General features: G+C 52.8%; 55 protein-coding genes and 1 tRNA gene (2 of these 56 running past the window's edge). 20 read left to right on the top strand and 36 right to left on the bottom strand.

The genetic code is table 11. The features are described from left to right. Positions 1–175, bottom strand: the 5' end (the start) of a protein-coding gene (locus FE845_RS04525; protein WP_200362012.1) for a globin. Its footprint begins 218 nt before the window's first position; only the first 175 of its 393 coding nucleotides appear in the window; it begins with the start codon at positions 173–175; its stop codon lies off the left edge, out of view. Positions 176–301: 126 nt separating this feature from the next. Then, on the bottom strand, positions 302–1417 hold the full coding sequence (locus FE845_RS04520; RefSeq protein WP_200362011.1) for a sterol desaturase family protein: 1116 nt from the start codon (positions 1415–1417) through the stop codon (positions 302–304). Between the two features lie 287 nt (positions 1418–1704). On the opposite strand from FE845_RS04520, the gene FE845_RS04515 reads away from it, so the two are divergent. Next, a complete protein-coding gene (locus FE845_RS04515) occupies positions 1705–3420 on the top strand; it encodes a diguanylate cyclase (protein WP_200362010.1) in 1716 nt (571 codons plus the stop codon). A gap of 70 nt (positions 3421–3490) precedes the next feature. On the opposite strand, the gene FE845_RS04510 is transcribed toward FE845_RS04515, so the two are convergent. The 4 genes from FE845_RS04510 to FE845_RS04495 all read right to left on the bottom strand — a co-directional run bounded on the left by FE845_RS04510 (position 3491) and on the right by FE845_RS04495 (position 7340). Continuing rightward, positions 3491–3566, bottom strand: a tRNA-Phe gene (locus FE845_RS04510). Positions 3567–3687: 121 nt separating this feature from the next. Next, a complete protein-coding gene (locus FE845_RS04505) occupies positions 3688–3960 on the bottom strand; it encodes an oxidative damage protection protein (RefSeq protein ID WP_200362009.1) in 273 nt (90 codons plus the stop codon). Positions 3961–4050: 90 nt separating this feature from the next. Further along, on the bottom strand, positions 4051–5118 hold the full coding sequence (gene mutY / locus FE845_RS04500) for an A/G-specific adenine glycosylase (RefSeq protein ID WP_200362008.1): 1068 nt from the start codon (positions 5116–5118) through the stop codon (positions 4051–4053). Next, on the bottom strand, positions 5115–7340 hold the full coding sequence (locus FE845_RS04495) for an AsmA family protein (protein WP_200362007.1): 2226 nt from the start codon (positions 7338–7340) through the stop codon (positions 5115–5117). Before FE845_RS04495 ends, mutY begins: the two co-directional genes overlap by 4 nt. A gap of 190 nt (positions 7341–7530) precedes the next feature. Here FE845_RS04495 and FE845_RS04490 point away from each other — a divergent pair, with 190 nt between their 5' ends. The 5 genes from FE845_RS04490 to hisF all read left to right on the top strand — a co-directional run bounded on the left by FE845_RS04490 (position 7531) and on the right by hisF (position 10902). Next, positions 7531–7992, top strand: a complete 462-nt coding sequence (locus tag FE845_RS04490; RefSeq protein WP_200362006.1) for an SRPBCC family protein — start codon at positions 7531–7533, stop codon at positions 7990–7992. Between the two features lie 127 nt (positions 7993–8119). Next, on the top strand, positions 8120–8713 hold the full coding sequence (gene hisB, locus FE845_RS04485; RefSeq protein WP_200362005.1) for an imidazoleglycerol-phosphate dehydratase HisB: 594 nt from the start codon (positions 8120–8122) through the stop codon (positions 8711–8713). 28 nt (positions 8714–8741) lie between these two features. Further along, the gene (gene hisH, locus FE845_RS04480) at positions 8742–9383 is read left to right on the top strand and encodes an imidazole glycerol phosphate synthase subunit HisH (RefSeq protein WP_200362004.1); all 642 of its coding nucleotides are present in this window, start codon (positions 8742–8744) and stop codon (positions 9381–9383) included. Then, positions 9377–10114, top strand: a complete 738-nt coding sequence (gene hisA / locus FE845_RS04475) for a 1-(5-phosphoribosyl)-5-[(5-phosphoribosylamino)methylideneamino]imidazole-4-carboxamide isomerase (RefSeq protein ID WP_200362003.1) — start codon at positions 9377–9379, stop codon at positions 10112–10114. The genes hisH and hisA overlap by 7 nt, the downstream gene beginning before the upstream one ends. Before the next feature lie 14 nt (positions 10115–10128). Further along, entirely contained in the window at positions 10129–10902 is a 774-nt protein-coding gene (gene hisF / locus FE845_RS04470) for an imidazole glycerol phosphate synthase subunit HisF (RefSeq protein WP_200362002.1), read from the top strand. Positions 10903–10909: 7 nt separating this feature from the next. Here the strand turns inward: hisF and FE845_RS04465 are convergent, their stop codons facing one another. The 4 genes from FE845_RS04465 to gpmM form a co-directional block, all read right to left on the bottom strand. Continuing rightward, positions 10910–11695 carry a divergent polysaccharide deacetylase family protein gene (locus tag FE845_RS04465; protein ID WP_265091986.1) on the bottom strand — a complete coding sequence of 262 codons (786 nt, stop codon included), beginning with the start codon at positions 11693–11695 and terminating at the stop codon, positions 10910–10912. A 59-nt stretch (positions 11696–11754) separates the two neighbouring features. Further along, positions 11755–13152, bottom strand: coding sequence for a S41 family peptidase (locus FE845_RS04460; RefSeq protein ID WP_265091978.1), 1398 nt, complete (start codon positions 13150–13152; stop codon positions 11755–11757). A gap of 108 nt (positions 13153–13260) precedes the next feature. Next, a complete protein-coding gene (locus FE845_RS04455) occupies positions 13261–14400 on the bottom strand; it encodes a murein hydrolase activator EnvC family protein (RefSeq protein WP_265091985.1) in 1140 nt (379 codons plus the stop codon). A 20-nt stretch (positions 14401–14420) separates the two neighbouring features. After that, a complete protein-coding gene (gene gpmM, locus FE845_RS04450; protein ID WP_200362785.1) occupies positions 14421–15968 on the bottom strand; it encodes a 2,3-bisphosphoglycerate-independent phosphoglycerate mutase in 1548 nt (515 codons plus the stop codon). A gap of 159 nt (positions 15969–16127) precedes the next feature. Here gpmM and FE845_RS04445 point away from each other — a divergent pair, with 159 nt between their 5' ends. The 8 genes from FE845_RS04445 to FE845_RS04410 all read left to right on the top strand — a co-directional run bounded on the left by FE845_RS04445 (position 16128) and on the right by FE845_RS04410 (position 24445). Then, the gene (locus FE845_RS04445) at positions 16128–16544 is read left to right on the top strand and encodes a rhodanese-like domain-containing protein (RefSeq protein WP_200362001.1); all 417 of its coding nucleotides are present in this window, start codon (positions 16128–16130) and stop codon (positions 16542–16544) included. Between the two features lie 153 nt (positions 16545–16697). Continuing rightward, positions 16698–17201 (top strand): protein-export chaperone SecB, encoded by a 504-nt coding sequence (gene secB, locus FE845_RS04440; protein WP_200362000.1) that lies wholly within the window; start codon positions 16698–16700, stop codon positions 17199–17201. A gap of 252 nt (positions 17202–17453) precedes the next feature. Next, entirely contained in the window at positions 17454–19463 is a 2010-nt protein-coding gene (locus FE845_RS04435) for a TonB-dependent receptor plug domain-containing protein (protein ID WP_227714085.1), read from the top strand. Between the two features lie 32 nt (positions 19464–19495). Continuing rightward, positions 19496–20659, top strand: a complete 1164-nt coding sequence (locus FE845_RS04430; protein ID WP_200361999.1) for an HmuY family protein — start codon at positions 19496–19498, stop codon at positions 20657–20659. A gap of 1 nt (position 20660) precedes the next feature. Next, on the top strand, positions 20661–21737 hold the full coding sequence (locus tag FE845_RS04425) for a hemin-degrading factor (RefSeq protein ID WP_200361998.1): 1077 nt from the start codon (positions 20661–20663) through the stop codon (positions 21735–21737). Beyond that, complete coding sequence (locus FE845_RS04420) at positions 21728–22576, top strand: heme/hemin ABC transporter substrate-binding protein (RefSeq protein ID WP_227714084.1); 849 nt, start codon at positions 21728–21730, stop codon at positions 22574–22576. Before FE845_RS04425 ends, FE845_RS04420 begins: the two co-directional genes overlap by 10 nt. Beyond that, positions 22566–23600 (top strand): FecCD family ABC transporter permease, encoded by a 1035-nt coding sequence (locus FE845_RS04415; protein WP_200361997.1) that lies wholly within the window; start codon positions 22566–22568, stop codon positions 23598–23600. Before FE845_RS04420 ends, FE845_RS04415 begins: the two co-directional genes overlap by 11 nt. After that, on the top strand, positions 23600–24445 hold the full coding sequence (locus FE845_RS04410; RefSeq protein WP_200361996.1) for a heme ABC transporter ATP-binding protein: 846 nt from the start codon (positions 23600–23602) through the stop codon (positions 24443–24445). The genes FE845_RS04415 and FE845_RS04410 overlap by 1 nt, the downstream gene beginning before the upstream one ends. On the opposite strand, the gene trmL is transcribed toward FE845_RS04410, so the two are convergent. The 4 genes from trmL to FE845_RS04390 all read right to left on the bottom strand — a co-directional run bounded on the left by trmL (position 24382) and on the right by FE845_RS04390 (position 28060). Beyond that, positions 24382–24867, bottom strand: a complete 486-nt coding sequence (trmL, locus tag FE845_RS04405; protein ID WP_200361995.1) for a tRNA (uridine(34)/cytosine(34)/5-carboxymethylaminomethyluridine(34)-2'-O)-methyltransferase TrmL — start codon at positions 24865–24867, stop codon at positions 24382–24384. The genes FE845_RS04410 and trmL overlap by 64 nt on opposite strands. 6 nt (positions 24868–24873) lie before the next feature. Next, on the bottom strand, positions 24874–26052 hold the full coding sequence (locus FE845_RS04400; RefSeq protein WP_200361994.1) for an acetyl-CoA C-acetyltransferase: 1179 nt from the start codon (positions 26050–26052) through the stop codon (positions 24874–24876). 130 nt (positions 26053–26182) lie between these two features. Continuing rightward, positions 26183–26929, bottom strand: a complete 747-nt coding sequence (locus FE845_RS04395) for a pteridine reductase (protein WP_200361993.1) — start codon at positions 26927–26929, stop codon at positions 26183–26185. Positions 26930–26938: 9 nt separating this feature from the next. Further along, positions 26939–28060 (bottom strand): multifunctional CCA tRNA nucleotidyl transferase/2'3'-cyclic phosphodiesterase/2'nucleotidase/phosphatase, encoded by a 1122-nt coding sequence (locus FE845_RS04390; RefSeq protein ID WP_200361992.1) that lies wholly within the window; start codon positions 28058–28060, stop codon positions 26939–26941. A gap of 249 nt (positions 28061–28309) precedes the next feature. On the opposite strand from FE845_RS04390, the gene FE845_RS04385 reads away from it, so the two are divergent. Continuing rightward, positions 28310–28861 (top strand): LPP20 family lipoprotein, encoded by a 552-nt coding sequence (locus tag FE845_RS04385; RefSeq protein ID WP_200361991.1) that lies wholly within the window; start codon positions 28310–28312, stop codon positions 28859–28861. A gap of 116 nt (positions 28862–28977) precedes the next feature. Continuing rightward, positions 28978–30138, top strand: a complete 1161-nt coding sequence (locus FE845_RS04380) for a flagellar assembly protein T N-terminal domain-containing protein (RefSeq protein ID WP_227714132.1) — start codon at positions 28978–28980, stop codon at positions 30136–30138. Positions 30139–30164: 26 nt separating this feature from the next. Here FE845_RS04380 and FE845_RS04375 read toward each other — a convergent pair whose 3' ends face one another. The 15 genes from FE845_RS04375 to yegQ all read right to left on the bottom strand — a co-directional run bounded on the left by FE845_RS04375 (position 30165) and on the right by yegQ (position 46911). After that, positions 30165–30626 (bottom strand): SufE family protein, encoded by a 462-nt coding sequence (locus FE845_RS04375; RefSeq protein WP_200361989.1) that lies wholly within the window; start codon positions 30624–30626, stop codon positions 30165–30167. Beyond that, positions 30627–31169, bottom strand: coding sequence for a putative Fe-S cluster assembly protein SufT (gene sufT / locus FE845_RS04370; protein WP_200361988.1), 543 nt, complete (start codon positions 31167–31169; stop codon positions 30627–30629). A 294-nt stretch (positions 31170–31463) separates the two neighbouring features. Beyond that, entirely contained in the window at positions 31464–31817 is a 354-nt protein-coding gene (locus FE845_RS04365) for a HesB/IscA family protein (RefSeq protein ID WP_200361987.1), read from the bottom strand. Positions 31818–31830: 13 nt separating this feature from the next. Then, positions 31831–33084 carry an aminotransferase class V-fold PLP-dependent enzyme gene (locus FE845_RS04360; RefSeq protein WP_200361986.1) on the bottom strand — a complete coding sequence of 418 codons (1254 nt, stop codon included), beginning with the start codon at positions 33082–33084 and terminating at the stop codon, positions 31831–31833. Between the two features lie 5 nt (positions 33085–33089). Further along, a complete protein-coding gene (gene sufD, locus FE845_RS04355; protein ID WP_200361985.1) occupies positions 33090–34379 on the bottom strand; it encodes a Fe-S cluster assembly protein SufD in 1290 nt (429 codons plus the stop codon). A 12-nt stretch (positions 34380–34391) separates the two neighbouring features. Beyond that, complete coding sequence (gene sufC / locus FE845_RS04350; protein WP_200361984.1) at positions 34392–35180, bottom strand: Fe-S cluster assembly ATPase SufC; 789 nt, start codon at positions 35178–35180, stop codon at positions 34392–34394. A 212-nt stretch (positions 35181–35392) separates the two neighbouring features. Next, the gene (gene sufB, locus FE845_RS04345; RefSeq protein WP_200361983.1) at positions 35393–36841 is read right to left on the bottom strand and encodes a Fe-S cluster assembly protein SufB; all 1449 of its coding nucleotides are present in this window, start codon (positions 36839–36841) and stop codon (positions 35393–35395) included. Between the two features lie 263 nt (positions 36842–37104). Beyond that, the gene (locus FE845_RS04340) at positions 37105–39840 is read right to left on the bottom strand and encodes a M16 family metallopeptidase (RefSeq protein WP_200361982.1); all 2736 of its coding nucleotides are present in this window, start codon (positions 39838–39840) and stop codon (positions 37105–37107) included. A 19-nt stretch (positions 39841–39859) separates the two neighbouring features. Then, entirely contained in the window at positions 39860–41944 is a 2085-nt protein-coding gene (locus FE845_RS04335; protein ID WP_200361981.1) for a peptidase domain-containing ABC transporter, read from the bottom strand. Between the two features lie 27 nt (positions 41945–41971). Then, complete coding sequence (locus FE845_RS04330; RefSeq protein ID WP_200361980.1) at positions 41972–43126, bottom strand: JmjC domain-containing protein; 1155 nt, start codon at positions 43124–43126, stop codon at positions 41972–41974. Positions 43127–43170: 44 nt separating this feature from the next. Then, the gene (locus FE845_RS04325; protein WP_200361979.1) at positions 43171–43488 is read right to left on the bottom strand and encodes a hypothetical protein; all 318 of its coding nucleotides are present in this window, start codon (positions 43486–43488) and stop codon (positions 43171–43173) included. Next, a complete protein-coding gene (locus FE845_RS04320; protein ID WP_200361978.1) occupies positions 43481–43741 on the bottom strand; it encodes a hypothetical protein in 261 nt (86 codons plus the stop codon). Before FE845_RS04320 ends, FE845_RS04325 begins: the two co-directional genes overlap by 8 nt. Before the next feature lie 135 nt (positions 43742–43876). Then, entirely contained in the window at positions 43877–44092 is a 216-nt protein-coding gene (locus FE845_RS04315; RefSeq protein WP_200361977.1) for a response regulator transcription factor, read from the bottom strand. A 25-nt stretch (positions 44093–44117) separates the two neighbouring features. After that, positions 44118–45398 (bottom strand): HlyD family secretion protein, encoded by a 1281-nt coding sequence (locus FE845_RS04310; protein WP_200361976.1) that lies wholly within the window; start codon positions 45396–45398, stop codon positions 44118–44120. A 196-nt stretch (positions 45399–45594) separates the two neighbouring features. Then, complete coding sequence (gene yegQ / locus FE845_RS04305) at positions 45595–46911, bottom strand: tRNA 5-hydroxyuridine modification protein YegQ (protein ID WP_200361975.1); 1317 nt, start codon at positions 46909–46911, stop codon at positions 45595–45597. 158 nt (positions 46912–47069) lie between these two features. On the opposite strand from yegQ, the gene FE845_RS04300 reads away from it, so the two are divergent. Then, positions 47070–47426, top strand: coding sequence for a helix-turn-helix transcriptional regulator (locus tag FE845_RS04300; RefSeq protein ID WP_200361974.1), 357 nt, complete (start codon positions 47070–47072; stop codon positions 47424–47426). Positions 47427–47431: 5 nt separating this feature from the next. Here FE845_RS04300 and fabB read toward each other — a convergent pair whose 3' ends face one another. The 3 genes from fabB to FE845_RS04285 all read right to left on the bottom strand — a co-directional run bounded on the left by fabB (position 47432) and on the right by FE845_RS04285 (position 50583). Continuing rightward, positions 47432–48643 (bottom strand): beta-ketoacyl-ACP synthase I, encoded by a 1212-nt coding sequence (fabB, locus tag FE845_RS04295; RefSeq protein WP_200361973.1) that lies wholly within the window; start codon positions 48641–48643, stop codon positions 47432–47434. Between the two features lie 11 nt (positions 48644–48654). Next, positions 48655–49164, bottom strand: a complete 510-nt coding sequence (gene fabA / locus FE845_RS04290) for a bifunctional 3-hydroxydecanoyl-ACP dehydratase/trans-2-decenoyl-ACP isomerase (RefSeq protein WP_200361972.1) — start codon at positions 49162–49164, stop codon at positions 48655–48657. Between the two features lie 234 nt (positions 49165–49398). Next, positions 49399–50583 carry an NnrS family protein gene (locus tag FE845_RS04285; RefSeq protein WP_200361971.1) on the bottom strand — a complete coding sequence of 395 codons (1185 nt, stop codon included), beginning with the start codon at positions 50581–50583 and terminating at the stop codon, positions 49399–49401. A 131-nt stretch (positions 50584–50714) separates the two neighbouring features. Between FE845_RS04285 and FE845_RS04280 the strand changes: the two genes are divergently transcribed. Further along, positions 50715–51086: a SirB2 family protein gene (locus FE845_RS04280; protein ID WP_200361970.1), complete on the top strand. Its 372-nt coding sequence runs from the start codon at positions 50715–50717 to the stop codon at positions 51084–51086. Between the two features lie 84 nt (positions 51087–51170). Here the strand turns inward: FE845_RS04280 and FE845_RS04275 are convergent, their stop codons facing one another. Then, positions 51171–51986, bottom strand: a complete 816-nt coding sequence (locus tag FE845_RS04275) for an ion transporter (protein WP_200361969.1) — start codon at positions 51984–51986, stop codon at positions 51171–51173. A gap of 110 nt (positions 51987–52096) precedes the next feature. Next, positions 52097–53443: an MFS transporter gene (locus tag FE845_RS04270; RefSeq protein WP_413785071.1), complete on the bottom strand. Its 1347-nt coding sequence runs from the start codon at positions 53441–53443 to the stop codon at positions 52097–52099. Positions 53444–53736: 293 nt separating this feature from the next. On the opposite strand from FE845_RS04270, the gene FE845_RS04265 reads away from it, so the two are divergent. Together FE845_RS04265 and FE845_RS04260 are read left to right on the top strand one after the other, a co-directional pair. Next, entirely contained in the window at positions 53737–54198 is a 462-nt protein-coding gene (locus FE845_RS04265) for a universal stress protein (protein ID WP_200361967.1), read from the top strand. A gap of 39 nt (positions 54199–54237) precedes the next feature. Then, positions 54238–55743, top strand: coding sequence for an MFS transporter (locus FE845_RS04260; RefSeq protein WP_200361966.1), 1506 nt, complete (start codon positions 54238–54240; stop codon positions 55741–55743). Between the two features lie 78 nt (positions 55744–55821). Here the strand turns inward: FE845_RS04260 and FE845_RS04255 are convergent, their stop codons facing one another. Together FE845_RS04255 and FE845_RS04250 are read right to left on the bottom strand one after the other, a co-directional pair. Then, positions 55822–56247: an STAS/SEC14 domain-containing protein gene (locus FE845_RS04255; protein ID WP_200361965.1), complete on the bottom strand. Its 426-nt coding sequence runs from the start codon at positions 56245–56247 to the stop codon at positions 55822–55824. Between the two features lie 198 nt (positions 56248–56445). Then, positions 56446–57488: the 3' portion of an antiporter gene (locus tag FE845_RS04250; RefSeq protein WP_200361964.1), read on the bottom strand. 550 nt of this gene lie beyond the right edge of the window; only the last 1043 of its 1593 coding nucleotides appear in the window; its start codon lies beyond the right edge, outside the window — the gene reads right to left on this strand; its stop codon occupies positions 56446–56448.

Below are 57488 nucleotides of genomic sequence, written 5' to 3'. Positions count from 1 at the left end.
TAAGCTGCATAACGCCATTTCGAAGCAGGTGGCGTTGTGCAGGCATATCTGTGTTCGCAAAGCGCTTTTTGATGGCATCCGAGCTCGACATAAAGTGGTCGTAAAAATCCACGAAAAACTGGTCACTGTTGCAGCATCTTCCGTAACTTTGGAAAACCAGATCAGTGTCTTTCATAAGCGTTGGGTATCCCTTTGAAGAGGCGGGGGGGTAAATAGGGCGCTAAGGATAGTGGTTGCGCGCGGCCTCTTCTGTTGAGATTTGTTAACGCTAAGTATAAGCCCGTACTCGGTTTTTCTGGCTTTACGAAATTCCCTCGCTCTCGCTCGCTTCGTGCGTTGCTTCAAGCGTCTGGCGCTTTCTACCTTTAAGCAGGTACGCACAGGCATAGAGGCAAAATAGTATTACTGCGGCTAGGCCCATTTTTTTCCACAGTGGTAGATTAAACTGCTCGAATAGCAGGTGGCTGATTATGGGAAGTGTCGCTGTAAACAATACGACTGAAGCGGCCTTTTGCCAGAGATTGACTTCGGGATCGTACTTTTCGTAGTTCTCGATATCATAGGGCTGCCAAGGATCGTTTTTGGTGACATCGGCCGGGCGCCAGCCCGTGGGCATAAACCAAAGTTTGATCTTGTCTGTCCAGATTTGTGTGTTCACCGCGTCTTTCCAAAGCCTTGACCACCAATCAACATGTGCAGATATCGGGTCCCAGCTTCGATAGGGCTTACGCACACCAAAAACACAAGGCTCCTCGGCGTTTTCTTCAGACCAGGTGCCAAAAATCTTGTCCCAAAACATGATCACCCCGCCGTAGTTCTTGTCTACGTATCGGGTATTCACCGCGTGATGAACTCTGTGGGCCGAGGGCGTGTTCAAAATGCCTTCGATAACCGGTACGCGACCAATGGCGCGTGTATGTATCCAGAACTGGAAAAACTTGTTCAATAGCAGAACAGTTGCAAATACTTCGATCGGGCAGCCCATAAGCGCCATTGGAATAAACACGGGAAACATCAATGTGTCTTGAAAGGCACCCTGCCGCAGTGCGACCGTGAAATTATATTCCTCGCTTTGATGGTGGGGCAGATGGCCGCTCCACATGAAGTTCACGGTATGAGACAGGCGATGCCCCCAGTAGTAGAAAAAGTCATAAACGAAGAAGAACAGAATCCAGGTGAATGCAGAGCCCATATTCCACTCAAACAGACCAAACCTGTTTGACAGAAAAGCAAAAATCAGAAAAAGCCCGCCCTTGGTAAAGAGCTCAAAAATCAGCGTAACAATGCCGCAGCTCATGTTGGTAAGGCTATCGTTCAGCCGCAACGATGTGCGGTTTTTCCTCCAGAAATAGAGCGATTCCAAGGCGATAAACAACAGAAAAAATGGAATGGAAAATGCCACGTAATGATCGGCCATTGTTGCCCTCATTATTTTTATTTGTACTTCGACATTACATCGGCAGCGGGCCAATAGCTTGCGTTAATGCGACATTATTTTGCTTTTAAGCGTTGGCTCGACTGCCCACGTAGTTGTGCGCGATACCTAGCTTTAGATGCTGCACGTCTAGCCCTCTGGTGGTTGTTCGTGGTTATCGTTCAGTCGCCTCCAAAAACCGTTGAAGCTGTCATGCTAATGACTAAAAAATTGCAGTTAAAAACCGGAGTGGTCAATATCCAGTATGTGTATGCACAAGGACAGCTTCCATGTATCTCCTGATAGCCCCCTCCAGCGCCACGCCATGCAGACTGATCATGTGCATTTTTCTGCTGTGGTTTGTGAGTGTCGCAGCGCACGCAGTGCCAGCTCAGGATGTGGGCGGTAATGATGTTCGGTTGGCAGATTTTCCTGTCGGCTACTTTATAGATGGCTCAGAGTCGTTAAATTACCGAGCTGCTCGGAATAAGACGTTCGAAACCACAAACAGCACGGCGACGCTCGGCACTGGCGCATCGGTCACTTGGCACCGGATTACGCTTGATAACTCTGGGCCAGAGGCAAAGGCGCTGTTTCTACACTTGCCGGCGGCTTTTCAGGTGCGAGCATTAGAGATATACGAGGAGCGCTCCCAGAGTTTGGTGGGTCAGGCAAGAGTGGATCTTAACAGTGCTAGCAATAACCCTTTGATGTACCGAGGAACCATAGTCTACCCATTCTCAGTACCTGCGGGGGAAACCACGGTTTTGTTTGTGCGCAGCCATCTCTACTCGCATCAGTGGTTTGCTGCGGAAATCTATGACGATCAGCATTCGCGAAAGGCGCTGGTGGGTGGGCATTTAGACATCGCACTACTGGTGGGAATGATGATGGCATTGGTGTTTTATAATGGCCTACTTTACTTCGCCACCAGCAAGAAAGAGAACTTACTTTACTCCCTCTACCTGATATCCGGTGTTATCTGGATAGCCCTGTCTTACGGCTTGATTGCCGAAGCGTTCAATATATACGGAGACGCCGTTTTCATACTGAACCTATCGGTCTTTACCATGCCGATCTTTCTTGTGCTGTTCATGATGTCGATTTTCGAAACCCGCGAGTTTTACGTTACCGAACATAGAATTCTGAGCGTATTACTGGTTTTGCTTGTCGGTGGCTTCTGTTATGGGCTGTTCGATATTGAAGCCGCTCTAATACCTGCGAGTAGCCTTGCGGCACTGATGATGCTGGTTACTTTCTCAGTAAGCCTCTCCATGTGGCGGAAGGGCAATCCTTTGGCGAAATTTTTTCTCGTAGGGCATAGCTTCTTTGTTGTGTTCAACGGGTTCGCAGTGTTGTTTTACAAGGGAGCAATTGAGCCCAATTACCTCAACAGCCACGGCGTCGGAATTGGCATAGTGCTGGAAGCGATCACGCTGGCGTTCATTATTTCATACCGAATTAAAGTGTTGGAAGATATCCGTGCCCAACAAGGAGAGCTCAAGCGGCAGGCGGCCACTGACCCGCTTACCCAGCTTTATAATCGCCGGTATTTTATGGCAGAAGGAGAGTGCCTGATTGAGAAGGCGAGGGCCTTAGGGGAGCCAGTGTCCGTTATCACCTTGGACATTGATTACTTCAAAAAAGTGAACGACACCTACGGGCACCACGCAGGTGATCTAGTGTTGAAAGACGTGGCAGTTAAACTCCAGAAATTCAGTCGAGACAGGGATCTGGTGGCTCGTTTTGGTGGCGAGGAGTTTATGCTCCTCTTACCCTGTGCTGATTATGCAGAAGCCAAAGGCTGTGCTGAGCGTATTAGGCAGGGTATTGAAAAACATTCCGTTCAGGTTGGCGATGATGTGAGTATTCGGGTCACGGTAAGCCTGGGTGTTGCACAAATTCATAGTGCCACAGAGTCCCTCGAAGCCGCCGCCAATCGAGCTGACAAAGCGCTGTATGAAGCCAAAACCGGAGGGCGAAACCGGGTGTGCTGTGCGGCCTGAGAGTTTTTGGTAATCGCGGGTGGCAGAAACGATAAAACCCGCACAAGGCGGGTTTTATCTGAATTCATAATGGTGCCCGGAGGCGGAATCGAACCACCGACACGAGGATTTTCAATCCTCTGCTCTACCAACTGAGCTATCCGGGCAAGTTGCTATACTGCTGTGCAACGGGGCGCTATTAAACCGGTTTCGGTGTGGTGAGTCAAGGCCGGTCCGGAAAAATATCTGAATCTTTTCAGTGCTGGTTAGGCTTTGACCAAAATCGGATCATTTCTCCGGCGGTACGTAACCTTCAGCCTTGTCGAAAGGTTCGTTGTTGAAGAAGTGTTCCATCTGGGCTTGCAGGTATTTTCGGGTGTTAGGGTCCATCAGGCTTAGGTGTTTTTCGTTGATCAGCATGGTTTGTTCGTGCTGCCACTCTTCCCAAGCCTGCTTGGAAATATTCTCGTAGATATCTTGGCCTTTTGCGCCAGGCATGGGCGCGAAGTCTAGGCCTTGGAGTTCTTTCTGGTGTTTGCGGCAGAAAACGGTGCGGCTCATGATCGCTCCTGTTGTCATGGGTAAGTGGCTGGAATGATATCAGATAGTGCAGGCTGAGCGTGTGGTCGCTCTCTTCTTGGGGTCAAGTTATCAGAGCAGGGTGGCCTGTTCCGGGTTTGTGAGTAGCGTGCGGATAGGCGCAGGCAAACCCAGCGCCAGTGCTTCGTTCCTATGCAGCCATTTGTGCTGGCCATTATCTCTAACGCCTTGCTGCCCGGTAACGCCCAGACGGGCAGGCTGAATGTGCAGGTGGTAATGGGAGAAGGTATGGCGAAACCCACTGATCAGTTCGGGTTCTCCGCAGTCAAGCCCAAGGTTGCGTTCGCAAGCTTCCTGTAGCTCATCGGCGCCATAGGCTGGGTCCAGTTCCGGCAGGCTCCACAAACCGCCCCAGATGCCGTTGGGCGGGCGGCGCTCCAGCAGGATTCGGCCGTTTTGGTCTTCCAGAATAACCATCCACGTGGTTTTCTCTGGTTTTGCTTTTTTAGGCTTGGAGCCGGGGTAGAGGTTGGTCTCTTTTCTGGCGTAGGCTGCGCAGCCTTTTTGCAGAGGGCAGTCGTTACACTTGGGTCGGCTGCGGGTGCACACCATCGCCCCAAGGTCCATGATGCCCTGGGTATAGTCTCGAATGCGCTCGCTCGGTGTGTGTGCTTCAGCATGCTCCCAGAGTTGTTTCAGTACGGAGGTTTGCCCCGGCCAGCCGGGAACTGCGTGATAACGAGCCAGTACACGTTTTACGTTGCCGTCAAGAATGGCTGCGCGCTTGCCGAAGGCTTGAGCAATAATTGCTGCCGCGGTAGAGCGGCCTATACCTTTAAGGCTTTCAAGCGCTTCCTGCGTGTCGGGAAATGTGCCTCCGAAATTGTCCATAACGGCTTGAGCGGCGTTTTGGAGGTTACGCGCCCGTGCGTAATAGCCAAGCCCAGACCAGTGGCTAAGTACATCGTCAACCGGTGCTTCCGCCAGAGATTGAACATCTGGGAAGCGTTCCATGAACGCAAGGTAGTAGGGGATAACTGTAGCGACTTGGGTCTGCTGAAGCATGATTTCAGAAACCCAAACCCGGTAGGCAGTTCGGTTGTGGTGCCACGGCAGGTCATGCCTGCCGTGGTTGTCGTACCATTTTAGAAGGTTTTGAGCGAAGCAATCTGCGGTCACTTGAACAAGCCTTTGAGCTTGTCTTTTACTTTTTCACCAGCACCTTCGCCGAGCTTTTCTTCCAGTTTTTCGCGGGCCTTTTCTTCAACTCTGGCTTTCTCTTTGTCTACTTTTTCCTCAACTTTCTCTTTGGCCCGGTCTACTTCTTCTTTGGCTTTTATTTTCGCGGCGTTCTTCGCAATGGTCTTCAGAGTGTCGCGGAAGCGTGAGCCGTCAAATGAGCAGAGGCTTGCGGCGCCCGCTGAAAAGTCACCCCGGCACTCCACCGGTATAACAACGTCTTCAACGTATTCAGTCACGCGGCAGGCATTGTCGCGGTGAATCTCGCCAACAATCCGCAGGCCCAACTCGTAATCGACGAGAGTCTTCTTCATATCAACCGAGCCTTGGCCTTCCAGTCTCATGCCTGCAAGTGCGGCAACAAGGTCTGTGTTGTTGAAGGTGTTGCCGTTGATCTCCAGAGTGCCATGCATGTCGTTGAAGGGTGTGGTGTCACCCCAGTCATCGGTTGTGAGCTCGTCTTGATTTGCCAGCGCAATACCCTGACAGGCCATGCGGGTAAGGTTCATGTTCCGGAATTCGCCCTCGGCAAGGTTGAAGCTGATCTGGCCGTCTGCTTTGTCTCTTAGAACCGAAATGCGGTTGCCCGAGGTGGTAGCATTTACTTTCAGGTTGGCCCCGCCAGAAAGCATGGTTATTTCAGCCACATCCGCAAGCAGCGGTAGAGTTTGTACATTGCTTACATCAGAGTTGATGGACCACTTTGGAGTGTCGGAGCGGGTATCAATGGTGGCATTTGCGCCAAAACTACCTTCATAAAGCTTGCCGCTGAATTCATCTACTTTGAGCAGGCCTTTGCTGGCAGTTGTACTGGCTTTGATTTCGTTGATGGTTAAGTTGCTGACAACCAGCTCACCTAGCCCGAAGTCGATATCAAGAAGCAGACCACGCAGGGTTTCTAATGGAAGCAGGTCGCCTTCCGGCCCACTATCGGCCGTTTGTGCTGGGGCCTCGTCTGCGGTCTCAGCACCTTCAACTTTTGGTGGCAAGTAACGGTCTGCATCGAGCTTGTCGCCCTGAAGATCAAAAACGATACCGCCGTTTTCGAGGTTATAACTACCAGAACCGTTGAAGGTGGTGTCATCAAGCTTGATCACCAAATCAGACAGCGCAGGCTTGCCTGCGGGGCCAGCGATATCAGTAGAGAAGGAAATGGCCTGAAGAACCGCTTCATCGGCGGTCTGGATGGCGGGTTGGCCCATGTTTTCCAGCAGTTCTTTGAGGGAAAACTCGGTGATGGCTAACTTGCCCTTCAGGGTTGGCTTATCGCCGAAGCCCTTAACATCAAGATTTGTATTCAATGTCAGGTTTGCAAGGCTGGCAGTGAAGTCACTCAGCGTTGCGGTTTCGTTTTCCAGATTGGCTTTGGCCGAGCCGCTCATCTTGGCTGTTACTGATTTATCGCCAAATGGCTCGCCATTCATTTTAAACTCAGCTTGCAGGCCAGAAACCGAAAAGTCGTTCAGCGCTTGGTTGGCTGCAAGGCGGGCTTCTATGCTTCCGTCCACGGCAAATTGTGGTTGGGCTGTTTCTATACGAAAGCCAATTTCCAGTGGAAATTCGGAGCCCAAAGTGATGTCGCTGGCATTTACTGTGAAGTCTTCAAACGTCACTTTCTGGCCTGTGCGCAAATCGCTGTAATGCACTTGCGCATTGCTGATCTGGACATTATCGACGTTGAAGTTCAGGGCTTCGCCGCTAGCTTCGGCATCCGGTGTTGGCTCGGATTCGCTGGCTACTTCTTGCTTGTCTTGGCTCGCATCACCGTTTGCGGGTTCGGGCATTATTCGGGTCCAATTGCCCTCTCCCTGCTCATTAATGCTTAAATTTGCATCTAGGCCGTCGAGTACGAAGGTGCTCACTTGCGGCTCCAGAGCAATCAGGGACCAGAAGTCCACTTGTGCAACCAGTCGCTTTAATGCAACAAAGCGCTCGCCATCCAGGCTGGCTTCCACATCATTTAGCTCAAGCCCGAGGGGGATAAAAGACCAGCCGATATCGCCTGCAAGATCGAGATCAAGGTTGGTTTTATCCTCAACAATACTTTCAATCTTTGGCTTATAGGCATTGGGGTCGATAACGGCCATGGCAATAGCAATCGCGGCGACAGCGAGAACAACCAATGCAACGATGGCGATCAGCACATAACGTATGGCTTTCATAGTTCCGGCTTCCTTTTTTTTCCGGGAGCTTTCAGGATTCGGGGCGAATCCGGGTGCGAATTAGCTAAAGGATAACGCAGGGTTAACAAATTAACAGGGTAGGAGTATGACAATGCCGTAGTGTTAGGCCAAAATGCACCTATTGTCTTTGACTTGATTAGTGTTGAATAAACATAAAAAGGAGTTCGCTGTGGCTATCACTGTTTCGATTGAATTGAACCGAGAGCTTGAGATTCCGGGCAGTTATGATGAGGTTTTTGATTTGCTGGCGGATGTGCCCCGTTCTGCTGCTCACTTTCCGAAGGTAAATAAGCTGACGGATCTTGGCGACAACACCTACCGCTGGGAAATGGAAAAAGTTGGTGTCGACAAACACGCCATTCAGTCTGTGTACGCCAGCAAGTATTTTTCGGATAAAGACGCCGGGAAAATCACTTGGGAGCCAGTGAAAGGCGAGGGGAATGGCTTGGTACGCGGTTCTTGGGTACTGAAAGCGAAAGGCGATAATGCGACGACAGCAAAGTTCCAGACCAGCGCTGAGTTAACGCTGCCACTGCCCGGCCTGTTGAAGCTGGCCATCAGCCCCGTTATTAAGCACGAGTTTAACGGTTTGGTGGATACCTATATGAACAACCTGAAGAAAGCCTTCTGATTATTCCTCCAATAAGGCAGGCTATCGTAACGATTAAACAGGTTGTGGGACTCCAGAGAGCATAAAAGGTATAATCCGGGAATTGAATTTTACGGCGTTGTGCCACTTAATTTGCTACGGAGTCTCCATGGCCGAACGTAAGGCTCGGGTAGAACGAAATACCCTTGAAACCCAGATCACTGTTGAAATTAACCTCGACGGTACCGGTAAATCCAGCTTCGATACAGGCGTGCCGTTTTTGGAGCACATGATGGAGCAGATCGCCCGTCATGGGATGATGGATCTGGATATCGTTTCCAAAGGTGATTTGCACATAGATGACCACCACACCGTGGAAGACGTTGGCATTACTCTTGGCCAGGCGTTCAAGCAAGCGGTGGGAGATAAAAAAGGCATTTGCCGTTATGGCCATGCTTATGTGCCTATGGATGAAGCCCTCTCGCGTGTTGCGATCGACCTGTCTGGCCGCCCTGGCCTGATTATGGAAGTGCCTTTCACCCGCGCTGTTGTGGGTGGCTTTGATGTGGATCTGTTTGAAGAGTTCTTCCGTGGTTTTATCAATCATGCGATGGTGACTGCGCACATTGACAACCTGCGCGGCAAGAACACCCACCACCAGATTGAAACCGTGTTCAAGGCATTCGGCCGTGCCCTGCGTATGGCGGTTGAGCTGGATGAGCGCATGGCGGGCGTTACCCCGTCTACCAAAGGCTCTCTTTAATTCGCCACGCAAGGACATCGCACAAGCCATGAAAACCGTTGCCATCATCGACTACGGCATGGGTAACCTTCACTCTGCCCGCAAAGCGGTAGAGCATGTAGCCCCGGATACCAGAGTTCTAGTAACCGATAACGCAGACCACATTCGTGAAGCCGACCGGGTGATTTTACCCGGCGTTGGCGCCATTCGTGATTGCATGGCGGAGATCCGCCGGCTGGGCGTGGACAACTTGGTTCGGGAAGTGTCCCGTGACCGTCCTTTCCTCGGAATCTGTGTCGGCATGCAAGCACTAATGTCCCGTAGCGAAGAAAATGGCGGAGTTGAAGGTATTAACCTGTTTCCTTCCGAGGTGCGCTTCTTTGGCGAAAACCTGATAGAAAATGGCGAGCGTTTGAAGGTGCCCCACATGGGGTGGAATCAGGTTTACCATGCTACGGAGCACCCGCTGTGGCAGGGCATTCCTGATGGTGACCGCTTCTATTTTGTGCATAGTTATTACGCTGAAGCGGAGGGCAATGCAGACATTGCCGGGCGCAGTCATTACGGCGTTGATTTAGCCGCCGCTGTGGCCAGAAATAATATTTTTGCTGTGCAGTTTCACCCGGAGAAAAGTGCCGGGGCTGGCCTGCAACTTCTCAAGAACTTTACTGATTGGAATGGAACATGCTGATTATTCCCGCCATTGATCTGAAAGACGGCCGATGTGTGCGGTTGCGCCAGGGCCGTATGGAAGACTCCACCGTTTTTGGTGGCGACCCGGTTGATATGGCCACCCGCTGGGTAGAAGCCGGTGCCCGTCGCTTGCACCTTGTGGACTTGAACGGTGCTTTTGCAGGCGAGCCGGTTAACGGAGAAATCGTTAAAGCCATTGCACGCAAATATCCGGATTTGCCAATACAGATTGGCGGCGGTATTCGTTCAGCGGAAACCATTGAAGCCTATCTCAAAGCGGGCGTTCAATGGGTCATTATCGGCACCAAAGCTGTTAAAGAACCCGAATTTGTGACTGAAATGTGCAAGCGCTTTCCGGGCCACATCATTGTTGGGCTTGATGCCAAAGATGGCCGCGTAGCTACCGATGGCTGGGCTGAAGTTTCTGAAGTGATGGCGGTCGATCTAGCAAAGCGTTTTGCCAGCGATGGCGTTGAAGCGATTGTTTATACCGATATCAACCGCGACGGCATGATGCAGGGCGTAAACGTGGAAGCCACGGCTGCTCTGGCACAAGAGGGCGGTATTCCTGTTATCGCTTCCGGTGGCGTAACCAACATGGATGATCTCAAGCGTCTGGCGCCAGTCGCCCACAAGGGCATTGTTGGCGCTATCACCGGCCGCGCGATTTATGAAGGCACGCTGGACGTTGCGGAAGCTCAGGCGTTCTGTGATTCCTTGAAGGGCTGAACAAGGTAAATTTTATGGCACTGGCAAAGCGCATTATCCCCTGTCTGGATGTGGACAAAGGGCGTGTTGTGAAAGGCGTGAACTTTGTGGATATCCGGGATGCTGGCGACCCTGTTGAAGTAGCCCGTCGTTATAACGAGCAGGGCGCCGACGAGATCACTTTTTTGGATATTACGGCAAGCCATGAAAGCCGAGATACAACCTACGAGACCGTAGAGCGTATGGCTGCAGAGGTTTTCATCCCTTTGACCGTGGGTGGCGGTGTTCGTGCGGTGGAAGATATTCGTAAGCTGCTGAACGCCGGTGCAGATAAGGTCGCCATTAATACGGCTGCGGTATTCAACCCGGAGTTTGTGCGCGAAGCTGCAGACCGCTTCGGTAGCCAGTGCATTGTTGTGGCTATTGATGCCAAGCAAGTGAGTGCGGAAGGTGAGGAGCTTCGTTGGGAAATCTTTACCCACGGCGGCCGTAAGCCAACCGGGCTAGATGCTGTAGACTGGGCACGTAAGATGGTGGACATGGGAGCTGGAGAGCTCTTGCTAACAAGCATGGACAGAGATGGCACCAAGATTGGTTTTGATCTTGGCCTGACCCGAGCTGTTAGCGATGCGGTGACGGTTCCAGTGATTGCTTCAGGTGGCGTGGGTGAGCTTCAGCACTTGGCTGATGGCGTTACCAAGGGCGGCGCCGATGCGGTGCTGGCAGCATCTATATTCCACTTTGGTGAGCACACAATTCCTGAAGCCAAGGCCTTTATGAAGGCGCAAGGTATTGAAGTCAGAGACTAGCCAGATACTAGTGTTTTTTAGCAAAAGCAGGCCGAATGGTCTGCTTTTCCCCTTCCGCGAACATTCTTTGGTTATTGTTGCGTATTGCCCAAAGCCCGCTCACCGTAGCTATGGCAATGCCTTGCTCATCCAATAACGGAAGATGTTTTTCCAAATAGTCGACTGTCACCGTGTGTGGGTGGCCTATGCCGATCGCGCTTCCGTTTAACTTTGCCCGCCGGACCAGTTCTCTGAACTGTTGATCTACAAACTCTTCTGTTTGCTCATGATCCAAGAACACATCCCGTGTCATTGTGGGGATTTGATAGGCGGCGGCAACGTCACCTGCAACAGACGAAGCAATGGTTCGGCTATCGACAAAATAAACCGGGTAGCGGTTCAGCTCTTTCATCACCCAGTCCATGGGCTTCAGTTGCTGGGTTAGTAGGCTACCCATGTGATTATTCACCCCCTGTACATAAGGGATAGACTGCAGGGCTCGGCGCAGAGTCGTTGTAAAGCTCTGTTCGTCCATGTCTGACGTTAGCCCGCCCGGTCCGAGGCTGAAATTGCGAGTGTTTGCCATGGGGGCGTGCAGCATTATCTCTTTATTGCGATTGTGCGCCAGACGCGCAAGAGAGTCTGTGTGCCTGCGGTAGGGTAAAAACGCCAGGGTCAGTGGCTGGTCCAGATTGGCTAGGCGCTCACCCTCGTGCAGGTTATGCCCCATGTCATCAATGATGATGGCAATTGTCGGCGGAATGCCCCCGGTAGAAGGCTCTGCCGCTACAAAGCCAGCCGCCAAGCTTGCCAGTGCCGCCAGCGCCAGCTTAATCAGGGCTGAGCTGGCCTGTGTATAAGCCAAAAGAGCCTTCACTGTGTTGCGTCTGCTCCCTTGCGATTTAGGATGTGCAGCCCTTTAAGCAGGTTCAGTGCCGAGCGCAGCTGGTAGTCCCTTTCTGCCATAGAGGCATTTTGACTGTCAGTCTTGGATTGCTTGTCTTTGCCTTCGGTTTTCTCATCTTGGCCAATCAAGTGGCCGCTGAGATCTGCTTCGGTAAAGAATGGGCGGCTATCCAACTCCTTCAGCTCAGCTGGCTTTACTTCGATGTCTGGTTTAATGCCTGTGGCCTGTATAGAGCGACCGTCGGGAGTGTAATAACGAGCGGTTGTCATCTTGATGGCGTGGGTTTCGTCCAGTGGAATAACGGTTTGAACGCTGCCCTTGCCAAAAGACTGGGTGCCCATAATGACAGCCCGCTTATGATCCTGAAGCGCACCAGCCAGAATTTCCGATGCGGAGGCAGAACCACCGTTAATCAGCACAACAATGGGTGTGCCAGCCATCACATCGCCATCTTTGGCGCTGAAGCGTAGGCGCGAGCTCTGGATTCGGCCTTCAGTGTATACAATCAGCCCTTCGTCGAGCAGTGCGTCTGCCGTGGCAACGGCTGCTTGTAGAACGCCGCCCGGGTTGTTGCGCAGGTCTATTACCAGTCCGTCTAGATCACCGCCATGGTCTTCCTTTAGCTTTTTGAGGGCTTTTGTAAATTGCCCGCCTGTTTCCGCTTGGAACTGGGTCAGGCGCACATAGCCGTAACCGTCTTCAATCATGCGGGTCTTCACGCTGGTAACCTTGATAACAGCCCGCTCTACGTCGATCTCTACCGGGGCATTTTCACCCTCGCGCATGATTGTCAGCGTAAGAACTGTGCCGGGTTTGCCGCGCATAAGCTGCACAGACTCTTCAAGGCTCATGCCTTTTACCGGTTTCTCATCAAGCTTAATGATCAGGTCGCCGGACTGAACGCCAGCTTTCTGCGCAGGCGTGTCATCAATAGGGGCGATAACCTTTATGAAACCGTTCTCCATGCCGACTTCAATGCCTAAGCCGCCAAATTCGCCTGAAGTGCTTTCTTCCAGCTCTTCGTAATCTTTCGGGGCGAGGTAAGTGGAGTGGGGGTCAAGATCGGAGAGCATGCCTTTGATGGCGCTTTCCAATAGCTGGCGATCGTCTACCTCTTCAACGTAGGCTGCCTTGATGCGGCTAAAAACCTCGGTGAACTTGCGCAGATCGTCCAGGGGCAGTTGTTTTTCCGGGTCGGGTAGGGTTATTTCAACCCGCTCACCATTTTGAATGCCTTCCAACAGCTGGGTATTGTCGGAAGGGCCTTCCTGCGCGAGCGCCAGCCCGGGAAGGGACATGAAACAGGCTACGAGGATGGCTGAGCGCAAAGGTAAGGCTTGGAGTGTACTTCGGACCCGTTTCATTCACATATCCCGTGGTTATTCCGATAGTTGAGCAGAGAGTTGGGCTGAGCTTTACATTCCCGACAGTATGGCGTCAGCGGGCGCATTTGTCAGCCCCGCCGCCGGTGTTCAGTTGGCCAGCCAGCGCCCCGGGTTATCCGGTTTGCCATTATGGCGAATCTCGAAATACAGCGCTGGGGCGTCGGTTCCGCCGGTGCGGCCCGTCTGTGCAATAGGCTCTCCGGCAGCAACCCAGTCACCAGGGCTGGTGAACAAGCTGCTGCTGTGGCCATAGAGTGTCATGTAGCCATCGCCGTGATCAATAATTGTTATCAACCCAAAGCCCCTTAGCCAGTTGGCAAACACAACGCGGCCGTAATGAATGGCCTTTACGTCGGCTTCCTCGCCGGTTTGAATGATCAGCCCGTTTCTGCGCAGTTTACCTTCGGCATACTGATCACCAAACCGGCTGGTTACCTTGCCCTGTGCTGGCCATGGCAGCTTGTTGCGCAGCGACGGAAACGGCTGGGACTCATTGGGGGAGGGAATGTTTGCTATGGCTTGTTGTACCTCGGAGAGCAGTTTTTCCAACCGTTTGCGATCAGACTCGAGCTCGCTTTTTTCGCTCCGGCGGCTGCGAATATCCTGATCAAGCGCGGCCAGAGTCTTTTCCCGCTCCAGTCTGGACGCTTTCAATGCCTGTTGGCGCTTAACGACGCCTTCCTCTGCACTAGCCAACTCCGCGCGGGTATTCTGAACCGCTGCTTGGGTAACCTTGAGTTCCTCAAGGTTTTTATGGAAAGCTTCTAGGCGTTTAACCGTATCGCGGCTGAGGTATTCGTAATAGGTCATGGTCCGGGCAATGTTGTCCGGGTTCACTTCGTTAAGCAGCACTTTTACAGCAGGGGCGTCGCCTTCCATCCAAGCAGTACGTATCTGTTTCTTCAGGCTTTCTCTCTGGCGCTCCAAGGTGCGCGCCAGTTCTTGCTCTTCTTTCTGCAATTTGGCCAGTCGTTGCTGCTGTTTTTTTACCTGCTCGGCGAGCGATCTGCGTTCGCGGGTCAGTCGGCTGATGGTGCGTTCAGCCGCAGCTAACTGTCGCTCCAGTGCGGAGCGATCTTCTTCGGCGTCAGCCAGCCAGTCGTCAATATCCTCAATGCGCTCCTTAAGGGCTTCGATCTGGGCTGGTGTGACTTCTTTACCGAACGCGACTGACGCTGCACCCAGCGTGAAGCTGAGTGCCATCGCCAATACCGCAGTCAGTCGCAATGCTAGGGCCTGTTTGCGGATCAACCGAGTTTCACCAGGCTGTGCCCGGTCATTTCCTTCGGCAGTTTCAACCCCATTAAATCGAGAAGGGTGGGGGCTACATCGCTCAGGCTGCCACCGTCACTCAGAGATACCGCGTGATTGCCTGCGTATACCAGAGGCACAGGGCCGATGGTGTGTGCAGTGTGAACCTGCCCTGAGTCTGGGTCGGTCATTTGTTCGCAGTTGCCGTGATCAGCGGTTATAAGTGCCTGCCCATCGACTTCTTCGAGTGCTTCAACCACCCGTTGTACGCACTTATCCAAACACTCCACTGCCTTTATGGCTGCGTCCAGTTTGCCGGTGTGGCCAACCATGTCTCCGTTGGCGTAGTTGCACACCACTAGATCGTATTTGCCGCTCTTGATGGCTTCAACCAGTTTGTCTGTGACTTCCGGAGCGCTCATCTCGGGCTGTAGGTCGTAGGTGGCCACTTTGGGAGAGGGCACCAGAATTCTGTCTTCACCTGTAAAAGGTGTTTCTTGCCCGCCGTTAAAAAAGAAGGTGACGTGGGCGTACTTTTCGGTTTCAGAAATGCGTAGCTGGGTTTTGCCAAGCCCTGCTAGGTATTCGCCCAAACCATTCACCAGTTTTTCGGGGGGGTAGGCACAAGAGGTTTTTATATCCGCCGCGTACTCGGTGAGCATTACAAAGTCTGCCAATTTAGGGTGTTTGCGGCGTTCGAATCCGTCAAAGCCCTCGTCAACAAACGTGCGGGTCATTTCCCGGGCCCGATCAGCCCGAAAGTTCATAAACAAAACCGCATCGCCATCATTAATAGTGCCAGCAGACTCGCCAGCGTTTTGGATGCGGGTTGGTTTCACGAACTCATCGTTTTCACCGCGCTCGTAGGCTTGCTCCAGAGCTGTAACCGGGTCAGCAGCCGTGAACTCCGCTTCTCCCTGAGTCATCAGGTTGTAGGCAGGCTCTACTCTGTCCCAGCGGTTGTCTCTATCCATGGCAAAATAGCGGCCAACAATAGAGGCAATCCGGCCCACGCCTAGGCTATTCAACTTTGCGGCAGCTTTCTCTAAAGACGGCTTTGCGCTGCGGGGCGGCATGTCGCGGCCATCAAGGAATGCGTGAACGTAAACTTCTTTTGCACCCCGCGCTGCTGCAAGCTCGGCGGCTGCGAGTATGTGGTCTTCATGGCAGTGAACACCGCCGGGTGAAAGCAGCCCCATTAGGTGAACTGCGCCGTCATTTTTGATGGCTTTGTCGATTGCGCTGCAAAGTGCCTTGTTGTCGTTGAAGGTGCCTTCTTCTACATCCTTATCAATACGCGTTAGGCTCTGATAAACCACACGACCTGCGCCAAGGTTCATGTGCCCGACTTCGGAATTACCCATCTGGCCCTTCGGCAGCCCTACGAACATGCCCGAGGTGTTGATGAGTGTTCGGGGATGGGATTCCCAGAGCTTGTCCCAAAAGGGTGTGTTGGCGTTGCTAATGGCGTTGTCTTCGGCGGGATCACGATGGCCCCAGCCGTCCAGAATTATTAGTGCTGTCGGCTTGCGCAATGCTGTCATCATTCAGTCCGGAAGTAGAATAGCGGTAAGTTTACAGAAGTAGATATTAAGCTTATCCATTTTTGGGCTTTGAGGCCACAGTCGTCACCTGTATGGTCGCCTTCTGTCCGGCGAGCAGGCTGTGTATAATCCGCCCAAACTTATTGTCAGGGTAACCTCATGGATCGGTTGTTTGAATTTGTCGTTAACCACTACGTTCTTGCCTCGCTGTTTGTGGCCTTTTTGGTTGCTATTCTGGTGCTGGAGTCCAGGCGGGGTGGCGCTAAAATTTCCGCCCAAGGCGCCGTGAGCCTGATAAACCGGGATGAGGCAATTGTGGTTGATATCCGTGATCGCAAAGAGTTTGGCGAAGGCCGTATTACGGGTTCTGTGAATATTCCGCTGAGCAGTCTCAAAAGTCGGGCTGCCGAGCTGAATAAACACAAAAACAAACAGATCATCGTGGCTGATAAAATGGGCCAGCACTCGGCCATGGCCGTCAAACAGTTGAACGCAGAAGGTTTTGCCAATGTGGTTCGGCTAAATGGTGGCATTAGCGACTGGAAAGCCAGCAACCTACCGCTGGTAAAGAAGTAAAAGCGATAGCAGAGCTTGATCTGAGCTCTGATCTGCCGCACTGTTTCACATAACTGATCGCCGTCTGGCAGTAGACTGTGGCGGCAGATGTAACCATAACAACGGGCCCCACGCCCACTCTAACGACTCCTTACAAAAGCAAAAGGATTGAACATGGCTGAGAATCCACAAGCCGCAGCAGGCAGTGAAAACCAGAACCAAGCCCAGTTTGCCCTTCAGCGTATTTACGTGAAGGACCTGTCTTTCGAATCCCCCAACTCGCCAGTTGTATTCCAAGAGCAGTGGAAGCCGCAGGTGAATCTGGATTTGAACACCTCGCACTCAAAGGTGAGTGATAACCAATACGAGGTTGTTCTATCCCTTACCGTTACCGCCAAAATTGATGAGAAGGTCGCTTATATTGTTGAGATTCAACAAGCAGGTGTGTTTCTTGTGGCGGGCATTGAAGGCCCTCAGCTTGGCCAGATGCTGGGCGCCTATTGCCCCACGATCTTGTTCCCCTATGCACGTGAAGCAATCGATGGGGTCGTCAATAAAGGCAGCTTCCCGGCGCTGATGTTGGCACCGGTTAACTTCGATGCTATCTACGCGCAAGCCCTTCAGCGCAAGCAGGAAGAGGCAGCCGGTGAAGCCGGTGCAGAGCAGCAGACTCATTGATATGAGTTGTTGGTAAAAAAACAGCCCGGACCTGTGCCGGGCTGTTTGTAGTTTAACGGGAAGTCGCGCTCCGTCTCTGCGATCACGAATTCCGTACGGCCTTCCTTAGTTTTAAGCCCCTCACTTCATCCATAGCTTCGCCTTTCAAGTGTGGCCCAAATAAAATTGAGTCTCATTAACAAAAAGTCTTGATTTAAATCTATTGGTTAATGAGAATCCCTCGTATTCGTATTATTGCTTACGGGGTCTGCTTTGAATTCTTCTGTTTCCGTTTTGTCGAATGTGCTCCAGTCTTCACTCGCGCTTGTTGTGTGTTTGGCAACTTCTGCTCCGCTACATGCAGCCGGCTATCTTGACGAGTTGGTTATTACGGGCACCCGTAGTGAAAGAACGGTGTTGGATACTCCGGTGAGAACCGAAGTAGTCACCGCCCGGGAAATTGAGAGAACCCATGCTCGCAACCTCAAAGAAGCGCTGATTAATGTGCCGGGCCTGCAGTTGCGGGAAATACACGGCAAGCCGGGGTACGAAGTCTGGTTGCAGGGTATTGATGCAGACCGTGTGCTGGTGCTTGTGGATGGATTGCCCGTCACTGCCACCACAGGCTCTTCTGTTGATGTGAGCCAACTCTCGGTGCTTGATATTGAGCGCATTGAAGTTGTGAAGGGTGCGGTATCGGCACAATACGGCAGTGCCGCCATGGGCGGCGTTGTTAACGTGATTACCCGAAAAGTGGCAGCCGGAATGAAAGGCAACTTCTCGGCAGATCTCGGTAGTTATGCCGACCAGAACCCCTCCGGCGAGAAATGGGACGCCGCTCGCTACAGTGGCCGCGCAGAGGTTTCCGCCGGCAATGAGCAATGGGGCGTGCGAGCTTCTGGCTCAACACAGCATTCAGATGGCATTGACCCGGAGCCGGACATCTGGGCTCGGCCGGGTGATGAATACGACCGCAACGACGCAACGATGCGGGTGGATTGGCGGCCATCTGCAAATAACGCCTTGTCTTGGACCGGCTCGGTGTTTGATGAGAGTTCGAGTTCCCGCTTTAGCACCCTTCCGGGTGGCACCATCAACCAGGGCAAAGAAGAAGACGTGCGCAGGCTGCGTGCGACACTGGCTGGCGACCATGGGAATGGCGAAGGTATGCGCGGGCATTGGGCACTATTGCACGAGCAGCTTGATGATGACACTTCAAAGTATTCTGCCACTGGTCGATTCGATAACCGTCAGGCGGACATCTCCATGTCGCAAGCATCCGGGCACATTGAGTCGGCGGTGGGTGAGGCTCACAGCTTACAGCTTGGCGTTGACATAAGGCGTGAAACTCTTGAGCAATTCAAAGATGGCACGTCAGAGCTTGCCAGCGATGAGAGATTCTCCCGGGAAGGCTATGAACTCTGGGTTCAGGACACTTGGTTCGCGTTGGACAATCTGGAGGTCGTAACAGGCCTGCGTGGCCAAAAAGACTCAGACTTTGATTACCATCTAGCGCCAAAGATCAATGCTCGTTTGGGCTTTGAGGATCGGAAAGGGTTTGACAGCTTTATTCGTGCCGGTGTGGGAACCGGATATCGAGTGGCCAACCTCAAAGAGCGTCATTACCGTTTCGATCACAGCCAACTGGGTTATATCGTGAATGGTAACCCGCAACTCGAGCCAGAATCTTCCATCAGTTACCAGCTCGGCTTCGGTGGCCACTTCGAAAAAGCACTGTGGTTCGAGGTAAATGGCTTCTTCAATGATATCGACGACCTTGTCCAAACAGAAATTGACCAGACCGCCACCGATGCCCGCACCGACAATGTTGTTATCTATCGTTACAACAACATCGAGCAGGCTCGCACCTGGGGTGTTGAATCCACTGCTGGCTGGCAAATAACCGATGGTTGGCGCCTCTCTGCCGGATACACCTGGACCGAAACGGAAGATGTGGCAAGCGGAAATGAACTTAACCGTCGCCCGCAGCATCAGTTGCAGGCATCTATTGATGGGTTGACCGGTATTGAAGGTTTGTCCTGGTCTCTGCGAGCCCGAAACCAGAGCTCCGAATACGTTGATGCTGTCACAGGCAGCAAGTCCCCCGGATATACAGCTCTCGACCTGAAGCTCAATTATCAAATAGTCCCCGAATTACAGCTGTTTGCCGGTGCCGATAACCTCGCCGATAGCCAGCGTGACTTTTCCGACCCCGATGATTTTCGGCCCGTGGCCGGGCGTTTTCTCTACACCGGTTTTTCTTTGACTCTCGGTGGTCCGTGATCACCTTACCAACTGCAAAAAGGAATGAAGCTATGCAGAAGCAATACCTGAAAGTTCTGGTACCGGCCCTCGGTCTGATGGTGACCGCCTGTGGCGGTGGTAGTGATAACAGCATTGCTGGAGGCGGTGAAGATGGTGGGCAAACCGACCGTGAATTCAACCAGAAAGTTATTGATGCCAAAGCGGGAACCAGCTATCTGAATCTTGGTACAGGCGAGATGGTAGCCAGTGACGGAGACTGGCATCTAGCGCTCAACCGAACCAGTATCCAGCTGAATTCCGGCGCTTCCGGAGACGGCAATGTGGTAGGTGCATTGGGGGACTCACAGGCATCGTTTTATACGGACTCCGGCGAACCCGACGCCAATCAATTTCTAAATGCCACTGCGGATGGCGAGCTAGACCACCTAAAGGACACATTTATGGCCCCAGAAACCTGGGCGCCAGACGGTGTTGTTTATGCTCTGGGTGATGACTGGTCCGAGTATGGCGCGGGAGGTGTAATATCAGAAGCCCCGGGTGTTGGCTATCTGGTGCGCTCAAACACGGGTGATAGTTACGCCCGTATGCGTATCCTGGACTTCAATTTCCCTACGCGCGAGGTAGATGAGAATAATCAGCCCGAGGGCATAAAGGGTTTCACCATCGAGTTTCAGGTGCAGGCTGCAGGCACCACTCAGCTCTCCGATAGCACGCTTACCTTCAGCCGAAGCAGGCCCGAAAACTATGACGGGGGTAACAGTTGCTTCGATTTTGACAGCAACTCCATTGTTGATTGCGCCACCTCCGATGCCTGGGATGTCCAAATAGGGTATTCGGGGCGCGAATGGTATGTGAAAACCAACAGCGGGCCTTCAGGCTCGGGCAATGGTGGTGCACTTGGGCCTATTCCATGGTCAGAACTCTCGGCCTATCCCAGCGCCACCATTGACAGCAACGGCCAATCCCTTGCTCGTGCCTATTCGGCGGATGCAACCGGTGGGCTCTTTAGCGAAAACATCTGGTACGAATACAACCTGCAGGGCGCTCATAAACTCTGGCCGAACTTCCGCGTTTACCTGATAGATAGCAACTCCAGTGACCCTTCTGCACCTGTCTACGCAATGCAGGTTATCAACTATTACGGAGCCGACGGTGCGAGTGGTCAGCCCGAAATCCGTTGGAAAGAAGTAACTCTTGAAAGCGAGGCAAATTGATATGGAAGCTTTAGCAACCAAGCCGGAAACCAGTCTGGCGCAGCGCTGGAAAGCTCTTCTGCAAGAACAGCCCAAGCTGCGCATTCGCAATGCCGCACAACAGCTCGGCGTGAGCGAGCTGGAGCTTTTGCTCACTCGCAATGAGGGTGTCCGCCCTTTAAAACATGAGTTTGGTGCCCTGTTGAGCGATATGGATGATGTGGGCGACGTGATGATCCTGACCCGAAACGATCAGGTTGTTCATGAAGTAACGGCCACCTTCAACCAGTTCAAAGTGGCTGGTAAAGGTGCGATGGGGTTAGCCGTTGGAGATATCGATGTTCGTGTATTCCTCAACCAGTGGGCCCACGGCTACCTAGTCACTGAAAACACCGGCGAGATTAGCCGGGAAAGCCTGCAGTTTTTCAGTGCTTACGGCTTGGCGCTGCACAAGATATATAAAACAGAGGCAACAGACTCCGCTGCTTGGGATGCATTGCTAGGTAACTATCTCGATAACTCATTGGCCGCACCACAGCTGGCGCCAGTGCCAGCGAAAGCGTCTCGCGTTGATGCCAACACTGTTGATGTCGACGCGTTGCGTAATGACTGGTCCAAGCTGAAAGATGTGCACCATTTTCACGCGATGCTCAAGCGCAACAAAGTAGACCGCCTAACCGCAGTAGAGCTGATTGGCTCAGAGTGGGTTACCCGCCTAAAACCAACTGCACCAGAGGTGTTTTCACCCCTTGATAAGATTCTGGAGCAGGCCAAGGCTAACCAGTGCGAGATTATGGTGTTTGTGGGTAACCCGGGCATTGTTCAGATTTTTGCCGGAAAGGTAAACAAACTGATGCGCACGGGGCCTTGGATGAATGTGTTGGATAAAGGCTTCAACCTACACGCGAATACCGACGGCATCACAGACTGGTTTGTGGTTCGCAGGCCATCGACCGATGGCACCATCACGTCGTTAGAGGGCTACAACGCAGATGGCGAGATTGTGATTACGCTGTTTGGCAACCGTAAGCCGGGCAACCCCGAATCTGCCGATTGGCAGCGTGAGGTTGAGGTGTTGGAGAGCAGCTTATGCGCGTGATGGTTTTGATGGCTCTGAGCGCAGCTTTGCTGTCATTTGCGACCTTGGCCGAGGCTGCGCAGCCACGCATTGTTAGCGCCGATGGCAGTATCACCGAAACTGTTTACGCTTTGGAGGCTCAAGGTAGCCTAGTGGGCGTTGATACAACCAGCAACTACCCTGCGCAGGTGCAGTCGTTGCCCAAGGTGGGTTACTTGCGCGCCCTTCCTTTCGAGGGTGTGCTTTCATTGCGCCCGGATGTGTTGCTTACGACGGTAGAAGCAGCCCCGAATAAAACTCTGGAACGGCTGTCTCAGGCGGGTGTGGACGTTATAAAGTTACCGGTGGCCCGGTCGCCGGCAGACACTATGGCCCGTATCCGTGAAGTTGGCCGGATTCTCGGCAAGCAAGCGCAGGCAAGCGCCATAATCGATGACATCCGCACACGGGTTGAGCGCATATCCCTAGCTTCTGAAGGTAACTCCGTACGCGTGTTGTTTCTCATGGCTGCCGGTAATCATGGCGTTATGATTGCCGGGGAAGACACGGCTGCCGATGCGCTGCTTAAAGCCCTTGGCGCAAGCAATGCCATGGCGGAGGTCGCAGGATACAAGCCCGCGAACCGCGAAGCGCTGCTTGCGTCGCGGCCAGATGCGATTGTTGTCGCGGAATCCCGCCCCGGGCAATTCGACATTGCCCAATGGCCTCAGTTGGCGGCGTTGGATGCTTGGAGGCAGGGCAGGCACTACGTAGGCGACAGCATGTTACTGCTTGGGTTTGGTCCAAGGCTCCCGCAGGCTATGGAAGAGGTCGCGAGTATGCTGGCGCAAGTGGGGCAGGTGGCCAGCAATGATCATTGACGGTGCTGGCCGGCTTGCAAAAGGGCCTGCGCTGTTGCTGATTCTGGGGGCTGCTTTGGTGGTCTCTGTGGTTTCCGTCACTAACGGTGCTTACCCGCTAACCGCTGCGGACATTCTTGGCGTGCTGATCGGGGACCTGAACGATGAGGTCGCCAAAATGGTTCTTTTCGATGTGCGCTTACCGCGCTTGATTCTGGGGTTTTTGGTAGGCGCGGTACTGGCGGTATGCGGGGCTATTTTGCAAGGCTTGTTCCGCAATCCGCTGGCGGACCCCGGGCTTATTGGAGTCTCGGCGGGGGCATCGTTGGCTGCTATTGCGGTGATTGTGCTTGGCGGTACCTGGCTGGGCGGTTGGCTGGATCTTGCCGGTGCTTGGGCTTTGCCTATTGCGGCTTTTGTAGGCGGCAGCGGAACGGTTTTCTTAGCTTGGCGTATTGCCAGCAGAGCAGGCCACACGTCGGTGGCCACCTTGCTGCTTGCGGGCATCGCCATTAACGCCATCGCTGGTGCGGGCACAGGGCTTTTAACCTTCTATTCCTCAGATGAAGAGCTGCGCTCACTGACTTTCTGGACCATGGGCAGCTTGGGCCATGCGGCTTGGGACGATGTGGCTATGGCCGCGCCCTGGCTTTTGTTGTCGCTGTGTGCCGCTCCTTTCTTGGCGCGACCGTTGGATGCGTTTTTGTTGGGAGAGCAGGTGGTTGGGCACTTGGGTTACAACACCGACTGGACCAAACGCGCGGCCATACTGATCGCCGGGCTTGGCGTAGGTGCGGCTGTAGCAGTTAGTGGTTTGATTGGTTTTGTGGGACTGGTTGTTCCCCATCTGGTGCGTCATACCTTGGGTGCAGGGCACCGGGTCGTCATACCTGCCAGTGCGCTTGCGGGAGGCACATTGTTAGTTGGGGCTGATTGTTTGGCGCGGATTGTGGTGGCCCCGGCGGAGCTGCCCATTGGGCTGATGATGGCGCTGATCGGCGGGCCGTTTTTTCTATTATTGCTGTTACGAACAAGGATAGCCTGATGCTTTTGCACGTCGACGGTTTGGGTATTCATCTGGCTGGGAAGCCAATTGTTCGTGACCTTGGTTTCCAGTTGGATGCGGGCGAGCTGCTGGTGGTGCTGGGCCCCAATGGTGCGGGTAAATCTACCCTCCTCAAAGGGCTGGCCGGTGAGCATAGAATTGCCAGCGGGCAGATTAGTTTTGCGGGGTGCACTCTACAACACTGGCCGAAGCGGGAAATAGCGAAGCGCAGGGCGGTAATGCCCCAACGGGTTGAGGTCAACTTCCCTCTAACCGTAGAAGAAATCGTGCGCCTTGGGCGACCGGCTGAGCCGCTATCGCAAAGCATGCCTGTGCTTTTGGAGCTAATGGATCTGCTGGATATTGCCCACCTGCGGTATCGGCTTGCGCCCGGGTTATCGGGTGGTGAACAGCAAAGGGTTCAGCTAGCGAGGGTGCTGGCGCAAGTTTGGGATGCGCAGGGCCCGGTATTGCTGTTACTGGACGAATGCACATCAGCGCTCGATCCTGCGCATCAGCAGCAGGTGTTTTCGTTGCTTAGGGGCTTAGCAAAGCAACGGGGCTTTGCCGTACTCGCGGTTGCTCACGATTTGAACTTGGCGGCCAGATTTGCAGACCGTTTGCTCTTGCTCCACCACGGGCAGTGCTACATCTCAGGCAAACCGTTTGAGGTTCTAAGCGAAACTGTATTGGCTGCGGTTTACGGGTTGTCTGCAAGAATTATCAAATTGGAGGAGGGGTATCCGCTGGTGGTTCCCCGAGATAATGGGCCGGTGCCAGCTTACGCCTCTCTCTCGCCCTCTAATACGGCACCGGTAAATCCAAGCTGTCGCCAGGCTTCATAAACCACTAAGGCTGCGGTGTTGGAAAGATTTAGGCTACGGCTTTGTGGGCACATGGGGACTTTCAAACAATGCTCTGGGGGTAGGGCTTCGCGTACGTCGACAGGCAGGCCGCGGGTTTCCGGTCCAAACATTAGGTAATCACCATCCTGATAGGCAACCTGGTGGTAATAACAATGGCCCTTCGTGGTTAAGCCAAATAGCCGTTCAGGTTGCTCGCTCTCGAGGAAGGCCTGATAGTTTTTGTGTACTTTTACCGTGGCATATTCACTGTAATCCAAACCGGCCCGCCGCATTTGCTTGTCCTCCAGATTAAAACCCAGAGGCTCAATCAAATGCAGGTTACAGCCCGTATTGGCGCACAGCCGGATGATATTGCCCGTGTTGGGCGGTATCTCCGGCTCGTACAGCACCACGTTGAGCACGGGGCCTTAGCGCTCAACAGCCAGAGCAACGCCCATGCCGCCACCGATGCAGAGGGTCGCAAGACCTTTATGGGCATCGCGACGCACCATTTCGTGCAGCAGTGAAACCAAAATACGGCAACCTGATGCTCCAATGGGGTGGCCCAAAGCAATAGCGCCGCCGTTTACATTGACCTTGTTGGTATCCCAGCCCATGTCACGGTTTACAGAGATCGCCTGCGCAGCAAACGCCTCGTTGGCTTCAATCAGGTCTAGGTCGTCGACGCTCCAGCCTGCCAGTTTCAGGCAGCGCTGGCTGGCAGGAATCGGGCCGGTGCCCATGATGGTTGGGTCAACGCCAGCATTGGCGTGGGCTTTGATTGTCGCCAGTGGGGTCAGCCCTAACTCTTTGGCTTTCTCGGCACTGCATACCAAAACCGCTGCTGCGCCATCATTCAGCGTTGAAGCGTTCCCTGCGGTGACTGTACCGTCTTTTTTGAAAGCTGGGCGTAGTTTGCCAAGGCCTTCGCCGGTTACGCCGTCGCGCGGACCTTCGTCTTTGCTGACAACAATTGGGTCGCCTTTGCGCTGGGGGATGGAGACCGGCGCAATTTCATTTTCGAAGTGACCAGCCTCGCGTGCGGCGATGGCCTTTTGTTGTGATGCCGCGGCGAACTCGTCCTGTTCTTCGCGGCTGATGCCGTATTTTTCAACAATATTCTCGGCCGTGATGCCCATGTGGTAGTCGTTGAAGGCATCCCAGAGACCATCCTTAACCATGGTGTCGACCATGGTCCAATTACCCATGCGCTGGCCGTTGCGGCTGTTAGGTAAAACGTGAGGAGCAAGGCTCATGCTCTCCTGCCCACCTGCGATGATCATATCTGCGTCGCCGCAGCGGATTGCCTGAACCGCCATATGAACGGCTTTGAGGCCGGAGCCACATACTTTATTGATGGTCATTGCAGGTACAGACGCTGGAATACCCGCATTAATGGCCGACTGGCGGGCCGGATTCTGACCGTTGCCTGCCGTTAGCACTTGGCCCAGCAACACCTCGTTGATTTGGTCGCCGGTAACACCTGTGTCTTCCAATAGCGCTTTGATAACGACGCTACCTAGCTGGTCCGCACGAAGGCTGGAAAGGCCTCCACCAAATGCACCAATGGCTGTACGCCGTGCGGCAACAATTACGACATCACGCATGAGGTTACTCCGGTTATTAATGAATGTTCTGTTTCAGGGCGGCAGCCCTAGCCTTGCCCTCGCAGAATGCTCAGAATAAAAAAAGCTGCGCGCATTGTAGCCGGAAAGCCCGAACCGGCAAAAGCGCGGTCTACATATTCAGGCTGCGCCCGCCGTCTACGGAAATAATTTGCCCGGTGATAAATGGGGCCTCTGTTAAGAGAAATACAATGGTGCTGGCGATGTCGCCGGGTGTGCCGGTGCGGTTCAGAGGTGTTTGCGCGAGAATTTTGCGCTGGTAGCTTGTGTCTACCGCCGCATCGCCTTCAGGCCAAAGAATCGCCCCGGGGGACACGCCATTCACCCGCACCGCTGGTGCCAGATCTTTCGCCCAGGAGCGGGTTAGAGCGGCTAGGCCAGCCTTGCTGGCGCAGTAGAGCGGGTGCTCTGGTAGCGGTTTTTCGCTATAAATATCAATAAGGTTCACAACACTTCCGGTGCTTTCTCGCAACGCCGGTAAGCAGGACTGTAGGAGAAAAAAAGGCGCCTTCAGATTGGTGTGCATGATGCTATCCCAATCATCTTCGGTCGCTTCCGGTGTCGGATTTGGATAAAAAACGGATGCGTTGTTAACCAGTGCATCTAGCCGCCCCCAATGTTCCATTGCCTTGGTACCCAAGCGTTTTATGTCGGCCATCTTGCTCAGGTCGGCTTGCAGCGCAACTGCGGAGTTCGGGCGCTGATGGTTCATGGCTTCCGATAAGTCTTGGGCCGGCTTCCTGCGGCTGCGAAAGTGAATAACCACATTCCATCCACGCTCGTGCAGTAGTTGCGCAGTGTGCGCCCCAAGGCGTTGGGCTGAGCCAGTAACCAGAGCGACAGGTGTATTCTCAGGCATAGTAGTTCCTCAGGAAGATGAACGGCAGAGTGCCTGCTTTATACGCGCCAGTCGCTCGGCTCGGATTGCTTCGCCGAGTTCTTTGCCTGAAAATCCTCGCTTCATAAGCGCTTGGGGGTCAATGCCTGATGCCGCATTTGCCGCTATTTCGAGAGGTTTTAGCCGTTGCTGGTCTGTAGCTACAAGTGCGTTCTCAAGCACGTTAATCAGTTGCGAAAAACGTTCGGGCCGCCGCCACAAATCCGCTTTTTCCAGTAATTCGAGCAAGGTGTTGGCATCTGGCTGCGTCGGGTCGAGTTGTTGGATGACGGGCTTAAACGCCATCGTCAGCCGAGCGAGGTGCTGGCAATCGTTCGGTGCTTTAAGTGCCTTGGCCCTTTTGGTACCACACGGCTCATCCAATGCGCTGAACAGTGCTGCAAAACGCTCTGCCGTTGTGGCCTTTTGTATGTGGACTCGCTGCAGGCTGGCAAGAGCGGCGCGAAAGCACGGCTCTGGAGAGAGTTCCGGCACCAGTACATCAAGTGCCCCGCAGTCTCGTAACACTTGGAAAAACGTAGTTGGGGATTGTTCGTGCAGAGCCCGTTGAATCTCTTGCCACACGCGCTCTGGTACAAGGTGCTCCACTTCGCCAGCGGCAACCATATCGCGCATCAAGGTCATAGTTTCGCGGCACACGCTAAAGCCCAGAGGCTGGAAACGAGCTGCGAAGCGTGCGGTTCTCAGGATGCGAAGAGGGTCTTCTTTAAAGGCTTCAGAAACGTGCCGGAGTTGTCGCGCCTCCAGATCTCTCTTGCCATTAAAAGGGTCTGTGAGTTCACCGTCTTCCGAGCGCGCCATGGCGTTGATGGTGAGGTCCCGGCGCAGCAGGTCCTCTTCCAGAGTGACATCTGGCGCGCTATACACAGAAAAACCGTGATAGCCGTGCCCTTGCTTGCGCTCGGTGCGGGCGAGGGCGTATTCCTCTCTGGTTTTCGGGTGTAAAAACACCGGGAAGTCCGATCCCACCTGTGTAAAGCCCAGAGCAAGCATCTGCTCCGGGGTTGCGCCAACGACTACCCAGTCCCGATCTTTGACCCTCAGCCCTAATAATTCATCGCGAACAGCACCGCCAACCAGATAGGTTTGCATGAAGACACAGGTTCCTTTTTATGATTTCTCTTAAATGTTCGGGAATTATCCGTTGCTGGGGCTGGGCAAGCAAACAAGCTTGCTCTAATGGCCGCGCCCACCCCTGAAAACACTGTATGAGGCAGGTTTTTGCCGGTTTCTCTCTCTACTTTTTTGGTGTTCAGGATAAGGTATTTTAAATCAGTGTGTTAGAAAAGCTGGCGTGAATTTTTCATGGGTTGAGCAAAACGAATTCTGGAGACATAAAGCATGGTCATTCGCTGGATAACGATTTCTTTTCTGGCTTTCACGCTGACGGCCTGCGCAGCATTATGGGGCGGCGATACGGACACCAATAACGAGAATGCGCAAAACAATGCGCAGTTTGAGCCTATTACAGTTAGGGTCAGCGGCTTTGGCACCTACGAGGATGCAGGTAAGGACCGTCTCAATACCCGTAAAAGGCTGATGGCGCGCAGAGCTTCCCAAGTAGATGCATACAGAAACCTAGCGGAACGAGTGTATGGCACAGTCATCTTCGGAAGCTCTACCGTGAACGAGTTTGTTCTTCGAAACGATATGTACCGAACCTACGTAGATAGCTACATTCGCGGTGCAAAAATGGTGGCTGTTAATGAGCACAGCGATGGAGTTGTTGAGACCGTGATGGAGCTAAAACTCGAGTCACGCTTTCGGGCCTGCGTCTCCAGAGTCGCAGCGGAACAGGTGAAAGATCTCTGCCCGATATCGGTACCAACCTACAACGAGAGTGTTGGCGATGTGCAGAGCAAGAATGTTGATTCCTTGTACTATTTGGATTGATCTTCGTTCGGCAGATTTCAAACGTGCTAATTGAACGATAAAACGGGTAGAAAGCTATGCGGGGGTTTGTGAAGCAGTTTATACGGTTGTCGTTTTACTGTGCATTGATACCGTTGATGCTGGGTGCGAGCGCGCAAGCGGTTGTTCTTGAGGGCGTGGGCCACGCGAGTATCTACAACGAGGATCTAGCGTCTGCCCGTGCGGAAGCTCGCAGTGCGGCCATGCGTGATCTCGCCTTGCAGTACGAAGCGCAGGTGAGCACTAGAGATACTATGGAAAACGGCGTTTTAACTGAATCCCGAGTGCGCCTTGCCTCTAGTGCCCGAGCGCGGAATGTTAAAGTGATTGATGAGCATCGTAGCGGCAATCTTTTGCGTGTAACTGTACGCGGAGATATTTCTGCCAGCAGGGCTAGCTGCGATGGCGGAGACGCCGCTCGGTTAAAAAAACGGGTTGCGATTACCGGCTTTCCATTGCTGTATCCGGGGCAGGCTAGGGTAGGGCGTATTGATGATGCTGGAGAAATTCTGCCGCAACAGCTGCAGCAGGGCTTACGAGAGGCTGGAAACTTGCAGGTGTTTTCCGCGACGACCTCCCGTCTTTTCCCCGACCTACTTAATGCGCCCACTTTGCAGCAGGGTGACAACCGGCTTACCAATGTGGTTCAAGTAGCCCGGGAGATGGGCGTTCAGTTTGTTGTAGCCGGTGTCATTCGAGACATTGGCGTTGCGGATCCCGCGGCTTGGGGCTCCTCGGTATTGGATAAAATGCAAAGGCGTTTTGGTGGCGCTGATATGCGTCGGCGTTTCGCGGTGGATTTGATGGTTTTTGACGGATTCAGCGGCTCACCTGTTTACCAGCAGCGCTTTGAGACTGCCGCCGACTGGAATGCCGGCCCTGGCAGTTCTGTCGGTTTTGGCTCGGAAGGGTTCCGTAAAACCCAGTATGGAGAGGCTGTGGCGGGTGCTATTGGAGAAATGACGCAGGCGGTAGCTGAAGCCCTCGCGTGCCAGCCGTTTATGGCTCGCATTACCCGGGTAGAGGGTCAACTTGTGACCTTGGCTTCAGGCGCGACCGCTGGTTTGCGGCCCGGAGATGAGTTGCACCTATACCGCAGCGCCCGGTACTTTGATTCTTTGGGGGGGACTCCGGAGCTGAGTGACAGTCAGATGACGGTCACTCTGAACAATGTTCATCCAGACTTCAGTAATGGCAAAATGCCGGTAACGGGTGGGCAGGTAAACATTCAGCGAGACGACATTGCCATTATCTGGTAGCGTGCACTAACGACTGCGTGCAGATATCACTCAGACACTTCAGCCGCTGCAATATCGCGAATCTTTCCAATCATGGAGCGCAAGCCGTTGCCTCGGGTTGGAGAGATGTGGCGGAACAAGTCCAGCTGTTCGAAAATCTCATCTATGTCGGTGGCCAGCAAGTCCCTGGGGGTTTTGCCGTTCAACGCGACCAGAATCATGGCTGCGAGGCCCCGCACTATCATTGCGTCAGAATCAATCAACAAGTAGAGCTTGCCGTCGGCTTCGTGGTAGTGGGCAATCAACCAAACCTGGCTTTGGCAGCCGTGCACGTAGTTCTCTTCAATCCGCGCGTCGTCCGGAAAGGCGGGTAGCTGTTTGCCTAGGTCAATGATGAACGCATAGCGTTCTTCCCAGTCATCAAGAAACTCAAAGCCGTCGAGAACGTCTTCCAGGGTAGGGTTGGATCCTAGCGGGTTGTCGAGAAATTCTTTTTCCGTAGCTGGCATTTACAGCATTCCCAGTTCTAGCTTGGCTTCATCGGTGAGCATGTCGTTGTTCCAGGGCGGATCAAAGGTCAGCTCTACGGTTACCTTATCTACGTTGGGAACGTGCTCTACTTTGGTTTTTACATCGTCGGTAATAACCGGCCCCATGCCACAACCGGCGGCGGTGAGGGTCATCAAAATGTAAATGTGATTGCCTTCTGGCGTACCATTTTCAATCCGGCACTCGTAAATAAGGCCCAGATCTACCACATTCACCGGAATTTCCGGGTCGTAGCAGTTGCGGATGGCTTCCCACACTTGGTTCTCGTTAACCGTGCCATCGTCCGGGGTATCAAAGCTGCTTTCCAATGGCTTTTTACCCAAAGCATCAGCGTTGTGGCCTTCAATGCGGGCAAGGTTGCCGTTGACCGCAACGGTAAAGGTACCGCCCAGTGACTGGGTGATGGTCACAAAGGTGTCTGCCGGAATCATGATTTCAGTTCCAACAGGAACAAGGCGGGCTTCCACCTCGCGTTTGGTCAGGACGACTTCTCTTTCTTGCATGTATGTGTAGACCTCGTTTTGTGCTTTTAAGCCCCCTCTCCCCGGCCCTCTCCCGCAAGGGGAGAGGGAGTCGGTAAGCCGGGCTGGGAGTAGCCGTTAAGCTTCCCCTCTCCCCGGCCCCCTCCCGCAAGGGGAGAGGGAGTTGGTAAGTCGAGCTGGGAGTAGCCGTTAAGCTTCCCCTCTCCCCGGCCCCCTCCCGCAAGGGGAGAGGGAGTCACTAAGCCAAACTGTGAGTTGCCTTATAGCCCCTCTCCCCCCGCGGGAGAGGGGTTGGGGAGAGGGGGCGATGCAATATCAACTTACAGTAAAACTCTCACCACACCCGCATTCCGCGGTGGCATTGGGATTGCGGAACTGGAACATGGAGTTTACGCCTTCGGTAACAAAGTCGATCTCGATGCCGTTCACCATGGCAAGGTGTTCCTCTTTCACAAACACATCAACGCCATCAATGTGGAATACTTTGTCGTCAGCGGCAGCTTCGTCCACCCACTGGGTTTCATATTTAAAGCCGGAACATCCGCTTTTTCTGATTGCCAATCGAATACCTTTGGCGCTCGAAGCTTTATCGAGTTGCTTGCGCACGTGCTTGACGGCACTTGGCGTCATTGTGACGCCTACGGTCGGCGTGAAGACTTCAGCTGTCATGGTGTCTCCTCCATCAGGCAAACAGGCGCTGGACTTTCTGTAAGGCGGCAAACAGTTGTTCCACCTCGTCCAGTGTATTGTAGAACGCAAAGGAGGCCCGCGCTGTACCGGGAACTCCGTAGAAATCCATCAGTGGCATGGCGCAGTGGTGGCCAGTGCGAATCGCGATGCCTTGCTGATCCAGCAGGGTACCTATATCACTGGGGTGCAAACCGTCGATTTTAAAGGACATTACGGGAACTTTTTGCTTGGCAGTTCCGATAATGCTCATGCCTGAAACAGTTTCAACCAGCTGGTTGGCTCGCGCCATCAATGCATTTTCTGCCGCTTCCATGGCTGGCCGGTCGAGCCCGTTAAGGTAGTCTATTGCAGCCCCCAAACCTACAGCCTCAGCGATGGCAGGCGTACCTGCCTCAAACTTGTAGGGCAGAACGTTCCATGTGGTGCGCTCAAAAGATACCCGCTCAATCATCTCGCCGCCGCCCTGATAGGGAGGCATGTCTTCCAGCAGCGAGGCTTTGCCATAAAGCACACCAATGCCGGTTGGGCCGAACAGCTTGTGAGATGAAAACACGTAAAAGTCACAATCCAGTGCCTGCACATCCGGCTGGAAATGGGGGACTGCCTGAGCGCCATCGAGCAGGGTGATAACACCGCGAGCTTTGGCTTGGCTCACCAGTTCCTTTACCGGGTTGATCGTGCCCAAAACGTTGGAAACGTGGGTGATGGCCAGAATGCGCGTGCGATCGTTCAGCAGGCTGTTGAACGCATCCATATCCAGTTCGCCTTCTGGCGAGACTTGAATTGGCAGCACCTTTGCGCCGGTGCGCTCGGCGACCATCTGCCAAGGTACAATGTTGGCGTGGTGTTCCATATGGCTCACCAGAATTTCGTCGCCGGTTTTGAGCTTCGGGGCCAAACCATTGGCTATAAGATTAATGGCCTCAGTGGTGCCCTTTGTCCAGATGATTTCCTGTGTGCTACCTGCATTCAAGAACGCGCGAACGGTTTCACGGGCGCCTTCAAAGGCGGCTGTTGCACGGTCACCTAGGGTGTGTGCACCCCGATGTACATTGGAGTGCATTTCCCGGTAGTAGCGGTCCATGGCATCCAGAACAGCAAGCGGCTTCTGCGCCGACGCACCGTTATCAAGATACACCAGCGGCTTTCCATTGACCTGTTGCGACAGGATAGGGAAGTCCCGGCGGATGGCTTGTACGTCAAACGCCTTTTGGGTAGCTGTGTTAGCCATGGACAGGTCGTTCATACCACTTAGGCCTCTTGGAACGTTTGGTCGAAGAACTGGTTCAGGCGAGCTTGCACCGTGTCCCTCACAGCCTCCACCGGAATTTGAGCAACCAGTTCGTTGATGAATGCCATGGTTAGCAGTACGTTGGCTTCCCTGCGACCGATGCCCCGGGAAACGAGATAAAACAACGACTCTTCATCAAGCTGCCCGATGGTTGCGCCGTGTGCACACTTTACGTCATCGGCGTAGATTTCCAGTTCGGGCTTGGTATCAATTTCAGCGCCAGTGGAGAGCAAAAGATTCTTGTTGCTCATGTTCGCGTTGGACTTCTGGGCGTCCGGGTGAATATGAATCCGACCGTTGAATACGGCGTGGGATTTTTCCGCTGCGATGTTGCGATAGGTTTCTTCGCTGTCGCAATTGGGTGCTACGTGCTCGATAGTCGTGTGGTTGTCGTAGTGCTGCGTGCTCTGGGTAACAACAACGCCGTTGAGCTTGCACTCCGCGCCTTTGCCTTCCAGTCGCACCCGTAGGTCGTGGCGTCGCAGTGGGCCGCCAAAGCCTACACAGTGGCTTTCGAAACGGGAACTGCGTTGCTGGGTTACACCCGTAGCACCGATGTGTTGTACGTTTTCACCGCCCATGCTCAGGCGGATGTTGGTTACATTCGCACCTTCTGCAAGGGTGAATTCAGTGACCGAGTTTACGAAAACCGCTTCCTGACCGCTGGAAATATACTCTTCAACCAGAGTGAGTTGGCTGTTGCGGCCGGCATCCACAAAAATGCGAGGGAAGGCTGAGCCACTGGCGTCTGCTGTCACTTCATGGATGATGAATAATGGTTGGTCGAGCACGGCGTCCGGCTTTAGGCGAATCACCAGCCCATCTTCAAAACGTGCCGTGTTGAGCCCAGCGAATTGCACGGCTTTTGCGTCAAGTGTGCTATCTAAGCGCTCAACCAGCTCACTGGCTTCCGCATCTGAAAGATCGCCAAAACGCTGAATAAGTATGTTTTCGAGATCCGGGTACTCACTGGCTTCTGGCATTACAACGCCGTTGATGAACACCACCTTATAACCGGGTACCGCCAGAGCGCTCCCCGTTTTACCAGTAGTTGGCAACGAAGTGGCCATCTCGTCGGTCAGCTTCAGATACTTACTGGAGTATTTCCAGTTCTCTGTTTTGCGCGTTGGTAGGGGCATATCTACCAGAGCGGTACTACGCTGCTTACGCAGGGCCAGAAGTGGCTCTGGCAATGCCTGGCCAGCCGGTTGCAGGAAGGCGCTGGAAAGAAGGCTTGGTGCTGGTTTCATTCCGCGGTCTCCTTAATTGGCTGAATTGGAGAGAGCTGAGCTGGCTGCAGTTTCGTCTTCCTTGATGCCAAGCCAAGCGTAACCGCGCTCTTCCAGTTCCAGAGCCAGTTCACGGCCGCCAGATTTCACAATCTTACCGTCGGCCAGAACGTGAACGAAGTCTGGAACAATGTGATCGAGCAGGCGCTGATAGTGAGTCACCATCAGAATGGCCCGGTCTTCGGCACGCAGGGCGTTGACGCCGTCAGATACAACCTTGAGTGCGTCTATGTCGAGACCTGAGTCGGTTTCGTCCAGAATGGCCAGCTTCGGCTGCAGCATGAGCGCTTGCATGATTTCGTTACGCTTTTTCTCACCACCGGAGAAACCTTCGTTTACACCGCGCTTGAGAAACGCAGGGTCGAGATCTACCTGCTTGGAGATTTCCCGGGCCAGTTTCATAAACTCAGCGGCGTTCATTTCAGACTCGCCCCTGTGGTGACGCATGGCGTTTACCGAAGTGCGCATGAACTGCAGGTTGCTTACGCCCGGAATTTCTACCGGGTACTGAAATGCCAAAAACACACCATCCCGAGCCCGCTCTTCAGTCTCTTTTTCAAGCAGGTCTTCACCGTTCATGGTGACGCTGCCTGAAGTAACTTCAAATGCGTCGTTTCCTGCAAGTACCTGAGCAAGCGTACTTTTACCCGACCCGTTCGGGCCCATAATGGCGTGTACTTCCCCGGCCTTGATCTCCAGGTTAATGCCTTTGAGGATTTCTTTGCCCTCAACGGATGCGTGCAGGTTTTTGATGCTCAGCATTTGTAGGCTTCTCTCTATGTTCTGAAAATCTGTGTATGTATCTTGAAAATACTCTGGTGCCCCTGAAAGTCATGGGGCAGTGGGCGGGTAGAGCTTTCCGGGATCGTCAAAAACATGGATGTTTTTGTCGAGCGTACAGGGACGTATTCACCGCGTATCCCGGAGAGCTCTACCCGCCCGCTGACTTACGCAAAAGCCAGCGGGCATGTTATTTAACCAACCGAACCTTCAAGGCTGACTTCAAGAAGCTTGCCGGCTTCAACCGCAAACTCCATGGGAAGTTCCTTGAAAACGTCCTTGCAGAAACCGTTCACAATCATGGAAACGGCCCGCTCCATATCAATCCCGCGCTGGCGGCATAGGAACATCTGCTCGTCGCTCACTTTCGACGTGGTGGCCTCGTGCTCAACGATGGCGGATTTGTTCAGACTCTCGATGTACGGGAAGGTGTGCGCACCGCACTGGTCGCCGATCAACAGCGAATCACATTCGGTAAAGTTGCGCGCGCCTTCTGCTCGAGGGCCAAATTTGACCAAGCCGCGATACACGTTGGAGCTTTTACCGGCTGAAATACCCTTGGAGATGATAGTGCTGGTGGTGTTCTTACCCAGATGAATCATCTTGGTGCCGGTGTCAGCCTGCTGGTGGTTGTGAGTCAGTGCTACGGAATAGAACTCGCCAACGCTGCCTTCACCGCGCAGGATACAGCTGGGGTACTTCCAAGTGATGGCTGAGCCGGTTTCTACCTGAGTCCAGGAAACCTTGGAGTTCTTGCCGATACAGGCGGCGCGCTTGGTTACAAAGTTGTAGATACCGCCTTTGCCGTTTTCGTCGCCCGGGTACCAGTTCTGTACCGTGGAATATTTGATCTCGGCATTGTCCAGAGCAACCAACTCAACCACCGCTGCGTGTAATTGGTTTTCATCGCGCATGGGGGCGGTACAGCCTTCCAGATAGCTTACGTAACTGCCTTCATCGGCAATAATCAGTGTACGCTCGAACTGGCCGGTGTTTGCCGCGTTGATGCGGAAGTAGGTGGACAGCTCCATGGGGCAGCGAACGCCCTTGGGAACGTATACAAAGGTTCCGTCCGAGAAGACCGCAGCGTTAAGGCCAGCAAAAAAGTTGTCTGTATGGGGGACAACAGTGCCGAGATATTTTTGTACCAGTTCAGGATAGTCGCGCACCGCTTCCGAGATAGAGCAGAAGATAACCCCTGCTTTTGCCAGCGGCTCTTTGAACGTGGTGGCAACCGATACTGAGTCGAAAACGGCATCTACGGCTACGCCAGCGAGCTTTGCATGCTCGTGCAGGGGGATGCCCAGTCTTTCATAGGTTTTCAGCAGTTCGGGATCTACCTCGTCAAGGCTCTGGGGCATGTCTTCCTTGCGCTTCGGGGCCGAGTAGTAGGAAACCGAGTTGTAGTCGATTCTGTCGTAGCCCAGATGAGCCCAATCGGGTTCTTCCATTTCAAGCCAGCGACGATAGGCCTTGAGGCGCCATTCCAGCATGAACTGCGGCTCTTTCTTGATCTCAGAAAGGCGGGTGATAACGTCTTCATTCAAACCGGGCTCGAAGGTATCGACTTCGATGTCTGTTACGAAACCGTGTTCGTATTCCCGTTTGATCAGTTCGTTCACCTCTTTGTTGGCGGTCGTCATGATCGTCGCTCCGTATTCTCTCTCGCGGGCTCTAAGACCCTTTGGTTTGCCGGCAACCGAAGTGGGTTGCGGGGCCTGATCTGTCTGCTTCTGGTTCGTAATTGTACAATACCATACTAAATTAGTCAGGTATTAAATTGCGGGAACACAAATTATAGCGTAATACGCCCGCCAGAGGCTAAGTCTGGCGGGTGTAGTAGCTCTATATTTGCTTTGTAGGGGAGGGGGCTAAGTACAGGCGTTCGAGGATGATCACTGCTGAGTTATTTCGTTTCGTTCGGGCCTACGATAACCTCAATCATATTTTCTGCGATCAAGTAGCGACGCGCGACGGAATTGACATCGTCAACAGTCAGTGAGGTAAAAGCATTGTTGCGTTCGATCCAGAAAGCCAGCGTAATATCTTCCCGTAGCTGTCCAGTCAGTATGTTCTGGATGTTTTTATTCACTTTCAGGTATTGGCTTCGTTGGTTAAGGATTGTTCTTTTGGCCATGTCCAGCTCGTCTTGGGAGATTCCCGACTCTGCCAGCCGGGCGATTTCTTCTTTTATGATGTCTACGAACAACTTGCCTTTCCCTGCTGGAAAATCACCTTCAATACTGATTCTTGCAGCGTTTCCAGTTGTTGGGAGCCGCAGGGAGGAACGAAGGTTGTATGTCAGATTTTCGTGTTCGCGTAGTCGTTTGCCCAACCGCGAGGCTATGGGGTGTCGTCCCAGAATGTGTTCTGCAACAAAGAGGGCAGCTGCATCTTCTGAATCACCATTGGCGGGAAAATACAGTCGTCCGATGTAGTAGCCCCCGGTTGTATTGGTGCTCACCGCACGGAGCACGGGTTTCCGTTCCTGATGTAAGGCGATGGCCCGCTGATAAGGCGTTTTGCTTACCCAGCTACCGAAAAGTGAATCCAGCGTTGTCTGGGTCTTTTCCAGATCAAAATCTCCGCTGATGGCAAGTTCTCCATGCTGGGCGCTATAAAACGACTGATGAAAGTCTAAGATGTCTTTCCGCGTGACAGTCTCAATCATCGCTCGCATTTCCTGAGGTTCTGTATAGCGTCGGATGTCACCCGCAGGGTAGGTGTTGACCTGTCGATGCATTTCAAGAGAAGCAATGCTGGCTGGCGTGTCCGGTGGAACCTGGAGAGCTTGCAGGCGTTGGCGTTTGAGTAAGTCAAACTCCTGTTGAGGAAGCGCTGGGTGTTGCAGCACGTCGGCAATCAACGCAAGTAGTTCCGGCAGGCTATCTGGAGGGCTCTCGAACTTGACTGTCAGCATGTTACCGTGCGGAACCATGGAAAAGCCCGCCCCGAGTTGGTTCGCACGATCCACTACCTCTTGATAGCTTAGTGTGTGGGTGCCGCGTATAAGCAGTGTTCCCGCCATGTCAGAGACAGCGCGTTTATTATGAAGACTCTCCAGATCGCCAAAACGCAGGTTCAGGCGGCCCTGTACGACACCAGATGTTCCGGGCAAGGGGCGCAGGGCGACTTTCATGCCGTTTTTAAGAGTACTTCGTTTAATACTGTTTTCGATCTCCATTATTCGGGCGTTGAACCTGGCTACGTCGGGCATTTTTTCAGGCGCTGCGGGCGAAGCTTGCCTGGTGGCGTCAGGTGACACATTTGCCTGCTCTCGGGTTCGCTGGCGAGTAGGCTGCTGTGCATCATCGCTTCCGGCAATCAAGTACCCTATGACGGGCTTCTCGCTGGAAAAAAGAGCTTCAATGTGTTTGCGCACTTGCTGCAGGTCCAGCGATTCTATGTCATCAAAACGACGTAATTGCAGTTGCCAGTCTCCCGTGGCTACAGACTCGGACAGTAAATTGGATAAGGCGGCGGGGTCGTCCATGATTCTTGGTTTCAGAAAGCGCATTGTTGTCTTCGCTCTTTCCAGTTCATCGGCCGATACCGGATCTGAGCGTAATGCTTTGAACTGTTCTGTAAGTGCCTGTTGCACTTCTTGATGAGAGTTGCTTTCTGTCAGGATGGCACCGAACAGGTACTGACCTCTTTGTTGGAAAGTTTGTTGCAGGGCAAACACGGCCTGAGCTTTCCCCGGAACCACTAACGTTTGATAGAGTCGACCGTGGGGCTCCCCTGCAAATATATCCGCCAATACAGCTAGTGCCGTGTTGTTATCGTCATCAGCCGCGGGTATTCCGTAGCCCAGTGCAAGAACGTTGACGTTGCCCTGATGTACCTTGGTAGTCCCATTCCCGCGCTTTGGCAGCGTTGGTGACGGTTCAGGCTTTACGCGTCGAGAGGGGGTGATATCGGAGAAATATAAAGAAATAGCCTCTAACGCTTGTTGCGGATCGAAGCCGCCCGTCAGTACAAGAGTAGCGTTATCCGGGTGATAATAGTGTTCATAAAACCGGTGCAGGACTTCAGGAGTGATGGTACTGAGTTCGTCGAGGGTTCCGAGAACGGGGCGGCCATAGGCTTTCTCTCCCCATGCTCTGGCGAGCATACTTTCTCCCAGTGCGCCCAGAGGTTGGTCTTTTGCTCGTGTTATTTCCTGATGGATCACCTCAAGCTCGTTGCTCATATCTTCGGGAGAAAATTGCAGGCTGGTCATACGCTCCGCTTCCAGTGCCAGCAGGTAATTCAGGCTGTTCATGTCCGATTCGAAAGCGGCCGAGTAACGGGTGCGATCAAAGCTCGTGTTGGCATTGAAGTGAATGCCTCGCTTGCGCAGGCCAGATACAAGCTGTTCGCCGGCTCTCTGTTTTGTTCCCTTGAACATCATGTGTTCAAGAAAATGGGCTGTACCGCTCTTGTCTGTAGGATCGGCCAGACTACCTGTCCGGTAAACCAGATCAATATGAACCGTCCCCGCTGAAGCTTTCGGTGCGAGAAGGATGGTTAAACCGTTGTTCAGGCGGTATTCAGATATGCCTTCCCGAGTTTTTATTGGTTCAGGGAGTTTTGGTTCTGTTCCATGCACATAGAAGGCAGAAAGCGAGAGGAATAACATCAACGTGATATAACGAATCATCAAAGTGTCCTTACTATTGTTATGCAATTTCACAGGTATCCAGTCGAACATCTTCGATGACTGAACCTTTATCCAGATGGATGATTCGGTGAGCCATAGCGACGGTCTCTCTGCGGTGGGCGACTACAACACGGGTCATGGGAAGGGACTGCAGGTTCCGCACAACATGCTCTTCGCCATGCAGGTCCAGATGGCTGGTTGCTTCATCCAGAGCCAGAATTTTGGGTTGCTTGTAGAGGGCTCTGGCCAGCAAGAGCCTTTGTTTCTGTCCCCCGGATAAACCCGAGCCCATTTCGGCTACCAGAGTTTGGTAGCCCATTGGCATATTGATGATAGCGTTATGGATATTGGCTCGTTTGGCTGCGGTTTCGATGTCTTCCTGATCAGCAGTGGGATCAAAACATGCAATGTTTTCAGCCAGTGAGCCTGCCATTAGCTGGTCATCCTGCATAACCACTCCCACCATTTTTCTTAAAGATGTGGGCCCTAGCTGTCGAATTGAGATGCCTCCGATGCGAATATCTCCTTCAGTAGGTTCGAGCAACCCCAGCATCAGTTTGAACAGGGTGGACTTGCCGCAGCCTGAGCGCCCCACAAGCGCAACGGCATCTCCGGCCTCAATGGTTAATGACAGGTCTTTTATGACCCGGCGCTCACCTTCTGCATAGCGAAAAGATACATTCCTGAATTCGATGTGAGGTGCAATTCTGGCAAGATCTGTCTCCATCGCTGAGTCTGGTTCTGGTGCTTCAAGCGCGATGTCCGCCAGGCGTTCAGCGTGCAACGACAGCATCTTTATCTCAACGCTCAGGTCAATCAGTTTGCTGGCGCGAGAAGTAAACTGGCTTTTGTAGGCAAGAAATGCCAATAACATTCCCAGTGTCAGGGTATTGCCCAATACGGCCAACCCCCCAACATACAAAAGGAGCATCCCTTCGAGGCCAAAAATCAGTGTGTTGCAACCGCTAAAAATCAGCAGCATCTTTTGTGTTTTAAGGTCCCGGTTCTGAACATCTGTCAGTAGATTCTGCCAGATGGACAGGCGCAATGGGGCTGCGTTAAACAACTTGAGTGGCTGGACGGCTCGAATGGTCTCCAGAAAATAGGCGTTTTCCCGGGTAGCCAGCACAATGCGTTCTTCGGTGGCATTACGAAGAGGGTGATAAAATGCCCAGCGTAATAGGCTATACAACGCAACAGCTATTAGAACGATGGCGGTCAGAGTCTTGCTGTACATTAGCATCAAGCCCAAAGTGATCAGGGCTACCAAAGCGTCCAGCAGAATAGTAATTGCGCCGTTAGCGAGAATATTGCGAATTGCCCCCAAGGACTGAAATCTGGCGGTGATGTCACCCAAATGACGTTTCTCAAAAAAAGGCCAAGGCAGGCGCAGCAAATGACTAAAAAAATTACTGGTCCACTGCAATGTCAGTTGCTGGTTTAGCCGCAGCCCCATCCAGCCCCGTGCCATGCGCAAGGCAAAGTCAATGATGAGTAGCAGGCATCCTCCAAGCACAGCCAGTAAAAGCAGATCGAAATCGGCTGAGACTAGTGCGTGATCGACGATCCACTGAGTTACCTGCGGTGAAAGCAGGGCAACCACTTCCAGAGCCAAAGCAAGCAGCAATATGTTGGCCAGGGCACGCTTCAGACCAAGAATACGGCCAGTCAAGTCGCGTAGCCGTAATCGTGGTTTTTGCTGAGCTGGCTGAAACGTCGAGTTGGGCGATAGTTCAACAGCCACACCGGTAAAACAGCGGGACACTTCGTCCATTTTAAGGGTTCTGCGGCCGACTGCCGGATCTAGAAGGACGACATGTCTTGCGCTCACTTTCTCCAACACCACGAAGTGGTTGAGGTTCCAATGGAGAATGCAGGGTAGGCGTAACTGTTTCAGTTCATTCAGCTCCAGACGCAATGGCCGGCAAGAAAAGTCCAGCGCCTGGGCATAGTGAACGATCTGGGGAAGGCTTGTGCCTTTGACCGAAATGGAAAATCGCCTTCGCAGGGTGGATAGGTCCAGATGCAGGCCATAGGCGCTTGAAACCATGGCAAGGCAGGCCAGTCCGCATTCGTGGCTTTCTGCCTGAAGTGTAACTCGCATGGGATTCCTGTTAGCTAGGTGATTTGCTCAGTGGCGCGCCAGCTCCAAAACATCCTGTTGGCATAGTTGCCATATCAAGGTGCGTAGCTTGCTATTGTCGAGGTCATTCAGTTCATTGAGGGCCTCATCCAGACAGATGCCCGGGCGCTTCGCAATGCAGCCGACAAGTCGGCGTCCCGTATCATCCAGATTGAGGCGAGTACCATTGGCAATAACGTAGCCACTTGAAAGGCCATGAGCGTGGTTTGCACTCAAGCGAAGAGGGGTGTCGCCTGCCATTTGTCCGCCGTTCAACTGGCCGAACAGATCGATAGCCAATGGCGAGTCAATACGAGTCGAACCGATAAACTCATCCATGAAACGGTGGTAGTTGTCCGGGTTGCTGATAAAGGTGCTCAGTTGTTGGCTAAGATTTAGCAGATTGTCGCGATCCTGCTCCCAGCCAAGCAGAGAGCGCCGAGCTTCGACGAAATCTGATAGATGCTGAAAGGCCCATTGTGCATAGTCGATGGCATAAGGTGGGAAGGTGCCAACCGCCAGATGGAATGTTTCTTCCCCAAGCGGCAAAGGGTTGTGCCACCAGCCGCGAGGCAGGTAGAAAACGTCGCCAGCCTCCATGATGAAATCCATATAAGGCACTTCTGGGCAAGGATGCTGTTGTTCGAAGTCCTTGCTCTGTTGCATGTAGAGAGGAGAATCCATAGTTGGTTCGTAGACGACCCAGCGCTTTCGTCCTATCAATTGGATCGCAAATACATCGCGCGTATCCCAGTGGCAACGAAAAGAATCTTTTTCACCGAAGGCAGCATAGGCACTGGTTACCGTTTGCCGTCCTGTTAACTCGGCAATTTGTCGGACCAGTGAATTAACCTTTGGCTCATGGCGAATTTTGTTGGCAATCAGAGTCGCACCTTTTTGCAGGTAGTCATAGACCACTGGTTTGATCAGTCGATGGCGTGGAGTGCCGACATCCATATAGCGCTCGACATATTCTTGCTTGGGACGAATGCCGTCACAAGATAATTTGAAGTCACTAGAAGCGACATCGGCGCGCTCGAAAATTTTGTTAGCATCACTCCAGGAAAAGCTTTCTACAGCCAGAGCTTGCTTGAGTAGCAGGGGTTTCTTCTCCTGGTACTCTACTAAAAATGTTTCACGAGAAAGGTCGAATTGAATAAGCACGATGAATTAGCTCGAAAGCCCGGCACTAGAGCCGGGCTTGGTTGTTAGTTGTAGTTTGTTCCTGCTTCGTTGTAACTTGTACCGGAAGGGTCAGGAAGAGCATTTGAAAGCCAATCCTGTATCGGAGTGTTTTCGTTTAGCCATTGGCCAGCTGCATACCCGGCCATGCCCGCAGCGGCAATCCCAGCACCCGCTGCTGCCCCTATGCCTGCCAGACCGAGCACGGCGTTTCCAGTAGCTCTGATGGTTAATCCATAGGAAACGCCGGCAGCGCCACCAAATGCACCACCCACTGTGGCAGCATCTGAAACATCGCCAGCGCCTGAAACCAGATCCATCTCTACAATTGATAAATTACGCATCAGTTTCTTTTCCTTTTTTAGATTTACCAAATATAATCTCTAAAATTATATTGGAGTCAGGTTTTTTTGAGTAAGCCTCTATGTTGGCTTTGTTTTTATAGAAAAATAAAGTTATTAGTGGAGACCCAAAAATGAAAAATGCTCCAGTGAACACTATTTTCTCTATAAGTGGTAATGGTGTGTTGTTTGTTATGGATAGTAGTGTCCCGAGGAAAATAAAATAGAAAGGGGTTGTGAATTTTATATAACTCATGATTTTTTCCTATTTTATTTCAATAGGTTTTTTAGTTTTAATTTATAATTTTTGGCTTTTCTTGATTTGTCTAAGGTCTTAAGCGTTAGGTGACATTAGGGGTGTATTTTAAGTTGGTTTTTTTTTGTCGCAACCCTACAGGTGTAGGGGCTTTTCATCCTGATTCCCGGGTCCGGCATGATAAGCGGCGATCAGTTCCATACGAGAAGAGACGTTTTTTTTGCGCAATAGGGCGGATACGTGATCTCTGACAGTAAAGTCGCTGATGTTTAGTTGTGCTGCGATCTGCTTGTTTGTTTTTCCTTGTGTAAGAAGCTTAAAGACATCTTGTTCTCTAATGGTCATTTTCATGCTGTTTTTCCTTTGCTTGATCGCCCTACATTTTCCCTGTCATTGAGAAAACTGGTTCGAGAATCCATTCATAGATCTTCCGCTTTTCCTGCAGAATGTCGGCCTCTATTTGCATTCCAGTAAGTAGCGGCTGTTGTTTTCCGTAGAGTTGAATATGCTGGGACGCCAGTTCAACAGTCACTCGGTAATAGTTTTCCCCCGCGTTTGGTGTGCTGCTGTTTTGCAGGATACTGGTGATATGGGGTTGAAGTTCGTGAATCGAATAGGGGCTACTGGCAATATTCAGCACTCGTCCCTGAGCCATGCCAAACTTTTGATAAGGGTAAGCTGCATAGCGAAGGGAGACGTTCTGCCCGGGCTCAATGAAACCGGCCTGACGGGGGGTTATGTAGAGGTGAGCATGTAACTTGCTATTCAGGGGCACCAGACTGGCCATGAGGGTGTTGATTGTCACTTGCTGGCCGGGGCGAACATTCAACCCGGTGACTTGCCCGTCAAAGGGGGCTTGCAGAATTTGTTGTGACCTTAAGTTATTCTCAGCAGTCTCCTGTTGCAGAAGGGCAAGGCTATGTTCTGCATCAGAGATATCTCGTCGATATTGATTCTCCTGATCACGCCGCTTTTCCATTAGTGCGAGACGAGAATGTTTCAGGCTTGCGTGGTCTCGTTTAATGGCCTGCTTCTGACTCGCCAGTGTTAATAGTTCTGTTTCTGCCCGCTGCAGTTCTGTGATGGCTATATGTCCACGTTCCAGCAGTTCTCGTAACCGGTCGAGATTAGCTTGCGCCAGATACTCTCGTTGTTCCATCAGGGTAATTTCTGCCCGCAGTGTAGATTCTTCTGCATCCAGCGCGCGTAATCGCATATCCAGCAATTCCATTTGCCGGGCGAGTTGGCGGGTAGCTTGTTCTTTGTTTTTGTTTATCAGGGACTGGCGATGGAGTAGTTGCTCGCCTTTTAATGTTTGTAATTTACCAAAGCTGGAAATGCGTTCGTCTGACAAAATAAATAGCGTGTCGTCAGCCTTTACTGTTTTGCCTTCTTTCACTTCCACTTTCAGAACCTGCCCCTGTGCAGGAGCTAGTATTCTGAGTACGCCCTGACTTGGAACGAGCAACCCGGAAGCGGTGGCTTTGCGTGTATGGGAGCCAAGGAGCAGAAAAGCTAATGCCAGAAGAGCTATTGATAGTGCGCATAGACCAATGAGTGCATATCTTCCAGGCTGTTGAATCAATACCTGACCTAAGTAGCTGGACTGCTTTGCTTGGACTGCCTCTGGTCTGAATAGAGGGGAGACTTGTTGCATGATGGGTCCATCCATAGCTTGCTGTCTGATAACCGAGTGGGTGCTTGGTTTTACTTATAGATAGAGCTCCGATCATATCCTTATGGGAGCTTTCGGTGCGGCAATAATATGATGCCGAGTATTCGGTGCAGATATTCCAGTAAACAAAAATGATAGTCAATATCATTTTTGTTTACATGTTTTTGGCGAGGGGGGGCTAAGATGTTGCTAATATCTTGGTGAGATAGCTGTAGTTCAGAGCTTGGGGTGTTTGGGGTGGGCGAGGGATACGAACGATGTGACCACTACCCGGCGCACAATCCATAGCAACACCATTGCGGTTTTCCATGACTGGTATTGAAAACTGCAGGTTGCCAGACGGTGTGATCAATTCCAGTTGATCGCCCGGCGCAAACTTGTTTTTCACATCTACGGTCAGCCACTGGCCGTCATCATCGGTGATTGTGCCTACGACTTGCTGGGTGCCCAGATAAGATGAGCCTCGCTCGTAGGTTTGGTATTCCTGTGGCATGTGTCGGCGCAGGAAGCCTTCGGTGTAGCCACGATTGGAGAGCGCTTCCAGCTCATTCATCAGGTTCATATCAAAAGGCTTGCCCTGTACCGCTTGGTCAATGGCGTTGCGGTACACCTGAGTCGTTCTGGCAACGTAGTAGGTACTTTTGGTGCGGCCCTCGATTTTCAGGGAATGTACGCCCATGGCCGCCAGCTCTGCCACGTGTTGCACGGCACGCAGATCCCGAGAGTTCATAATGTAAGTGCCGTGCTCATCCTCGTAGGCAGGAATAAAGCTGCCGGGGCGATTGGGCTCTTCCAGAAGAATCTCTTTCGGCTCGAAACTTTGTACATCACTTGCCGCAGATGTGGCAATCAGGTCGCCGGTTTGGTCTTGAGTGTGTGCAACTTCTTTGTAGTTCCAGCGGCAGGCATTGGTGCAAGCGCCTTGATTGGCGTCTCTGTGGTTCATGTAACCGGAGAGCAGGCAGCGCCCGGAGTAGGCCATACATAGGGCGCCGTGAACGAAGACTTCCAGTTCCATTTGCGGAACCCGTTCGCGAATATCGCGGATCTCACCCAGAGCAAGCTCCCGCGACAGAATGACCCGGCTAATCCCTTGGCGGCGCCAGAACTCTACGGTAGCCCAGTTCACGGCATTGGCCTGCACCGATAGGTGTATAGGCTGGTCCGGCCACTTTTCCTGCACCAGCATGATCAGGCCGGGATCCGACATAATCAAAGCGTCCGGCTTGTATTCCAGTACGGGTTCTAGATCCCGCAGGTAGGAGCGCACTTTGTCGTTGTGGGGCGCTATGTTCGAGACCAAGTAGAACTGCTTTCCCAGCTCATGGGCGCGCTGAATGCCAGAGCCGAGCGCTGCAGTGTCTTTGAAGCTGTTGTTGCGTACCCGCAGAGAGTAACGCGGTTGGCCAGCATAGACGGCATCTGCGCCATAGGCGAAGGCGGTCTCCAGATGTTCAGGGGTGCCAGCAGGTGCCAACAGTTCCGGAATGTTCATGGGGGCTCCGAGTAAATCAGTGGTGGGCTATTTTGCCGCAGCCTGTTGTGCATTCCCTTGACCCTGCTCAAACGTACTATTGATTATTTTCAGCTAACATGTGTACGCTGCAATCCGGAATGAGAAAATCGGTATTTATGAATCAGGAGGATCAAAGAATGGCATTAGAGCCTCTGAGCCCAGAGGTGGTGCGGGTTTCGTTGAGTAACAAAGTGAGTTCGCTGATCAGTATTCAGCTTGCCCGTGGCAAGGTGGGTGTTGAGGTGGTGGCGTCGCAGTTGCACATGAGCCGGTACACGCTTCACAAGAAGTTGAAGCGGGAAGGTTTAACCTTTGCCCGTTTGCTAGAAGATGTACGCCGTAAGCAGGCGCTAACTTACATGCAGGATAAAACCAAGCCTTTGGTTGAAATTGCCGAGCAGCTTGGGTTTTCAGAACTGAGCGCATTCAGCCGGGCGTTTAAGCGCTGGATGGGTACATCCCCGGCTGAATACCGCTCTATTAGGCTTTCTTAATGTAGTCAGGCCTTCTTGAAGACTAGCGTGGCGTTGGTGCCACCAAAGCCAAAGCTGTTGCTCATAACGAGATCCAGATTCTGGTTATCTAGCCGCTCGCGCACAATCGGGTAGCCTTGCGCACCTTCATCCAGATTTTCGATGTTGGCTGAGGGTGCGATAAAGCCTTCGCGCTGCATGATGATGCTGTAAATAGCCTCATGCACACCGGCTGCGCCCAAGGCGTGACCGCACAGGGGCTTGGTAGAGCTCAGCGGCGGAATCTTATCGCCAAACGTTGCTTTGAGGGCTGTCAGCTCTGTTACGTCGCCGGCGGGTGTGCTTGTGCCGTGGGTGTTGATGTAGCTGATTTCGCCATCTACGGTTTTCATCGCTTGCTGCATGCAGCGAATAGCGCCCTCACCGCTGGGCGCAACCATGTCTGCGCCGTCGGATGTGGCTCCAAAGCCGACCAGTTCCGCAAGAATGGTCGCACCACGGGCTTCTGCGTGCTCCAGTGCTTCGAGCACCAGCGTGCCGCCGCCGCCGGAAATAACAAAGCCATCCCGGTCTTTATCGTAGGTGCGAGATGCTTTTTCAGGCGTATCGTTGTACTTGGTTGACAGCGCACCCATGGCATCGAACATCAGGCTTAGGGTCCAGTGGATATCTTCACCGCCGCCAGCAAGCATGACATCCTGACGCCCAAGGGCAATTTGGTCTGCCGCGTGGCCGATGGCGTGTGCGCTGGTGGCACAGGCTGAGGTAATGCCGTAGTTGATGCCGGTAATGCCGAATGCCGTTGCGATTGTCGCGTTGATTGAACTGCCCATAGTGCGGGGCACGCGATAAGGCCCAACGCGGCGAATACCTTTGGCGCGGTGGGTGTCGATTGCGTCAAGCAGTTCAACTGTTGATGCACCGCCAGTACCAAACACAGCGCCGGTGCTGTTGGCTGTGAGGTGTTCATTGGTTAGCCCAGCCTGTTCGATGGCTTCGCAGGCGGCGAGATAGGTGTAAGCTGCAGCCGGACACATGAAGCGCAATAACTTGCGATCAATCAGCTCGGGCAGATTCAGGTTTATCTGGCCACAAATGTGGCTGCGTAAACCGTTGTCACGGGCTTCTTCACTGAGGGCGATCCCGGGAATGGATTCCTTCAGGGAGTGCGTGACTTCTTTTTGATTGGTGCCAAGGCTGGAGACAATCCCCATACCGGTGATAACAACGCGCCGCATCTTGTTAACTCCTAAAAATCATCCGTGGAAGAGAACACGCCAACCCGCAGGTCTTTGGCGGTGTATATTTCTTTGCCATCCACTTCCATACGTCCGTCGGCAATGGCCATCGTAAGCTTGCGACGGATTACACGTTTGAGGTCGAGGTAGTAGGTTACTTTTTTGGCGGTAGGCAGAACCTGACCGGTAAACTTTACTTCTCCGGCGCCAAGTGCACGGCCCTTGCCTTCACTGCCGCCCCAAGCCAGATAAAAGCCTACCAGCTGCCACATGGCATCAAGGCCCAAACAACCCGGCATGACCGGATCATCCACGAAATGCACTTTAAAAAACCAGAGATCCGGATTGATATCCAGCTCTGCCACCAAGCTTCCCTTGCCGTACAGGCCGTCGTCCGCGCCAACGTGGGTAACGCGGTCAACCATCAGCATCTCATCAATGGGTAGCCGTGTGGCGCCCGGGAAAAGTTTGCCATGACCGCACTTGATCAGGTCTTCTTTATCAAAATGATCAGGGTTCATAGTGCCATCGTCTCTGTTACAGAATGATTTATTGTTACTTTAGCTGTTATTTCGCGAGTCGCTATTGACCATTAGTGGATGATTGGCGCTTAAGGAATCCAGTTTCAACTGACACGGGCTCTGTTTGCGGGTTCCAGAGCTAGAGAGAAAGGGGGTATAAAATTACAAAGAAAAAAGCAGGCTCCTGAGAACCTGCTCTTTGTTTTGGGATGCCAATAGTTCCTGCGCTGCGGCTCAGCCGGGCCGACCATCGGGCCTTGGGCTTGCGAGGATTCTTGTATAGCGCACGAGATACATACCGAAAGCAAACATCCAGAGCACACTGCTGCCTCCAATGCCCGGGTGCCAGGGAATTATGTCGAATGCCGTAAGTACGCGAATGACTGCTGCAAGTTGAATAGCAATAAATGCTACAACCATGCCTTTGGGCAGTACCAGAGCGCGCCCCGTATGCCCCAGCGTTACCCGGGCAATGACTCCCAGAATCAAGCAACTGATTGCGCCGGTGCCTGCCGCATGGCTCCAGGCGTTGGATGGCCAGTTCGCGAAAATCGTGCCTACAAGAAGGTACAGAGAGACTGGTACCCAGAGAATGGACAAATGAAGAACCCACAGGAGAGGCTCCTTGCGAGCGAGCCAGCCTTTCCAGTTCGCCAGCCGCACGAGTACGAGGGTGCCTGCGATTAGTGCCAAACCGCCTGTGATGGCTTGCCAGCCTGTTACCAGCGATGCCAGAAGCAGAATCATCGAGAACAGCGATGCCATATCCAGCGCGGGGATGTTTTTTACCGCGTCAGCATTCAACCCGCGCTGGCGCAGCCAACCGGTTGTGAATGCCGGGGTTATACGGCCACCTACAATGCTTATAAGTGCCATGGCTGCAATCAGCGCCCCGTGGCTGTAGGTCATATCCAGTCGTGTCACAAATCCTATTTGCATCAGCCACAGCAAGCCTAAAACCACTAGAAGCATCAGCTGCCGCTTTTGTTTCGCCTTCCAGACACGCCACCCGGCATCCAGCATTACCAATGGCAGGAAGGCCAGATTAACGCCCTGCACCAGCCAGTCTGGCAAACCCGCTCCGAACGCCAAAAGCAAGCGGCCAGCCAGCCATACACCCCATAGCAAAACCAGTAGAAAGCCATGGGTGCGCTCGGTTTGTGTCCATACACAAACAGCCGTTAGCAAAAAACCTGCGATGGCGGCAGTCAAGAAGCCAAACAGCATCTCATGCTGGTGCCAGAACAGCCCTGGCATGGCCAGAGGCATATTGATAACGCCGGTTACCTGCAACACCCAGAGGGGTATTACCAAAAGCGCCAGTACTGTCATCGACAGGAAGAAAATCCGGAAGGGGTAGCCGAATAGCTGGCTGACGCTGGCGGAGCCAGCTTCGGCGGAAGTAGGAATAGCCTGCATGTTGGTTCCTGCTAATACATATATGTGAGTTATATGTTAAACGTCTACGACCTGAAATAACATACCCGGTTGGTGGTATCTTTGCGTACAATGCCGCTATCGTTTTGATTCACAATGGAATGGATACACGTATGTACATGATCCTGAAACACCTCCACATGACCACAGCCTACCTGACAGTGGTCTTGTTCACGTTGAGACTTCTGATGGACGCTGTGGGGCGGCCAGGTTGGCGCCAGACACCACTGCGCTGGATTCCCCACGCTAACGACACAGTGTTGCTTGTGGCGGCCATCAGCTTGCTGTTTGTGGGTGGTTGGAACCCACTGGAGCAAACTTGGATTCTGGCCAAAATTGCCTTGTTGTTAGGCTATATCGCTGCCGGACTTTTCGCGTTGAAAGTCACCGTATCACGCCCGGTGCGTGTTGTTGCAGCTGTATTGGCTTTAGTTCAAGTATCCGCTATTTTCCACCTTGCGATGGCCAAACCCATTATTTTTTGACCCATTAAAGTCGGTAAGCCCATGGGTTGGCTTCCTGACAGTTTGTGGCTAGAAAAGTATAAGCCGGGCACGTACGTGCCCGTATTAGGGCTCTAGCTTTTCTGCCAGCTTGTCTAGCTTGCTCTGCACTATGCGGAGCTGCTTTGCAATTTCATCCCGCTCGTCATGTGCCCGTTGATTCTCTTTTGCGTTCTGTTCCTCGCTCATCACTTCCAGAATTGCGCCGATCATCATGTTCAGGAATACGAAGGCCGTGAGGAAAATGAAGGTTAGGTAGAAGATCCAGCTAAGTGGGTACTGCTCCATGGTGGCGTACATCACGTCGGTCCAATCTTCGAACGTGGCCACGCGAAACAGGGTGAGCATGGAAATCGCTACATCACCCCAGAGTTCTTCATCCACCTTGGCAAAGAACATTGAGCCCATGGCCGCGTAGATGTAGAAAATGATAAACATTAGCAGCGCGATGTAACCCATGCGGGGAATGGCTTTGAGTAGGGAGTTGATCAAAAAACGCAACTCGGGCACTACAGAAACCAGACGCAATACCCGGAAGACCCGCAACAATCTGCCAAGCAAGACTGCCTCCGAGTTATCCAGAGGAATGAGGCTGCCAATCACCACTAGCGTGTCAAACACGTTCCAGCCGTCCATAAAGAAGCGTCGTTTTACCGGGCTGGCGGCAAAGCGGAAGAGTATCTCGATCAGGAAAAACAGCGTAATAGCCGTATCCATCACACTTAGGGATTGCTCTACCAAGGGCGGCAGGTCGTAGGTTTTTGCGCCTATGGTAAGAGCCGAAAGGATGATGATGGCAATAACCACGCCCTGAAAGAGCGTGCTGGACTCGATTCGGCGTAACTGGTTAAAGCCAGCGACAGGGGACATTTCCGGGGACATGGGTTTTACTGCTCCAGATGACATCGGGTGTGCGGATTCTAATCGCCCGTTCAGTGCTGGAACAGTCTTCTTACAGAGAATTCAAAAAACGCCCATTTTTCGCCTTAGCGTCAGGGCGATTTTGTGTCTTTTAACGGATCGCTTTGACGATTCAGTGGATAGAACAGTTGCGGAGACGCCAGTTCCGGCAAGTCGGTTTGTTCCTTGTTCGCAGCCCACTCCACGCGCTCGGCTGAGCGGATGGCGTAGTGCATCCAAATCAGTGCGGCAGCGGCGATAATAAACATCAGCATAAAGCAGCTCTGCCAAATACCCGTAACATCATTCAGAACACCGAAGGTCAGCGGTAGAATAAACCCTCCTAGCCCGCCAATCATGCCTACCACGCCGCCAACAGCGCCTACATGCAGCGGGTAATAGACAGGTATGTGCTTATAAACGGCTGCTTTGCCGAGCGACATGAAAAAACCCAGCGTAAAAATGAGAACAATAAATACGGGCAGGTTCATCTCAAGGGTGAAGCGAATGTCGCTGTCAATGCCGTGTACAACGTAATCCGTGGGTGGGTAGCTCAGTAGGAAGGTGCAGATAACCGATGCGATAAACGTCCAGTACATTACACGCCGTGCGCCGAAGCGGTCAGACATCCAGCCACCCAGAATGCGGAACAGAGATGCTGGAATCGTGTACAGAGCTGCAATCATGCCTGCTGTGGTTATGTCGAGGCCGTAAACACCAATCAAGTAATGCGGTAGCCAAAGTGCCAGTGCCACAAAGGCACCGAATACGAAGAAGTAGTAAAGCGCAAAGCGCCATACGCGTAGATCCCGCAGTGGCTCCATCTGCTCCATAAACGAACGCTGTTGTTCGCCTTTTTTCCGATCGGCTGAAACGGGATCTTCCTTTGCAAGAAGCATGAAGACGATACCCATAACGGCGAGCACAGAAGCGTATATCTGGGCGGTCGTTTCCCAACCAAAAGCCACCAACAAAAAAGGCGCGCCGAAGTTGGTGACTGCAGAGCCGACGTTGCCTGCCCCAAAAATACCTAGTGCAGTACCTTGCCGAGCAGGTTCAAACCAGGCGGCTGTGTAGGCCACGCCCACAATGAACGCGCCACCGGCAAGGCCTACTCCAAGAGCGCCAATCAGTAGTAGGAGGTAAGTCGTGGCATAGGTAAGCAGGTAAACACAGGCAGCTGTGGTTAGCATGAGTATTCCAAGCACCCAGCGCCCGCCGTAGCGATCCGTCCAGATGCCAAGAAATAACCGGCTAATGGAGCCTGTCAAAATAGGGGTGGCCATCAGTAGGCCAAGCTGGGTGTCAGATAGCCCCAGGTCTTCCGCAATACGGATGCCGATAATGGAAAAAATGGTCCACACCGCAAAGCAAAGCGTGAAGGCCAGCGTAGAAAGGCCGAGTGCTCGATGTTGTTGGGTACGGGTTGGCATGTTCATTACGTTGGCCATCCTTCTCTGCGTTTTTAGGCCTTGGTTTATTACTTCTGCAAAGGTATCAAAAACTGTGTTTTCGGTGTCGGGGCATTGGGGGTACCTCCTGCAGGGCGGGCTGGTGGTAGTCCTATGGCGGGTTTACCCGGAAGGAGGTAGTGATCTGATTGCTCTGGTGGGGTAGCTGGTGGTGCTTTTGATCTATATCAATTATGGCCTGCTATGGAGTGTGGGCTAATACTGAGCAATATCAATTGGCGGGGTGCTCGTGCGTGGCATTACCGCCTTCGGAGACTGCTATGAAAATCATGATTGCCTATGACGGCTCCAGGAATGCGAAGCTGGCGCTGGTTCAGACGATTACGATGTTTCGCGATCTGAAACCGCAGCTCACTTTGGTGGCTGTTGCTGAAAATCCCAGAGACATTACGGCCAGTAACGAAGACTTATTTCAGGAAGAGTTGACTCGCCTCAAGACGCAACTGGTTGAAGCACAAGAAGTATGCATGAACGAGGAGGTGGCCTCTGAAACGCTGCTGTTGGAAGGGGACGCTCGCAAAATGCTGCTTTATGCAGCGGATAGCAAAGTTAAGCCCGACATGCTCGTTATCGCTCGCCACAGTGAAGAAGTTGATGGCGGTTTGATTGCCCGCTCACTGACTTACTTTGTGGACGAACTGGATTACATGACATTCGGAAAGGTCAGCTCGTTTCTGGCCCGCCGGGTGGAATGCCCGCTATTAATCCTGCCCAGCCGCTAATAGCCACTGGCACTGAACTGTAAGCCCCCGGAGGCTGAAATGAGAGTTGCAGACGTATTCCGCTTCAAAAATCCAGAGATCAAGGCGCTGCACCTGACTTGGATAGCATTTTTTATCACTTTCTACGTGTGGTTCAACATGGCGCCACTGGCGTCCAGCATGCTGAAAAGTGTTGACTGGTTAACCCCGGACGACCTGCGTTTGTTCGCCATATGTAACGTGGCGCTGACAATTCCTGCGCGCATTATTGTGGGTATGGCTCTTGACCGCTTCGGCCCGCGCCGGGTGTTCTCGATTCTGATGATTCTAATGTCGATTCCGGCACTCACCTTCGCCTTCGGCGACACCATGACCCAGTTGTTGGTTAGCCGTTTGGTACTCAGCTCTATTGGTGCAAGCTTTGTGGTGGGTATCCACATGACAGCCATGTGGTTCAAGCCCCGGGACATCGGCTTTGCCGAGGGCTTCTACGCAGGTTGGGGCAATTTTGGTTCTGCCGCTGCAGCGTTGACCCTGCCTACTATTGCACTGCAAATGTACGGCGGCGACGACGGCTGGCGCTGGGCTATTGCCCAGAGTGCTATCGTGATGGCGCTTTACGGTGTGTACTACTGGTTTGCGGTTACCGACGGCCCTGTGGGAACCGTGCACCGTAAGCCTCGTAAAGCCAGTGCTCTGGAAGTCAGCACCTGGGGTGATATGGTCAAACTGATTCTTTGGACCATACCTTTGATTGGTGTTCTGGCAATCCTCGTTTGGCGCATCCAGAACATGGGCTACCTGAGTGTTACTGGCGCCATCATCGCATACGGGGTGATTGTGGCCATTGTGCTCTATCAGGTTGTACAGATTTTGCGAGTGAACCTGCCAATCCTGAAAAAAGGTGTACCAGAGGACGACAAGTACCCGTTCAACAGCGTTGCTGCTCTAAACAGCACCTACTTTGCCAACTTTGGTGCTGAGCTGGCGGTGGTATCCATGTTGCCGATGTTCTTCGAGGAAACCTGGAGCTTGAGTGCGGCAGCCGCTGGTATGGTTGCAGCTTCCTTTGCTTTCGTTAACCTAGTGGCCCGCCCCATGGGTGGCATGGTTTCCGACCGCATGGGTAACCGCCGCTTTGTTATGCTCAGCTACATGTTCGGTATTTGTGTGGGCTTTGCGCTGATGGGTTTGCTTAACTCCAGTTGGCCGCTGATCATCGCCGTGGGCATTACTGTTTTCACGTCTTTCTTTGTGCAGGGTGCAGAAGGTGCAACCTTCGGTATTATCCCGTCGATCAAGCGCCGCCTGACCGGGCAAATATCAGGCATGGCGGGTGCTTATGGCAACGTAGGGGCGGTGGTCTACCTGACTATCTTCACCTTCGTTACCCCTAGCCAGTTCTTCTTCATCATTGCTGGCGGAGCCTTCATAAGCTGGGTGCTTTGCCTGATGTGGCTGAAAGAGCCTGAGTCTGGCTTTGCGGAGGAGTATGAAGTGTCTTCTGTCGACCTGCAGATTGAGGAAGAGGAGCGCCAGCGTCAGGCGGCACTTGGCAAAGCTTGATGTGTTGACGTAATAAAGCTAGTAACAAAGCCCCGCCCGGAGCAATCCCGGCGGGGCTTTGTTGTTGATTAACGTGTGCTACTCGGCCGGTTCGGCTTCAAGCCATGCCCATGCATCCTCTTCCATGGCCACAGTGAAAGTGCGCATGTCGATATCAGGAAATAGTGGATTCATAGTGTCGACGATTTTTCGCATCCAGCTGGGTGCGCCAACTATGGCGTAGCGCTCCACCTTTTCCATGGCGGAGAGCTTCATTGAGAAGAGGCCGCTTTGCATAAGGATGGAGGGGTCGAAGCCGCCGAAATGTTTTATCCGATTGAGCAGTCGTACCTTGTTTTGGCCTGCAAGAAAGTCTTCCATTTTTTTGATCACGCCAGGCATTTCCTCTGAGGACATCACACCGTCTATTTCAAAGGCGAGCACGTTATCTTTGTTAGTTTGTATGAAGCGGATTGATGCGTTTGGCGGTGTACCATGATCCGGAGCGGAAACGTGTTTCAACATGGCTGCATCCTCTCTTGGGCAAGACTAAAGGTATATTCTTCAGTGTAAGACATTGGCGGTGCAGTGATGGTTTGCGACAAATGAATAGTTTGATGTGAATCAGTGTTTGCGGAAAATTTTTCAGGCCCCAGCAAAAAGCCCGCCGGAGTTTTATCCTCCGGCGGGCTTTCTATTTACTTGTATGTTCTACATTAGGGCTTAAGGGTTTTTGATGTAAGCCCCTTTGCGCAGGTAGAACCACCAGTTCACCACGAGGCAAAGGGCGTAGAACACCGCAAAACCGTACATGGCCACTTCCGGAGTGCCGGCTTGGATCTGTTGGCCGAGCAGCTTGGGTGCAATGAAGGCACCATAGGCCGCGATGGCGCTGGTCCAGCCAAGTACCGGGCCCTTCTGCTGCTGGTTAAAGATATAGCCGATGCTGCGGAAGGTGGATCCGTTGCCGATGCCGCTGGCAGCGAACATTACAATGAACAGGATCAGGAACAGAGCAAAGTAGCTGTTGGGGTCAGTGGAGTTGTAGGCCAGCATCATCACGTAGCCGGTTGCCACAGAGGCTACAACCATCACCACAGAAATGATCTGGGTAACGATAGAGCCGCCCATCTTATCGGAAATCCAGCCGCCTACTGGGCGAATCAACGCACCTACGAATGGCCCCATCCAGGCCCAGGTCAGTGCGCTGGGTGCATCCGGGTTAACCACGCGGGTAACGGTGCCGTCTGCCGCTACTTCCATCATGTTGCCAAAGATAACGCCGATAGACAGCGGCAATGCAGCCGAGAAACCGATGAACGAGCCGAAGGTCAGGATGTACAGTACTGTCATAGACCAAGTGTGTTTATTACTGAAAATGGCAAACTGGTTTTTGATGTTGGGCTTGATGTCGCCGGGAATCAGGCGCAGCAGAACTACAGTTAGAACAATGGTTAGTGGCAGAGCTAGCCACATATTCATAACGCTGAGCGCCCAGACACCTGCAATTGAGGTCAGAATGCCCACGCCATAAAGCCCGAGAATTTTTCCGAAAGCCGATGCAGGGTTTCCGGGGTTCGGGGTGACGACTTTCAGGTTGTTCATGCCGAACCAGCCGGCAAAGGCTAGAGGGATTAGAAATACTAGCCAGATAAATCCTGCGTTTTGAATCCAGGTATCTGTTCCAGCCTCAATGCGACCAATCAGAGTACCGCTGGGGCTCTGAAGTTGCATAGGCTCGCCCGCAAGAAAACCAAAAACGCCAA

The organism is Marinobacter sp. 1-4A (assembly GCF_016597725.1).
Lineage (GTDB): Bacteria > Pseudomonadota > Gammaproteobacteria > Pseudomonadales > Oleiphilaceae > Marinobacter.
The sequence above is the reverse complement of the archived record's forward strand: the minus strand, read 5'-3'. Positions and strand labels throughout refer to the sequence as shown.

Coding starts and splice junctions, on each gene's coding strand:
- FE845_RS04425 (WP_200361998.1), top strand. CDS start 20,661: ATGGAAGCTTTAGCAACCAAGCCGGAAACCAGTCTGGCGCAGCGCTGG.
- FE845_RS04395 (WP_200361993.1), bottom strand. CDS start 26,929: ATGCCTGAGAATACACCTGTCGCTCTGGTTACTGGCTCAGCCCAACGC.
- yegQ (WP_200361975.1), bottom strand. CDS start 46,911: ATGAACATTCCGGAACTGTTGGCACCTGCTGGCACCCCTGAACATCTG.
- FE845_RS04315 (WP_200361977.1), bottom strand. CDS start 44,092: ATGAAAATGACCATTAGAGAACAAGATGTCTTTAAGCTTCTTACACAA.
- FE845_RS04390 (WP_200361992.1), bottom strand. CDS start 28,060: ATGCAAACCTATCTGGTTGGCGGTGCTGTTCGCGATGAATTATTAGGG.
- FE845_RS04515 (WP_200362010.1), top strand. CDS start 1,705: ATGTATCTCCTGATAGCCCCCTCCAGCGCCACGCCATGCAGACTGATC.
- FE845_RS04320 (WP_200361978.1), bottom strand. CDS start 43,741: ATGAGTTATATAAAATTCACAACCCCTTTCTATTTTATTTTCCTCGGG.
- FE845_RS04340 (WP_200361982.1), bottom strand. CDS start 39,840: ATGATTCGTTATATCACGTTGATGTTATTCCTCTCGCTTTCTGCCTTC.
- FE845_RS04335 (WP_200361981.1), bottom strand. CDS start 41,944: ATGCGAGTTACACTTCAGGCAGAAAGCCACGAATGCGGACTGGCCTGC.
- FE845_RS04260 (WP_200361966.1), top strand. CDS start 54,238: ATGAGAGTTGCAGACGTATTCCGCTTCAAAAATCCAGAGATCAAGGCG.
- sufT (WP_200361988.1), bottom strand. CDS start 31,169: ATGCAAGAAAGAGAAGTCGTCCTGACCAAACGCGAGGTGGAAGCCCGC.
- hisA (WP_200362003.1), top strand. CDS start 9,377: ATGCTGATTATTCCCGCCATTGATCTGAAAGACGGCCGATGTGTGCGG.
- FE845_RS04325 (WP_200361979.1), bottom strand. CDS start 43,488: ATGCGTAATTTATCAATTGTAGAGATGGATCTGGTTTCAGGCGCTGGC.
- FE845_RS04275 (WP_200361969.1), bottom strand. CDS start 51,986: ATGTCCCCGGAAATGTCCCCTGTCGCTGGCTTTAACCAGTTACGCCGA.
- hisF (WP_200362002.1), top strand. CDS start 10,129: ATGGCACTGGCAAAGCGCATTATCCCCTGTCTGGATGTGGACAAAGGG.
- sufD (WP_200361985.1), bottom strand. CDS start 34,379: ATGAAACCAGCACCAAGCCTTCTTTCCAGCGCCTTCCTGCAACCGGCT.
- FE845_RS04360 (WP_200361986.1), bottom strand. CDS start 33,084: ATGAACGACCTGTCCATGGCTAACACAGCTACCCAAAAGGCGTTTGAC.
- fabA (WP_200361972.1), bottom strand. CDS start 49,164: ATGAACCCTGATCATTTTGATAAAGAAGACCTGATCAAGTGCGGTCAT.
- FE845_RS04400 (WP_200361994.1), bottom strand. CDS start 26,052: ATGCGTGATGTCGTAATTGTTGCCGCACGGCGTACAGCCATTGGTGCA.
- FE845_RS04365 (WP_200361987.1), bottom strand. CDS start 31,817: ATGACAGCTGAAGTCTTCACGCCGACCGTAGGCGTCACAATGACGCCA.
- FE845_RS04375 (WP_200361989.1), bottom strand. CDS start 30,626: ATGCCAGCTACGGAAAAAGAATTTCTCGACAACCCGCTAGGATCCAAC.
- FE845_RS04255 (WP_200361965.1), bottom strand. CDS start 56,247: ATGTTGAAACACGTTTCCGCTCCGGATCATGGTACACCGCCAAACGCA.
- FE845_RS04420 (WP_227714084.1), top strand. CDS start 21,728: ATGCGCGTGATGGTTTTGATGGCTCTGAGCGCAGCTTTGCTGTCATTT.
- FE845_RS04280 (WP_200361970.1), top strand. CDS start 50,715: ATGTACATGATCCTGAAACACCTCCACATGACCACAGCCTACCTGACA.
- FE845_RS04495 (WP_200362007.1), bottom strand. CDS start 7,340: ATGAAAGCCATACGTTATGTGCTGATCGCCATCGTTGCATTGGTTGTT.
- FE845_RS04270 (WP_413785071.1), bottom strand. CDS start 53,443: ATGAACATGCCAACCCGTACCCAACAACATCGAGCACTCGGCCTTTCT.
- FE845_RS04520 (WP_200362011.1), bottom strand. CDS start 1,417: ATGGCCGATCATTACGTGGCATTTTCCATTCCATTTTTTCTGTTGTTT.
- hisH (WP_200362004.1), top strand. CDS start 8,742: ATGAAAACCGTTGCCATCATCGACTACGGCATGGGTAACCTTCACTCT.
- secB (WP_200362000.1), top strand. CDS start 16,698: ATGGCTGAGAATCCACAAGCCGCAGCAGGCAGTGAAAACCAGAACCAA.
- FE845_RS04505 (WP_200362009.1), bottom strand. CDS start 3,960: ATGAGCCGCACCGTTTTCTGCCGCAAACACCAGAAAGAACTCCAAGGC.
- FE845_RS04385 (WP_200361991.1), top strand. CDS start 28,310: ATGGTCATTCGCTGGATAACGATTTCTTTTCTGGCTTTCACGCTGACG.
- sufC (WP_200361984.1), bottom strand. CDS start 35,180: ATGCTGAGCATCAAAAACCTGCACGCATCCGTTGAGGGCAAAGAAATC.
- sufB (WP_200361983.1), bottom strand. CDS start 36,841: ATGACGACCGCCAACAAAGAGGTGAACGAACTGATCAAACGGGAATAC.
- FE845_RS04265 (WP_200361967.1), top strand. CDS start 53,737: ATGAAAATCATGATTGCCTATGACGGCTCCAGGAATGCGAAGCTGGCG.
- FE845_RS04430 (WP_200361999.1), top strand. CDS start 19,496: ATGCAGAAGCAATACCTGAAAGTTCTGGTACCGGCCCTCGGTCTGATG.
- fabB (WP_200361973.1), bottom strand. CDS start 48,643: ATGCGGCGCGTTGTTATCACCGGTATGGGGATTGTCTCCAGCCTTGGC.
- FE845_RS04460 (WP_265091978.1), bottom strand. CDS start 13,152: ATGAAACGGGTCCGAAGTACACTCCAAGCCTTACCTTTGCGCTCAGCC.
- FE845_RS04445 (WP_200362001.1), top strand. CDS start 16,128: ATGGATCGGTTGTTTGAATTTGTCGTTAACCACTACGTTCTTGCCTCG.
- FE845_RS04310 (WP_200361976.1), bottom strand. CDS start 45,398: ATGCAACAAGTCTCCCCTCTATTCAGACCAGAGGCAGTCCAAGCAAAG.
- FE845_RS04300 (WP_200361974.1), top strand. CDS start 47,070: ATGGCATTAGAGCCTCTGAGCCCAGAGGTGGTGCGGGTTTCGTTGAGT.
- FE845_RS04380 (WP_227714132.1), top strand. CDS start 28,978: ATGCTGGGTGCGAGCGCGCAAGCGGTTGTTCTTGAGGGCGTGGGCCAC.
- FE845_RS04410 (WP_200361996.1), top strand. CDS start 23,600: ATGCTTTTGCACGTCGACGGTTTGGGTATTCATCTGGCTGGGAAGCCA.
- gpmM (WP_200362785.1), bottom strand. CDS start 15,968: ATGACAGCATTGCGCAAGCCGACAGCACTAATAATTCTGGACGGCTGG.
- FE845_RS04285 (WP_200361971.1), bottom strand. CDS start 50,583: ATGCAGGCTATTCCTACTTCCGCCGAAGCTGGCTCCGCCAGCGTCAGC.
- FE845_RS04415 (WP_200361997.1), top strand. CDS start 22,566: ATGATCATTGACGGTGCTGGCCGGCTTGCAAAAGGGCCTGCGCTGTTG.
- hisB (WP_200362005.1), top strand. CDS start 8,120: ATGGCCGAACGTAAGGCTCGGGTAGAACGAAATACCCTTGAAACCCAG.